Origin of the sequence: Bacillus rhizoplanae (assembly GCF_917563915.1) — a bacterium.
Classification (GTDB): domain Bacteria; phylum Bacillota; class Bacilli; order Bacillales; family Bacillaceae_G; genus Bacillus_A; species Bacillus_A rhizoplanae.
On the sequence record NZ_CAKJTI010000016.1, the window covers coordinates 1 to 57,671 of the forward strand.

Here is a 57,671-nt window from a genome sequence, read left to right on the forward strand (position 1 = left end):
AATCAAAACAAAACTAAAAGGAATGAGCCCTGTACAATACAGAACTCATTCCTCATTAGCTGCTTAAAATATGCGTCTAACTTTTTGGGTTCACTTCATAAAAGTCAGCGCTCTTTATTTTTGGAATAAACTTTACTAGTGGAAATTCTATTTTTCTATTTTCGTAAACAGAAGCGGCTTTGTGCTTAACGTTGCTGGTAGGTGCAGTTTAAGCTCGTTTAGTTCACCTGATGTATTCATCTCATAAGAAACTAATATGTTCATTTCCATTTGGAAAACATTCCATTTTGTACTGAACATATCATAGTGATGATGGTTCATTTCAATATCAAATGAGGCAAATTTTAAGTATAAAGTTTCATTTCGTTTGTGTATTTCTATTGTTCCGTATGCAGGATGTTCAAACGTTCCGATATAATCTTTTGATGGATGTGAAAGAACGGTTTCCTTTACTTGTGGTAGTGGCTTGTTCATCTCTTTCATTATTTCTTTAAATTTAGCTGTATCTTCTATTGCACGTTTGTGCCAATTAATTGGTTCTAATCCAAGCAATTCATCATAAATTTGATGTGCAAGATAAGAAGGGAGTAACGTATTACCACAATTCGTTAATACGACAAGCCCAATATTATGTTCTGGCATAAAGGAGACAAGTGCGGAGAATCCATCGATATTCCCTCCATGATGGATTTCTTTATGTCCGCGATAGGCACTAATAAACCAGCCGAGACCGTAGCTGTTTAATGGGCATTCCGGCATAGCGAATATTGGCTCATCTGGAATTGGGATATGCGGTGTATACATTTGTTGGAGCAGATTTTGTGCAAGTAGTTCATGTTCGCCAACTTTTCCTTTATTTAAATGAAGTAACACCCATTTTGCCATATCTTCTATATTTGAGTTCATACATCCAGCAGCGCCAATTGTATCAAGGTTGCAGAAAGGTACTTCTGTTATGTTTCCATCTTTCTCGATATAAGGAAGGGCATGGTCATCTGATTTTTGTGAAGTGATAACTGAGAAGTTTGTATGTTCCATCTGAAGTGGGTCTACAATATGTTCTGTTACATATTGTTCCCATGGTTGATTTGTAATGTTTTCAGTGATATAGCTGATTGTAGCATACATTAAGTTGTTATATAAAAATGCCGAACGGAACGGTACATCTAGTTCTAGGTGGCGAATGGTTTCAGCGATATCTCTTCTGCTTAATGAAGCTGCATACCATAGTAAATCATGACGGCTGACGCCGGTGCGGTGAGATGCTAAATCGCGAGCTGTTGTTTGCGCGCTTGCCAGCGGATCATGAAGTGAAAAAGTTGGAAGATAAGTTTGTACAGGTGTATCCCAATTGAACTTTTGCTGCTGTGCGAGTAGGCTTAAAGAAAGTGTACCAAATGCTTTTGTCGATGAACCAATTGCAAATAACGTTTTTGGGGTAACTGGTTTTTTATTTTTGGTATCACGGAACCCATAACCTTCTGAGAATACTACTTCTCCGTTTTTTACGATAGCAACTGCAGCTCCAGGGACGTTTAAATCTTTCATCATGTTTTGGATTTTCGTATGTAATTTACTTGTAAGAGGCATTTCAGTTTTTTGCATAGTAAAACCTCCACTCATATATTATTTACTTCCGCACTATAGTTTCTTGAAAAGGATAGGAAAACCCTTTTTCTTTTTATGAGGAAGATTGACAAAAGTATGTCAGATTTTAAAAGTGAAAAAAATTTTTTAATACTAGGTTTCTGCGTGTGTATACTATATGAAAGAGTTTTTACTAAAAAGGCAGTGTGAAATTTAAAGGCATATGATAAACTCAAATAATGTTACATAAAGCAATTGTGAAAGAAGGTTACTTGATGAAACACGCAGAGTATGAATATTTAAATATGTGCCGTCACGTTATGGAAAACGGTACGAGAAAAGAAGATCGCACTGGTACAGGAACGGTATCTGTATTTGGGTATCAAATGCGCTTTGATTTAAGTCAAGGTTTTCCGTTACTTACGACAAAACGTGTGCCGTTTCGTTTAGTAGCGAGCGAACTTCTTTGGTTTATGAAAGGTGACACAAACATTCGTTACTTGTTGCAGCATAATAATAATATTTGGAACGAATGGGCGTTTAAAAATTGGATAGAGAGCGATGCGTATACAGGGCCAGATATGACAGACTTTGGACTGCGTTCTCAGCAAGATGAAGACTTTAATAAGCAATACGAAGAGCAAATGAAATTGTTTAAAACAAAGGTGTTAGAAGATGATGAATTTGCGAAGCGTTACGGTAATTTAGGAGATGTGTACGGGAAACAGTGGCGTGCATGGAAAACGACTGCTGAAGAGACGCTTGATCAATTGCAAGATGTAATTGACATGATTAAGAAAAACCCAGATTCTCGTCGTTTAATCGTGTCTGCATGGAATCCGGAAGATGTACCAAGTATGGCACTACCGCCGTGTCATACATTATTCCAATTTTATGTGGCAGATGGGAAATTATCTTGTCAGCTATATCAACGCAGCGGTGATATTTTCCTAGGTATTCCGTTTAATATAGCTAGTTATTCTTTATTAACACATCTAATTGCGCATGAGTGTGGATTAGAAGTGGGTGAGTTTGTTCATACAATTGGTGATGCACATATTTATACAAATCACTTTGAACAAATAGAAAAACAATTAGCACGTGAACCACGTTCATTCCCAACGTTAAAGCTAAACCCAGATGTGAAATCTATTTTTGATTTTGAAATGAGCGATCTTATGTTAGAAGGATACGATCCACATCCAGCAATTAAAGCACCGGTAGCTGTGTAAGCGAAGATAGGAGGATACATATGATTTCATTACTTGTAGCAATGGATAAAAATCGTCTAATCGGTAAAGACAACCAATTACCTTGGCATCTTCCAGCAGATTTGGCATACTTTAAAAAAGTAACGATGGGCCATCCAATTATTATGGGGAGAAAAACGTTTGAATCTATTGGAAAACCTTTACCTGGGAGAACGAACATTATTTTAACTCGTAACAAAAATTATGAAATGGAAGGCTGCGAAGTCATCTATTCTATTGATGATGTGCAGAAAATGGACGAGCAACTGAATGAAGAAATTTTTGTGATTGGCGGTGCAGAGATTTTTAAAGAAGTTCTTCCGTTTGCGGATCGCTTGTATATTACGAAAATTGAAGAAGTATTTGAAGGTGACACATTCTTTCCGGAAATTAATTACAATGAGTGGAAAGAAATATCTGTAGAACAAGGCGTGACAGATGAGAAAAATCCATATACATATGCTTATCATGTGTATGGTAAATGAAAATAAAGCGGGAGAGAGAAGATTGGTGTATCGCATACCAATCTTTTTTTGTTGTTGTCTTTTCTAAGTACACTTTACAACTCTATACCCTCTTCTTTTTATATATTAAGAAAAGAAAAAATAAAGTCTTATGCAAAAATTTTCTGAATGTTATAATGGTAATATAAGAAGTGGTGCATATTGCGCTGCTTTTCTTTTGGGATATTTTTGTAAAATTGGAGTTTTATATTATAATAGTATTGAGATGTAAAGGAGGAGAAAAAGTGAAAAAATTATGGGGAATGCTTTTTATTTTTTCAATGCTATTTATAGTAGGCTGTGGAAAAGAAGAGAAGCCAGAGCAAGCAATGGATACATATGTAAAAGCATGGAATGAGCAAAAGTTTGATGAAATGTATGAACTGTTATCGAATGAGGCAAAGCAGTCGATTACAAAAGAAGATTTTGTAAAGAAATATGAAAACGTTTATACAGGAATTGCGGTGAAAAATTTAAAAGTAGAAGCAGTAACGAAAAAAGAAGACAAAAAAGATGAGAAAAACAATGCGAATGTACCTTTTAAAGTAAGCATGGATACAATCGGCGGGAAGATTACGTTTGAAAATGATGCAAAGCTTGTGAAAGAAAAGGATGGAGATAAGGACGTCTGGAAAGTTGATTGGAATCCATCATTTATTTTTCCAACTATGAAACAAGATGATAAAGTACTTGTTCAATCATTTTCGCCAAAGCGCGGTGAAATTTATGACAGGAATGGAAGCGGATTGGCAACGAATGGGAAAGCTTCCGAAGTTGGAGTTGTGCCTGGAAAATTAGGTGAATCAGCACAGCAAACAAAAGAAACATTAGCAAAATTATTACATATGCCGGTTGAAGATATCGAAAAGAAATTAACAGCAAAATGGGTACAACCAGGCTACTATGTTCCAATTTCTATTTTACCAGAGGGTGCAAATGAAAATGATTACATATCTATGCCTGGTGTAGCGACGCGTACAGTGAATGTTCGTACATATCCTTTAGGAGAAGCTGCGGCACATTTAACTGGCTACATGGGGAAAGTGAATGCAGAGGATTTAAAGAAATTAGCAGATAAAGGATATAAAGCCGATGATCCTATTGGAAGAACAGGTCTAGAAAGTGTTTTTGAAGATAAACTTCGCGGTGAAAAAGGCGGACGTGTTTATATTGCAGATGCGAAAGGAAAAGAATTAAAAGAACTTGCCAAAAAAGAAGCGAAAGATGGCGAAAATATTACACTAACGATTGATGGAAGTTTACAACAAAAAATTTATGCAGAAATGAAGGGCGAAGCGGGTTCAAGTGCAGCAGTGCATCCGCAAACAGGAGAAACATTAGCACTTGTAAGTAGTCCATCATACAATCCAAACGCTATGATAAGAGAGTCAGCAAAAGCAGAGCGAGATGCTTGGAATAATGATCCGAAAAAGCCGATGACAAATCGGTTTACACAAGTATACGCACCCGGTTCTGTGTTTAAGCCTATTACAGGCGCAATTGGTCTAGAAACAAAAGTACTGAATCCAAAAGAATCTCTTAACATTGATGGTTTAAAATGGGCAAAAGATTCTTCTTGGGGTAACTATTATGTAACGCGTGTCAAAGATGTCAATCCAGTTGATTTTGAAAAAGCAATGATTTATTCTGATAACATTTATTTTGCACAGGAAGCATTAAAAATTGGTAAAGATAAGTTTATGGAAGAAGCGAAGAAATTTGGGTTTGGTGAAAAGTTACCGATTGAATATGGATTTGCAACTTCGCAAATCGCAAAAGATGGTATAAAAAATGATATTCAACTTGCTGATACAGGGTATGGTCAAGGTCAAGTTTTAATGTCATCTCTTCACGTTGCATTATCTTATGCGCCAATTGTGAATGAGGGGAATATTCCATCTCCACATCTTTTAAAAGATGAAAAGCAGGTAAAGGCGTGGAAAGAAAACGTGGTATCAAAAGAGAACAGTGATATTTTGAAAGACGCTTTAATAAAAGTTGTGAATGACCCAGAAGGAACAGGTAAGATTGCAAAATTAGATGGTATTACGCTTGCTGGAAAAACAGGAACAGCGGAATTAAAAGAATCAAAAGAAGCAGATGGTAAAGAGTTAGGGTGGTTTGTTGCATTTGATGCAAATTCTCCAAATATGGTTGTGGCAATGATGATTGAAGATGTAAAAGGTAGAGGTGGAAGTAGTATTCCGGCTGAGAAAGTCAAACATGTGTTTCAAAAGTGATGGAAAAAGAGCTATCTCATTCATAAGTGAGATAGCTCTTTTTAATCCTGTTATTCCCCACCTCAAGAAGCGAAGAAATATCTCTAATTGTTAATAGCTTTCCGTAATTCAGTGATGAATTTCTTTCAATGATGAAAGTCTCGCTCAATATAATTATTTACTTACTAAAAAAAAGTAACTATTTTTATTGACAGATAAAAATTAATTATATATTATTACTTATGTAAGGTAAGTGATTTACTTTTTAACGAAAAATCTTGAATTGAAGATATTAATGAAGAGAAAAAAGGGAGAGAAATAAACATGACAAAAGTACTATTTATCACAGCAAATCCAAATCTAGCAGAAGTATCATTTGGTATGGCAGTAGGAGAAGCATTTATTGAATCTTACAAACAAGCGAATCCACAAGATGACGTTGTAACAATTGATTTATTTCATACAAACGTACCTGTAATTGATAGTGAAGTGCTCTCTGCTTGGGGGAAACTTGGTGCAGGAGAAGGCTTCGAAACATTAAGCGAAAGTCAACAACAAAAAATTGCAGCAATGAGTGGGAACTTAGAAATATTTATGCATGCAGATAAATACGTATTTGTAACACCAATGTGGAACTTAAGCTATCCACCAGTTGTAAAAGCATACTTAGATAACTTATCAATTGCAGGTAAAACATTTAAATATACTGAAAATGGTCCAGTTGGTTTATTAGAAGGCAAAAAAGCGCTTCATATCCAAGCAACAGGCGGCGTTTACTCTGAAGGACCATATGCAGCGATGGATTTTGGCCGCAACCACTTAAAAGCGATGTTAAGTTTCATGGGTGTAACGGATGTAGAATATATTGCAGTAGAAGGTATGAGTGCAAATCCTGCACAAGCACCTGAAATTAAAGAACAAGCAATCGAAAAAGCACGTGAATTAGCAAAACAATTCTAATCTATCATATTATGAAAAATGTCCAAACACTTGCCGTTTGGACATTTTTTCTTCTTTTTCCTTCGTTTGTCTAGTATAATGAAGAACGGAATGACAATATGTGGGGGTTCTATATGATTCAAACGTTTTTTAAAATTTTGTACTTAATTTTAATTGTAATTGGTATTACGCCAAGAATGTGGCGTGTAAAACGAAAGGTACATACACTATCACCGCAAGAAAAAGATCGTCTGGTATATAAAACAACAAATTGGTTTGGCAAGAAGATGGTTCATGTAGCTGGATCAACAGTACAAGTGAATGGACTTGAAAATGTACCACAAGATAAGCCAGTGCTAGTAGTAAGTAATCATCAAAGTGATATGGATATTCCTGTTTTACTAGGTTATTTAAATAAGCCAATTGGATTTGTTTCGAAAGCGGAAATTAAAAAATTTCCACTTGTATCAACATGGATGGAATTGATGAACTGTGTATTTATGGATCGCAAGGATCGCCGTCAATCTTTACAAGCTATTAAAGATGGAATTGAGCTGTTAAAGCAAGGGCATTCTATCGTTATTTTTCCAGAAGGAACTCGTAGTAAGGGAAATGGAATGGAAGAATTTAAAGCTGGTAGTTTTCATCTTGCTGTAAAAGCAGGTGTAGCGATTTTACCAGTAACATTGGACGGAACTTATAAAATGTTCGAAGCAAACGGTAATCGAATGAAGCCGGCGCATGCAACAGTCACAATTTCGAAACCAATTACAGCAGAACAATATCGAAATATGGATATTAAAGAATTAGCAAAATATACGCAAGATATTATTGCAGGTCAGCTAAATAAGTAAGTAAAAAGGTCTCAGCTTTTATTATAGCTGAGACCTTTTTTATCCCACTATTTGTGGACAGTAATATCCTCACCTCAAAGCTCAGCAAAAGCAAAGAAGTTAGGTGGGGGGAAGAGAATCCCCCACTGATTAAAGTTTCACTTTATGCTACAGGTAATACATAAAATAAAACGCATAAAAACATCATCGTACTTCCGCCTAATACAAATACGTGCCAAATTGCATGGTTAAACGGGAGCTTTTCCCATAAGAAGAAGATGGCGCCGACAGAGTATAAAATGCCACCAATTAATAATAACGAGAAGCCACTACCTGTTAAGTTTTCATATAACGGCTGAATGGCAATAATAATGAGCCAACCCATAATGACATAAAACAAAGTTGATAGTTTAATAAAACGACGTACAAAAAAGATTTTAAAGACGATTCCGGCGATTGCTAACGTCCAAATGATTGCGAGTAATGTCCAGCCCAGTGGTCCGCGCAGTGTAACGAGTAGAAATGGTGTATATGTGCCAGCAATTAATAAATAGATGGCAGAATGATCTAGGATAGTAAATAACTTTTCTACTTTTGGGTGATGGATACTATGTAATAGTGTTGAACATAAATAAAGTAAAAACATGCTCACACCGTATATAGTAAACCCTACAATTGCCGATGCTGTTCCGTACTTTGAGGCATGGATAATTAAAATAATTAACGCAGGGATACTTAAAATGGCACCGACGCCATGTGTAATTGCATTTGCGATTTCCTCTTTAACAAACTGAGTCATTCGATTCATCTTTTGAGTCATGTTTCGACTCCTTTCTTACATAGTAAAATGAGGAGTGCAGTTTCTTTCACCATATCATATACAAAAGGAATAGGAAATGAAAATTGTATAAAAATTATATTTTCAAATTTTTGTGACAAAAGATAACGGATACATTGACGTTTTCAAACTTTTTTGACAAAATGAAATTAAGTAAAAATAAGGGGGAAGCAGTATGCCAAATATTGGGTTTCCAGGATTAATATTAATTTTAATTATAGCATTAATTATTTTTGGTCCAAAAAAATTACCGGAAATTGGACGAGCATTTGGAGAGACCTTAAAAGAATTTAAAAAATCTGCAAAAGGTTTGCATGATGATATAGATGAGAAAAAATGAAGGGAAACATTTATCAGTAAGGGGGCTTTCCTGCTGATTTCTAGTGAAACCAGACGGGTTCTTACGTCCGTTTGTGAAGGATAAAAGATGTGAGAGAGTTTCTTGCATCTTTTGCTAGTGACCAGGAAATGGGTGAGAATATGAACGATCACGAAATGAGCGTAGTAGACCATCTTGGTGAGTTGCGGAAACGACTCATTATTACAGCAGTAACATTTTTATTTTTCCTTATTATTGGTTTTTCTTATACGAAAGAGATCTATAGTTTTATTGTCAAAGATCTACATATGAAACTAACAGTTCTTGGTCCGAGCGATATTTTATGGATCTATTTTGTTATTGCGGCTGTGTTTTCGATTGTATGTACGATTCCAATCGCAGCCCTGCAGCTTTGGTTATTTGTCAAGCCAGCATTGCTTCCGCATGAGCAAAAAATGACGCTTTTATACGTACCAGGATTATTTATATTATTCATCGGTGGACTATGTTTCGGATATTTTATTATTTTACCATTTGTACTGCAATTTTTAGTTAGTCTTGGTGATGAAATGTTTCAAACAATGTTTACAACAGAAAAGTATTTTTCTTTTGTTATGAACATGACCGTACCATTTGCTGTGATTTTTGAATTACCCGTTGTAACCATGTTTTTAACGAGTATTGGGATTTTAAATCCAGTAGCACTACAAAAGATTAGGAGATACGCGTATTTTATATTAATTGTAATTGCGGTATGCATTACACCACCGGACTTTATTTCAGATTTCTCTGTAGCAATTCCATTGTTAGTAATTTATGAATTAAGTATTACAATGTCAAAAATTGTATATAAAAGAAAAGTAAAACGAGAATTGCAATCCTCATCGAAAAGTGCTTCTTTATAACGGGCACTTTTTTTATTTCTTTGTTATACTATTAATGTAAGCGTATACAATATAAAGAAGAAAAAATTAATGCTTCTCCAAAATTTAGACAAACTTTTTGTCTTTGTCGGTTTATACTAACATTATAAATCCAAAAAAAAAGAGGATTGATATCGTGATTATGAAGAGTTTTTATTTTACTCATCCAACAGGAAAATGCGTAAAGGTGGTCGAAATCCCTGTGCTACAAACACAGCATCCATTAGCGTTTCAAATTCAGTCGCGTCTTCAGCTCTTTATTTCAAAAATTCAAAAACAAAAACAACCAAGGTTTTCGTACTCATTTCGAGAATATTTGCGAAGTTGCTTAAAATGGAATGATTATTCAAATGTATATGAAACAAACACGTTAGAAAAAAATGCATAGAAAAATTCGAGACAGAGCAAATGCGCTCTGTCGTTTTCTTTTTAGTCATAAAAAGTGAGAATTTTGTCGGAAAATTATCTCAAACTGTTGAAAGCAATGTGAATACTAGTATAATAACAGGGAGAGCGTAGTGGAAAGGGAAGAAGTAAAATATGCAAAAAATTAAAATTGTCACAGACTCAACGGCGGATTTATCACCAGATGTGATTGAAAAATATGATATTCATGTTATCCCATTATCAATTTCTGTGAACGGACAAACTTATTTAGATCGTATAGATTTACAACCAGATGAGTTTATTGAAGAAATGGAAAAATCGGAAGAATTGCCAAAAACATCTCAACCAGCAGTGGGTTCATTTGTAGAAATGTACGATCGTTTAGGAGAGGACGGCAGCCAAGTTCTTTCGATTCACTTAACAAATGGCCTAAGTGGATCAGTTGCAACAGCAAATAGTGCAGCGACGATGACAGATACAAAAGTAACAGTAATTGACTCTTTATTTATTAGTCATGCTTTAGCTTATCAAGTAATTGAAGCAGCAAAAATGGCGCAAGAAGGTCGTTCTTTAGAAGATATTTTAAAACGTGTTGAAGAAGTTAGAAAAAATACACGCCTATTTGTTGTCGTTGATACATTAGAAAACCTTGTAAAAGGTGGTCGTATTGGTAAAGGAAAAGCAATGATTGGATCTTTATTAAATATTAAGCCGATTGCTAGTGTTGAAGACGGAGTCTACAATCCGATTACTAAGGTACGTAGCCAAGGACAAATTGTAAAAACATTAGCGAAAATATTTGAAGAGGATATAGCTGGTAAAACAGTAAAGGCAGTGGCTATTCCTCATGCGAAAGCACTACCGTTAGCGCAAAAAATGAAAGAAGCAGTTGAAAAAATTAGTGGATTTACACAATCAGAGATTTTCTTCACAACACCTATTATTAGTACACATACAGGCGTTGGAGCAATTGGATTTTCTTATTTTGCAGAATAGAAAAAAGCTACTTGATCACATTCAAGTAGCTTTTTTAGTAGAGTGCAAAAGAAATAATACGCACGATACGAATGCTCATACTATTATGTTCTGATTTTGTAAATGTGTTATACATGCGTATTTTCTTTTTTTATTTTTTCTTCTTGTATGGAAGGCGAAGTAGCTATATACGTTTGCCCAAGAAATAAAATGTGCAATTGTTCCCATGGGAGCATTCGTAAATTCCAATTGTTGCGAAGTCTTGTAATCGCCTCCTTTGGTGTTTCATCTGCGAGCGGAAATGTACCGTAATGCATGGGGATAAAATGTTTTGCTTTTATATCTAAAAACGCTTGCACTGCTTCTTCTGGAGAAATATGCGATATTTTCATAAACCATTCGGGTTCATAGGCTCCAATTGGCATGAGGGCAATATCAATTGTAAAGCGTTCTCCAATTTCTTTAAAACCCCGAAAATATCCGCTATCGCCACAAAAATAAATAGTTTCTTCTGTTGTTTTGTTTTCAATGACCCACCCGCCCCAATGAGAGGAGTTCATATCAAATAATGATCTTCTCGTCCAATGCTGAGTTGGAACAAAATGCAAATGTACATTATCAATTACTGTATGTTCCCACCAGTTATATTCTTCAACATGGAAAAATTTCTTTCGTAAAAATAACTTTTTTAAACCACTTGGTACCAAATATAGTACATCCGATTTTAGTTGACGAAGCGTGGGGAAATCAAGGTGATCGTAATGTCCGTGAGAAATAAGTACTATATCAATGGGCGGTAGTTCTTCAAGAATTAGTCCAGGCTCTGTAAGGCGTGGTATAACTTTAACTTTTTTAGACCATACAGGATCGGTTAAAATATTGAGTCCATTTGTTTGAATAAGGAATGTCGAGTGACCAATCCATGTAACGGTTGTTTTATATTCATTTGTACGTAAAAAAGTAGCTTGTTTTACAGGCGATTGTTCTATAACGAAAGAAAAGTCTTTCTTCTTTTGTTTGCGTTCTTTTCTCCACCTTAAAAATTCTCTTATCGGTTTTTGTGTACTGATATTATCCATGTTCTCATAACGCTTTCCACACATGAACATCACCTCACATAAAATCTATTTAGTCCTATTGTATCGAAATGTTGTAAAGGAAAGAAGTAAATGAAATTGACTAATTATTAAAAAAGTGTAAAATTACAACGAGGTAATCTTTACAAAGCAAGCAGAGGTGTTCACATGAATAAAGACCAAGTGGTACTGAAAGTCGCGAAAAGAATGAAGCTGATCCGAACAGAACATAATTATACACAAGAAGAAATGGCAGAGATTTTAGGTCTTTCCAAAAAGACGCTTGTTCAAATTGAAAAAGAACGCATTTCACCTTCGTGGACGACTGTTGTTGCGGTATGTGCGTTGTTTCAAGACAGTGAAGTGTTACAGTCCGCGTTTGGGGGATCTGCTCTTGAAGTTGTTCAAACAGTCTCTCATCACCATATTGAATATAAAAAAGAAAAAACGATGGGTGGACATGTATGGTGGAAGGAAATTGAGAAAAGAGGACTTTTCTGCTTACAGCAAAATATTGTTAGTCAGCATTATCGTATTTTAGATGACGAAGAGTATAGGTGGTTTAGCACATTTGATAAAGAAGAAGCTATTGAAAAATTAGTACGATTTAGTGAACAAGTGAAGTAAACACTTCTCCTGTAGTGTTTACCTTTGTTACAATAAAGTGAAACTTTCATTAGTAGGATTGTTCCGTATTGATGAAAATATCTTACAAATCGGACTCTTACTGTTCGTTAGCATAGGATAGAAGAAATGTTATATTTTGAAAGAGAGAAGGGTGTTCTAGAATGAAGAAATATCAAAAATGGATTGGTATTCTTACTGTTTTTTGCTTACTAGTCTTAGCTGGATGCAGTTCAGGATCAAAACTTCGAGATCCATTAAATTGGGACGTTGAAAGTTTTCAATACATAAATCAAAATGGTGAAAAGTTTGGTACGAAAGATTTAAAAGGAAAAGTGTGGGTAGCGGATTTCGTATTTACACACTGTCAAACGGTATGCCCACCACTGACAGCTAATATGGCGAAATTACAAAGGTTGGCGAAAGAACAAAAACTAGATGTTCAATTTGTATCGTTCAGTGTTGATCCAGAGGTAGATAAGCCCGAAGATTTAAAAGCATTTGCACAAAAGTTCACAGATGATACGAAGAACTGGAATTTGCTAACAGGGTATACGCAAGATGACATTGAAAAGTTTGCGAAGAAAAATTTTCAAATGCTTGTTGACAAACCTGACAATACAGATCAAGTTGTTCATGGCACATCATTTTATTTAGTAGATCAAAACGGGAAAGTCGTGAAGCAATATAGCGGAATTAAAAATACACCATATGAGGATATACTACGTGATATTAAGCGTTTAACACAGTAAAAAAGGATGCGAATGGGCATCCTTTTTTATTCAATCGATAAAATATCATGTTGCTGCGGAAGTTTTGGTGCACGAATTTCTAAAATGCCATCTTGATAAGAAGCTTTCGCTTGTTTTTTATTAATCGTATACGGTAGTTTAATCATGCGGGAAGCTTCTGACATTGCGCGTTCGCGGCGATAATAATTATGTGATTCTTTTATTTCTTCTCCTAAAATATCTTCTTTTACGGAAATTTTTAAGTATTCACCCTGTATTTCAATTTGAATCTGTTGTTTTTGAACACCAGGAAGTTCAGCTTTTATAACAAGGTCTTCTCCTACTTCAAATAAATCAACAGGAAATGTTAATAAACGATTTCCTTTTTGGAAAAAGTGATTCATATCTGCAATAACATCACGAAGCGGAGTTTGTTCGAAAAAGTCATCAATTTGCTTTAAGTAATTTCGAAATGGCGGACGTGAAGACTTTTGTTCATCACTCATAATTTCCCCTCCTAAAGATAAATCTGAAATATCATATGACCAAAATGCCTAAATGTGAGTGTGGTTTTTTCAGTTACGTAAGAAATTGAAAGTTGATGAAGGATAGGATAAGAATAGGAGCGGTTTTTTTGTACTTTTTGTCGCCATATTGTTATGATTGTGCTAGTATAAATAGGGTTAGTAGTATAGAAAAAGAATGAAAACCGAAAGAGGGTAAGAAAGTATGTGTGGTTTTGTAGGATGTTTATGTGAAAACCCTAGAGAGTTTTCAGCAGAAGAAAAACATCAATTTGAAAATATGAATACGGTTATCTTTCACCGCGGTCCAGACGATGAAGGATACTTCCGTGATGAACATGTACAATTTGGCTTCCGCCGTTTAAGTATTATTGACTTAGAGGCAGGACATCAGCCGTTAACGTATGAAAACGATCGTTATGTAATCATTTTTAATGGTGAAATTTATAACTATGTAGAGCTTCGTGAAATGCTTCTTGAAAAAGGTGCAACATTTGCGACGCAATCTGATACAGAAGTAATCATTGCATTGTATGCTCATATGAAAGAAAAGTGTGTAGATTACCTTCGTGGTATGTTTGCATTTATGATTTGGGATCGCGAAGAGAAAAAACTTTTCGGTGCGCGTGATCATTTCGGTATTAAGCCACTTTACGTTGCACAGCACGGAGATACAACATTCTTTGCATCTGAAAAGAAAAGTATCTTACACGTGATGGAAGATAAAGGGGTAAACCCAGCTTCTCTACAACATTATTTTACGTATCAATATGCTCCGGAACCTGAAACACTAACAGTAGATATTAACAAAATTGAGCCGGGTCATTGCTTTGTAAAAGAGCTTGGTAAAGAAATGGAAATTCGCCGTTATTGGCAACCATACTTCAATGCATCTGATGCAACGAAAGAAGAGCATATTCAAGCAATTCGTGACGTATTATACGATTCTGTAAAAATGCATATGCGCAGTGATGTACCAGTAGGTTCATTCTTATCCGGTGGTATCGATTCATCGATTATCGCGTCTATTGCAAAAGAAATGAATCCAAATCTGTTAACATTCTCTGTTGGTTTTGATCGCCGTGGCTTTAGTGAAGTTGATGTAGCGAAAGAGACAGCGGAAAAATTAGGTGTGAAAAACTATAGCGTATTCGTAACACCGCAAGAATTCATGGATGAATTCCCCAAAATTATGTGGCATATGGATGATCCATTAGCGGATCCAGCAGCTGTACCATTGTACTTCGTTGCAAAAGAAGCGCGTAAACATGTAACAGTTGTTCTTTCTGGTGAAGGTTCAGACGAGCTGTTTGGCGGATATAACATTTATCGTGAGCCAAACTCTTTAAAAATGTTCTCTTACATCCCTAGCCCAGGAAAACGTGTGTTAAAAGCGTTAAGTGGTGCATTAAAAGAAGGGTTCAAAGGAAAAAGCTTCTTAGAGCGCGGATGTACACCGATCGAAGAGCGTTACTATGGAAATGCGAAAATTTTCCGTGAAGAAGAAAAAGCAGCACTTATGAAGCACTACAATGAGAGTGTTAATTACATGGATATTACGAAGCCATTGTATGATGATATTAAGAACTACGACGATGTAAGCAAAATGCAATACATTGACATGTTCACATGGCTGCGCGGCGACATTTTATTAAAAGCTGATAAAATGACAATGGCACATTCATTAGAGCTTCGCGTACCATTTTTAGATAAAGAAGTATTTGATGTGGCATCTAAAATTCCAACAGAATTAAAGATTGCAAACGGTACAACAAAAGCAATTTTACGTGAAGCAGTACGCGGTATTGTACCGGATCACGTATTGGATCGTAAGAAGCTAGGCTTCCCAGTACCAATCCGCCACTGGTTAAAAGATGAAATGCATGATTGGGCTGTAAATATCATTAAAGAAAGCAAAACAGAGCATTTAATCGACAAGCAGTACGTATTAAACTTATTAGAAGCACATTGTGCAGATAAAGGCGATTACAGCCGTAAAATTTGGACAGTACTTGCATTTATGGTATGGCATCAAATTTTTGTTGAGCATAAATACGATACAAATGTGTTCCATGAAGAAACAAAGCGTGCTTATAGCTTAGTATAAATAGAAAACCTTAAGATAACATTGTTATCTTAAGGTTTTTTTCATAAATACTTGTCCTACTTGATACAATAATAATAAGAATGAAGGTGAAATAGTTATGTTAACGTTTGAAAAAGTGATAGATGAAACAAGGCTAGTAATAGAAGAAATGTTTTTTTCTCATAATCTACCTGTTCAAGATGTAGCGTATTGTATAAAAGCAGACGATACATACGTAGGGATTATTGATTACACTGTGCAACAAAATAAAGCGATTTTATCTTATCTTCTCATTCATCATGATTATGAAGGATACGGATATGGAACAAATGCTTATTATACGTTTGAAGAAATCGTCAAAAGAGACGACGTGGAAGAGATTGAAATCACACTTATAGATAAGAATGAAAGAGTAAAAGCATTTTTTGAGCAACTTGGCTTTCAACAAAATAATCATGTTTATACAAAGCAACTGTAATGGGGGAGACGAAGAAATGGAAATTCGCAACGCATATAGGGAAGATGTAAGAGCTATTTTACATATATATAATGATGCAATTGTACATACAACCGCTACATTTGATTTGCAAGAGAAATTATTAGCAGAAATGAATATGTGGTTTGATACACATAATGAAATGTACCCAATCATCGTTGCTGAAGAAGATGGTATCGTACTTGGGTATTGCTCTTTATCTCCATTTCGAGAAAAAGAGGCATATAAGCAAACAGTAGAAATTTCAGTTTATGTGGAAAAGCAAGCGCGCGGAAAAGGTATTGCGAAAAAATTGATAGAGCGCATACTTCAATTAGCAGAGGAATTGAGGCATCATACTATCATTGCTGGGATTACAAAGGGGAATGACATAAGTGTGAAGTTGCATGAACAAATGGGGTTTACATATGTAGGATGTTTTCGAGAAGTTGGCTATAAGTTTAATGAGTGGCAGGATGTGTTATTTTATCAGTACATTATAAAATAAGGTGGGAAGTGTATGGGAATGACGCTAGCGCTTATTGCAGTTCTAAGCTGTTTTTTATTTGCAGAGTTATTTCAATTACTTGTGAAAAATATATTGAACAAGAAGCGTACACCATATGAGTGGCAATATTTCCCTTTGTTTTCAATATTGTTTCTTGCACTATATACTTTGCAAAAAGTCACTCTTTTTCCACCACCAATTGCAATTTTTTTGAAATTAGGCTTGCTATATAGCTGTATTGGTATGGGAATTCTATTCTGTCTATTTTGTATGAGATATACCCACTATCAAACTTATATTTTTATTTTAAATTGGTTGAAACGAGATGATGGGAACCGTCTTTCATAAGATGGTTTTTGTCTATCGTTGTAACATTCTGTAAATTATGCGAATAAAATAGAAGGAGTACAACCATACGTGCTTTAAATGAAGGGAAAAAGAAAGGGATTGATTGATGAAACTTGTCATTGATGCAGGACATGGTGGATATGATTCTGGTGCTGTTGGAAATGGCTTAGTAGAAAAAAATCTTACATTACAAATTGCGCAGCGTGTTCATGATATTTTAATAGCAAACTATTATGTGGATATTGAAATGACACGTGATAGTGATGTATTCGTAGCATTATCACAACGTGCAAATATTGCTAATTCATATAATGCTGATTTTTTCATTTCATTTCATATTAATAGCGGTGGTGGGACAGGCTATGAAGACTATATTTATAATGGTCTCTCAAGCGGTAGTTCTGCGGCAGGAAAACAAGCGAAAATGCATGAAGCAGTACGTTCTGTTTTAACTCAGTATGGCTTGCGTGATCGCGGTGCTAAAACGGCAAATTATGCAGTATTAAGAGAAACAGGGATGGACGCTCTCTTAACAGAAACAGCATTTGTTGACACAGCGTTTGATGCAAATTTACTAAAGAATCAACAATTTATTGAAGATTTATGTCAAGCGTATACACGTGGTGTTGTGAATATTATGGGATTGTCTGCAAAAGAGAATCCGCCAGCACCAAACCCACAAACAATTGGTGTAGCAAATATTCTTGGAACGAACGTAAATTTACGAACAGGACCATCAACGAGCTATTCAGTTATTCGTAAGTTAAACGCACCAGAGTCGTATGTTGTTTATCAAGAGAGTAATGGTTGGTTAGATCTTGGAGCGAGTCAATGGATTTATTATGATCCGTCTTATATTCAGTATATGAAGTATGGAAATCAGAATGGAAGTCCAGTTGGTATAGCTAAAATTCGTGGAACAAACATCAATTTACGAACAGGACCATCAACGAGCAATCCGATTATTCGTAAGTTAAATGCACCAGAATCGTATGTAGTATATCAATATCAAAATGGTTGGCTTGATCTTGGAGCGAGTCAATGGATTTATTATGATTCATCTTATATTGAATACACTTCATATTAAGTTAGTTAGAAGGAAAGAATCCATGCCTTATGGATTCTTTTTTTATCCCGCTATTCGTGGGCAGTAAGCCCCCCGCCTCAAGTTTCACTTTATCTTAATTCCGTCAAATAAATCTTTAAAATGGGATGTATACTAAAAAACTAGGGTTCCTTGTATTTTACAGGGGCCCCTAGTTTTTGTGAGTAGAAAATTATACTTTTTCAATGTACAAAGAGGCTTTCCGTTATGATAATTGCTTAAGATAATAACGTCTTCTTTTATTCATTCGCAGCTTTTGGAGCTGTTTCCTGTGAAATCGCTGCTTCCAATTCTGACTATAAAAATGAATAGAACGTACAATTAAAGGCGAAAATGCCCCGCTGAAACTATTATATCCTTCGAGTAACCCCAAGCTAATCCCCCCTTTTTAAGAGATAAAAACCGTGAGAATTAGATACCTTAAACGGTTCGCGTCTAATATTTTATGTATATATATATGTTATGAGCAAGTCCTTCTGTAGATTGTGTTAGCATTTAAGGAAGGGGTAATTCACGTTACTGTAATTTTATCCCGCATTAACGGGCAGTAAGACCCTCACCTCAAGATTGAGAGAAAAGCGAAGAAGATAGGTGGGGGATAACTGCCCGTAAAAGCCCGATTGGTTCAACTAACCATCAGTGGGGGATGAAGAGAGCTTCCACTGATGGAAGTTTCACTTTATCTTTTACAAATGTATAAAAAGTTTGAAATTGCTCATCTGGAATATGTGTAACGCGTTCCTCTTTTAATGCAGAAGAAAGAGGTTTTTCGAAATAAATTACATTTGTTTTTACCCCTAAAATATGACCAGTACGAGCAATGCAACGTGTAAAGTCGCGGTAATGTAAGGTGTGACATTTCGTGGTTAGACCTTGTTGCTCAGCCATGATAATTTGTCTATCAGTAAAAAAATAAAAAGCCAATTGCTGTATGGCGAAATGCACCGGTTGATAAGTAATAGAAGCATTCGTTAGGTGCCAGTTCTCTCTTTAGCATTGCGACCGCATGTAAATAGAATTGCTGCATCTTTGATGGAAGCGCAGGAACTGCTGTTGTTAATTCATCATAAGTGAAACAGCTGTGGTTTGTTTTGATTTCTATATTTTGGATGTACACGCGTGTCTTCTTTTTGGATATTTCGAAATAACGATATTATTATAAAACAAAATTTGCTGCAGATGAATTGGAAAATATAGTGAATTCGAACTTATAACGTGTTATTAATTTTACGACTTTCTTAAGAATAACAATAAATGTAGAGAAGTTTTTTGATGTTTAAAAGTATGAAAATTCTTTCTTTTTAAATAATTTGAGTTGTACAATGGAAGTACATATGAAGAGGAGGCGAGAGATTATGAAAAGTGTTCATAAAGATTGGATTTTATTTAATGGAAGCATCGTGAATATGAAAGAGAAAGAACCAATGATTTCATTAGAAGAGAGAGGATTACAGTTTGGGGATGGAGTATATGAGGTATTTCGTTTATATGATGGGAAGCCTCATTTATTAGATCTCCATTTAGATCGTTTCTTCCAATCTATGGAGGAAATTGAATTAGAACCGCCATTTACAAAAGAAGAACTGATTTCTCAACTGCAGCAATTGATTGAGAAAAATCAATTTAAAGAAAATGGGAATGTATATATTCAAATTTCGAGAGGTGTACAACCTAGAAATCACTTGTTCGAACTAAATCTCCAACCTACATACTACGCAAATATCGTACCATTTCCGAGGCCGACTACTCTTATGGAAGATGGAATTAAAGTGACAGTAACGGAAGATATACGTTGGCACCGTTGTCATATTAAATCTCTCAATTTACTTCCAAATATCATGATTAAAAATAAAATTGCAAAAGAAGGCTATTATGAAGCAATTTTAGTTCGTAATGGTATTGTAACAGAAGGGTGTCATTCTAATTTCTTTATCGTAAAAAATGGAACCCTTATTACACACCCTGTGAATCAATTTATTTTGTATGGAATTACACGTCATCACGTTATTTCCTTAGCGAAGCAACTGAATATCCCTGTAGAAGAACGCCAATTTTCCCTTCAAGAAGTATATGAAGCGGAGGAGTGTTTTTTTACAGCTACACCTATTGAAATTGTACCGGTAACGCAAATTGGAGAAGATTGGTATCAAACGGAAGAACAACGAGTTATAAGAAAGTTGCAGGCAGCGTATAAAGAAAGTGTTTATACTGCTAACATACAATAAAAATGGTTTTTATTAGGTGTTAAAAGTAAATAAATGCTTAAAAAGCTGGAACATGTCCAGCTTTTTTTGTTATATGATATAATCAGACAAGTAGGGATTTTGAAAACGTTATAAAAGGGGATTTGGAGTTATATGGATTATCAAACATTCAAAGATATTATTCATGGGCGCCGTAGCGTTCGTAAATTTACAGAGCAAGATGTTTCTGTGGAAGATATTGAAGAAATCATCGATTGTGCGAGATACGCACCGAGTGATACAAATTCACAAACGTGGGAATTTGTCGTTATTATGAATCGTGACAAAATTAAATACATTGAAGAAATGACATGGAACGCGTTACATAAGCGAGCGGAAGAAGCGGCACAAAAAGGAGAGGAAAAGGCAGGGAAGTTATTGACACGTTCCTTTGGACCATACGCAACCGCTTTTTCAGATGCGCCTGTTTTAATTATTTGTTTAGCAACACCATATCAGTCTAAGTTTCGTGAAAAGATTTTTGATCCGATCGATTTTGTTCCAGAGTCTGTGTGGGAAGAAGAAGGTATCAAAAGTAGTTGTTTAGCCTCGCAAAACTTAATGCTTGCGGCTCATGCTCGTGGTCTAGGTACATGTCCGATGACAGGACCGGTGTTATTAGCGCAGAGCGAGCTAAGAGACTACTTACAAATTGAGTCTGATAAACAAATTAATATGGTTATTGCATTAGGTCACCCGAAAGAACAGCCGAAAAAGCTAGCTCGAAAAGAAGTAGTGGAAATTACAAAGTTTATCAGATAAAGTGAACTTTTTATGGTAGAGATAAATGTTGAAGTAATCTTAGTTGTAAGAGCTAAGATTATTTTTCATGTAGAAATGAATGAAATACATAATCAATAGGTTAAGATGAATGCTAAGAAAGCTTTGCTAAAAATTTCTTGAAGAAATAATGATGATAATAAGAGGATAAGTGTGGTACAGTTAGTAGTGTAATGTGAATGCTGTGTTCATGAAAGTGTTACGAATAGGTGTATATATCAAAAAAATATTTTTGTATAATAAATTAAACATTAAGATACAGGGGGAATGGATTTTGAAAAAATTCATAATCACTGGATTATCTGTTATGTTGTTAGTGGGTTGCGGAGTAACAAAAGAAAAGAAAGTGACGGAAGAAACGCAACAAGAACAAACTGTTAATGCGCAGCAAGAAAGCAAATATTCATTCCCAGAAGGAGTAACTTCAGTTGGTGAAGGAAAAGTAACAGTTGTTACACCAGATGGTACATCAGAAAATGGGAATGTGCCTGTAGTATTTATCAAAAAAGATACGATTATTCAACAAGTGGAAATTGAACTTTCAAATTTCCAAGGGGATAAAGAAACATTTGTATACGTTGATAAGCAATTTGAAGAAACGCATCAAGTAAGGAAACTAACACAAACGACAATCGCATTAAAAGAAGAGACACTACAACCAGGTGTTCATACCGTAACAGCAATCCAGTATGAAAATAATGATCCAAATGGAAAAGTAATCAACTTTGCCCAAGCAAAGTTTGAAAATAAACCAGCACAGTAAGAAGAAATCTGCTCTAGGAGCAGGTTTCTTTTGTTTTTATCCCGCTACTTAGGGATAGTAAGCCCCTTACCTCAAGATTCAGAGAAAGCGAAGAAGATAGGTGAGGGATAACTGCCCCTAAGAGCCCGATTGGTTCAATTAACCATCAGTGGGGGATGAAGAACTCCCCCACTGATGGAAGTTTCACTTCATAGGGATTTTTGTTACACATGTCGAATATGTAATAAGTCGTCGTTATAACACGTTTTCTATTGTTTACTGTGAAACGAAAGGGAGAGAAAAGATGAAACGAGCACTTATTAATATTGATTATACATATGATTTCGTAGCAGAAGATGGGGCGCTAACATGTGGAAAACCAGCGCAAGTTATAGAAGAGTATATTGTAGAAATAACGAAGCAGCATATTGAAACTGGAGATTATGTTGTATTTGCCGTTGATAAACATGTAGAAAATGATTCTTATCATCCAGAGACTAGATTATTTCCACCGCATAATATAGCAGAAACAAAAGGAAGAGGTTTATACGGTGAATTGCAAAATGTATACGAAAAATACAAAAATAATGAAAATGTATACTACATGGATAAAACACGGTACAGCGCTTTTGCTGGAACGGACTTAGAAATCAAACTGCGAGAAAGAGGGATACAAGAAGTGCATCTTGTTGGTGTTTGTACGGATATTTGCGTGTTACATACAGCAGTAGATGCTTATAACAAAGGATTTCGTATCGTAGTATACGAAAAAGCAGTTGCCTCATTTAATGAACAAGGGCACGAGTTTGCATTACAGCATTTTAAGTCTTGTTTAAATGCTGAAGTAAAGTAAGAGGAAAAAACCGCCAGAAAAATAAGGATTCTGGCGGTTTTGCTATTTTCTTGCAACTATACAAATCGATCCCCTATATTCATGAAATACTACATTGTTATATCCAGTTTCTTTTAGTAATTTTTCTATATCTTCTTTTGTTTTAAATTGTGTCATATGATAATTTATTTTATAAAGTTCAGCCACAATGATAAAATGGCCATTTGGTTTTAACACCCGAAATATTTCTTTCACATCGTTTTCTAAGTTTGGCCAAAAGTAATGGGTTTGAAATGCAGTAATCATATCAAAAAAGTGATTTGAAAAAGGAATAGAAGATACGCTTGCTTTTTTTATAAGAACTTTTCCTGAATTCACATCTGTTTTATTCGTTTTCATAGAGTCTTCTACTGCTTTCTCGGAATAATCTATGCCGTATACTTTTCCATACGGGTTCATTTTAGAGAGAGTATGTACTGTTTTTCCTCCACCGCAGCCTATATCGAGTATTATCGCTCTCTCATTGATTTTAATTTTGCTTAAAGCCCATTTTGTCATATTCGCATGAGCCACATTCATGATACATAACATAGATGATCCGACAAAACCTTGTGGATTTTTAGCTTGTTCAATTAATTTGTTCAATACATTCAAATTCCTCTCACCTTTCTTCTCTTATTTTAATGTTGAAAAATTTTTGGTGGTATACATTCCCTGTTGTATTTTTCTCTATACTTCTTTGAGTTCCTTTATTATGGAAGTTTTTCTTTATTTGTAGTATTTGAAATTTTCTTGATGTTATAATAAGAAATGGTGATGAACATGAATGAAAATGAAAAGCAAATGCATCGATTACAAGCGTTAAAAGAAATTGCCGAGTTATTAAATGAAGCGACTGATTTGCAGGAAATGTTAGAAAAGGTACTACATACGCTATTGCAAGTTATGGATTTACAAACAGGATGGATTTTTTTTATTGATGAAAAAGGAACGCATCGAATGCTTGTTGATACAAATTTGCCGCCAGCACTCACATGGGAAGAAAAGAAACCAATGTGTGAAAGAGATTGTTGGTGTATTGATCGATTTGTTGCTGGACGTTTGCAAAAAGCAACAAATATTATTGAATGTAAGCGAATAGAAGATGCGATTAAATATAAATGGGGAGAAACAGAGAGTATTACTCATCATGCGACGATTCCGCTTCAAGCAGGAGAAGAAAAGTTTGGATTATTAAATGTTGCTTCTCCTCATAAAAGGCACTTTACAGAAGAAGAATTAGCTTTATTAGAAGCCATTGCTTTTCAAATCGGAACAACAATTCAACGTATTAGACTGGTTGAGAAAGAACGAAAATACGTAGTCATTGCAGAAAGAAATCGATTAGCGCGTGATTTACATGATTCTGTCAAACAACTTCTCTTTTCAATTATGTTAACAGCTAGAGGAACGATTGATATGACGAAAAATAAAGAACTACAAGAGATGTTGATGTATATAGGAGAGTTATCACAAGAGGCACTGCAAGAGATGACATTATTAATTTGGCAATTACGGCCTGAGGGTTTAGAAAAGGGCCTTGCTGAAGCGATTCAGAATTATGGGAATTTACTTGGTATCCATGTAACCATGCGAATTGATGGAGTTATTTCGATCAGCGATGAAATGGAAGAAATGCTATGGCGTATTAGCCAAGAGGCGCTCCATAATTGTAAAAAACACGCATCTTGCGAAAAAGTATTTGTACACTTAAAAATAGAAAACAATATGTTAAAGTTTCAGATTGAGGATGACGGAGTAGGATTTATTAAAGAAAAAGTAAGAAATTCTGCGCTTGGTTTGAAAAATATGCAGGAGCGTATTGAGTTAATGAAAGGAAAGTTTCATATTCAAACTAAACCTGGAGAAGGAACGAAACTGGGGATTCAATTACCCGTTTGAAGGGGGAAATTCATTGAAAATAAAACTATTGCTTGTAGAGGACCATCATATTGTACGAAGAGGTCTTGTTTTCTTTTTAAAAACAAAAGAAGAATTTGATATTATTGGTGAAGTGGGAGATGGAGAAGAAGCGTTGCAATTTATTCAAAAAGAACGACCTGATGTCGTATTAATGGATGTGTCGATGCCGAAAATGGACGGAATCGAAGTAACGAAGCGTATGAAACAATATGATCCATCTATTAAAATACTTATGTTAAGCAGTTTTTCAGAACAAGATTATGTTCTTCCGGCACTCGAAGCAGGTGCAGATGGATATCAATTAAAAGAAGTACAGCCAGATCAACTTGTAGCTTCCATTATTGCAGTTTATCAAGGAAATGCTAATTTCCATCCGAAAGTAACCCCTGCGTTATTAGGACGCCCAGCAACAGTTGGGATAAAGCAAGATAGTTTATCTATGCTAACGAAGCGGGAAAAAGAAGTGCTGCGAGAAATCGCCAAAGGGAGAAGTAATAAAGAAATTGCAGCAGAGCTACATATTACAGAACAAACCGTAAAAACGCATGTTTCAAATGTTCTTGCTAAATTAAATGTAGATGATCGAACGCAAGCGGCCCTGTATGCGGTAAAGCACGGTGTTGTATAGGAAGGATTAATTAAAATAAAACAAGAACTCATACTTTCGTATGAGTTCTTGTTTTATTTTTTCATACTATTTTCTCAATCGTTTTCCGTCTTTTTTACGGTTTATAAGAGGCAATTTTCTGATAATATAAATATAGAAATTCAAACAAGGGAGAGAAATAATCATGAAACTAGTTGTAATTAACGGTACACCACGTAAATCTGGTAAAACTCGCGTCATTGCAAAGTATATTACGGAGGCTTATAAAGGAGAATTATATGATCTAGCTATTGAAGCACTCCCATTATATAACGGAGAAAATTCTCAATATGAATTACAAGCAGTAGCAAAATTAAAGAAACTTGTAAAAGAAGCAGATGGTGTTGTACTATGCACACCTGAGTATCATAATGCGATGAGTGGTGCATTGAAAAATGCATTTGATTTTCTTGGAAGCAGCGAGTTTATGCATAAGCCGGTTGGACTTCTTGCAGTTGCAGGCGGCGGTAAAGGAGGTATAAATGCATTAAATAGTATGCGTATTGTTGCAAGAGGGGTATATGCAAATGTCATTCCGAAACAAGTTGTCATTGATAGTCTTCACGTACAGAATGAAGAAATGGGTGAAGATGCGAAACCACTGATTGCAGATTTATTAAAAGAATTGAGAGGATACATGAGCATCTTTCCAGAACTGAAAAAACAGTTAGGAGCTGATTAATATGTCATCTCTTTACCGCGATTCTCGGTTGTACTATATTCTTGGAGCCAATTGCTTATCTGCGATTGGCTCCGGCATTACGATGATTACGATTTCGTGGCTACTTGTAACGTCACCAGGTGGAAATACCATGTTTGGCTATATTTCGATTATATCCACACTTGTTATGTTTTTGTGTACACCGTTTATTGGACATTGTATTGATCGTTTTTCTCGTAAAACGCTACTCTTAGTGAATGAAGCCATTGGAGCAATTGCTATCGGTATTATGGTATGTTGGGGATTTACCGGCCATTCTTATGAAACAATACATTATATTGTACTGTATATAACAGGTTCATTTTATTATTTAGTATTTTATCCGAACATTTTCGCCTTTAATCAAGAAGTGTTTGCACCGGAGCATTATAAATCATTAAGTGGGACGATGGAAATACAGGGCCAATTGACACAAGTTATCGCTGGTGCGGTTGCCAGTTTTATGATTACAATTGTTGCTGTGAAATGGATTTTATTAATCAATATGTTAGCGTATGTAGGCGCATTTGTATTATTATCATTTATTCCTTATACAAGACAGAGAACAGAAAGCGGAAAACAACCATTCACAAAACAAATTTTTGAAGGCGTTCATTTTATGAAGAAAAGAAAGAAATTATTTTGGTTTCTATTTGCGACATATATGCCGTTTATCGGTGTCATGATGACAAACTATTTAATGCCTGTGTACATTTCGGATGTATTAAAGGAAAGTGGATCTGTATACGGTACGGAAGGAATGATGTACGGTATCGGTGCAATGCTTGCAGGAATTGGCATTCCGATTCTTATGAAATATGTAAAAACGGAAGTGTCAATTGTATTAACAATGTTTATATATACAATTTCAATTACCGCAATGATTATAAAACCATCAGTCTTTTTACTATATGGCCTTGCTATTTTTATGGCGATTGGAAATGCCGGCACACGTGTTGCACGTAATGTGCTCATGATGGAACAAATTCCAAACGAAGTAATTGGCCGTGTGGACAGTCTATTTCGATTTGTTGGTACAGGTGTACGCGTCATTCTTCTTCTTGTCTTTACGACATTTGTGTCTCAAATTGGTGTTATGGTTCCGTTTTATGCACTGAGCATATTATTAATTGGCGCAGCGTGGATGGGATTTTTGTATGTGAAAATGCAGCGACAAGAACGAATTCATATTACCAATAAAACGGTTGTATAGTAGCAAATCTAATACACATCATATAGATGTAACATTCTAAAAAAAGGTGTGAAATGATATGGGAAAAACAAAAGCATTGGGTTCTGCTAAGCATAAAGGAAATCAAACGCAGGATCATACTTCTTCAAAGAAAGCACGCAATGCCCAAAATGCAGGGCAGCGTCAAGGTTAGAAACATAGCGAGGATTTAAAGACATATAAATATTAACAGTAAAGATAGTAAGGATTGATTATCCCTACTATCTTTTTTTATTGAATTATAAGGAGAATAACAAATGGATCAAGAATAAGATTATCGCTATTTTTGACCAAGGAGACAGGTGTTGTGAAGACCTATATAAAATGCCCTTTTACTTGGAAAGTTGGTGAAAAAATAAAAAGATATATTATTTCCTTCTTCAACTAACTGGCAGGATAATTGAAATGTTAAATACTTTCCTAAAACTAGATTTAATGCCTTTTTATATTATCATTTCGTCAACGCCTTACTTTACCATTACTTGAACAAAATAATTAAAGGATATAACACACAGAAGGTCGCTCATTGCTCCGCATGCCGGATAACCTGTTCAATGAAAGGGAACTATTAAAAGGGTACTATTACACAGAACAAGCTCAAGAAATGGATAAGGAGTGAGTGAGCGATGGATAACATGATGGCGGAGGGCGGCTCTGGCTCGCCCACCAGAACGGCTCAAAAAACAGTTGGCCAGTATTTGTTCGATTGCTTGAAGATGGAGGGCATTACTGAAATTTTTGGCGTCGCAGGGGACTATAATTTTACACTGCTTGATGCTCTGGAGCGGTATAACGGCATCCGGTTTATAAATGGAAGGAACGAGCTAAACTCGGGTTATGCTGCGGATGGCTACGCAAGAATCAAAGGCATGTCCGCTCTTATTACGACCTTCGGGGTCGGGGAGCTCAGCGCCTGCAATGCGATAGCGGGAGCCAACAGCGAGCATGTGCCAATAATTCACATTGTGGGTGCGCCTCCTGAGAAGGATCAAAAGGAGCACAAGTTGATGCACCACACCCTAATGGATGGGAATTTTGATGTCTTCCGCAAGGTGTATGAGCAGATTACGGTTTATACCGCGGTGCTTACGCCGGAAAACGCCAAGATTGAAATTCCGGCTGCGATTCGCATTGCTAAGGAAAAGAAAAAGCCGGTATACCTGGTTGTGGCTGATGATTTAGTGACCAAGCCGATCGCTGCCCGGGAAGCGCCGGTGCCGCCGTGTTCAATGTCCAACCTAAAAACCCTTCAGGCTGCGGCGAATCACGTCCGTCGGCTGCTAGAGCGTGCTCACAAGCCGGTTATCCTGGTGGATGTCAAAACAATGCGCTTTGACCTTCAGACAGCAGTTCGGCGGCTGGTCGACGCTATGAACGTGCCTGTTGTGACGATGATGTTTGGGAAGGGGGCATTCGACGAAACCCATCCAAATTATATCGGAATGTACCTAGGCTCTTTCGGAAGTTCTGAAGTTCAAAATACGGTGGAAAATGCAGACTGTATCATTGCGGTCGGCATGTTATGGGCGGACACTAACACCGCGAATTTTACCGCAAAGCTGAACCCCCTGATAACTGTCAATATTCAACCGGACATGGTCAAGGTCGCTGAGACGGAATATTCGAATGTTCTTGCAGCAGACATGCTGCTTGCAGTGCAGAAGGTGGGTTACAAAGGTCAAGGTTTGGCGGGAAATTTGTTATTCCCTTACGATCAAGTCACAGCTAATGCCGAAGAGCCTCTAATGGCGGCCGGCTATTATCCCCTTTTTCAGCGCATGCTGAAAGAAGGCGATATTGTGATCGCCGAGACAGGGACGTTCTACAATGGAATGGCTGAGGTGAGACTGCCGAGCAATGTAACATATATTGGGCAAGGAGGCTGGGGATCCATAGGTTATGCAACCCCCTCGGCGTTCGGTGCCATTATCGCCGCGCCGGAACGCCGGGTGTTGCTGTTTACAGGTGACGGTTCCTTGCAACTAACAGCCCAGGAGATCAGTTCCATGCTCTATTACGGCTGCAAGCCCATAATCTTCGTCTTGAACAACGATGGTTATACGATCGAGAAATATTTGAATGTCAAAACAGAGGATCAAAAGTACAACCAAATCCCTCGATGGTCTTACACCAAGCTGGCCGAAGTCTTTGGAGGCAACGCGTTTACCGTTACGGTCCAGACCTATGGAGAGCTTGATCAAGCTATAACCCAAGCTGAAAAGGAACGTGCCGAAAGACTCTGTATCATTGAAATGATCGCCGGGAATCCGATGGACGCACCCGAATATATGCGACAGATGCGCAGTTATATGGAGAGGCAGGAGAGGCAGCGCAGCCAGAAATAGGCTCGAATAACACGGGTGTTCCTGAAAGATGGATCTGATCTTTAAGGGGGACCCTTGAAAAATGGTTATGGAGAAAAATTAGCATTTTTAAGCCGCTCCCTTCTATTAGCTACCTAAACTTTGCTAAGTAATTCTTTCTGTTACTCCCAGATGGACAAAAAATACCATCATTTTGATGGTGTTTTTTAACTCATGTGAACATTATGGATTACCTGAAAAAATGGCGTTCCATGTGGGTAAGAGTTAATAAGAAGAACTTGGAAGTTTGCTTGTGAATTATTACACTTAAACTAACGGGTGCGATTCTTCAACAAGAAATACAGTTTATATATAAGAAAGCCTGTATCTATGATTACTTAGTAATCATAGATACAGGCTTTTAAATTCAATCTTTACAAGTCTTTATATATATTTAATATGATACCTCGCTATTTTTTGAAATCAAGTGTTTAGTACAGGATAAAGTACTTCTTCATAATCCTTTTCTTTTATATAATAAAAAAGAAAGGGAGAGAACTGCTATATGAATAAATGGTTATTATTATTGTTATTGCCGCCATTATATGTTGTTTATATAACATATCGCATTAAGAAAATTGCCAATGAAAAAGTAAGTCATACAGCACCGTACGTTTTAGTTTTAGGTGCAAAATTATTTGGAGATAAACCATCATTATCACTACAATATCGATTAGATGCAGCGCTAGGTTATTTACAGATGCATCCAAAAGTAAAAGTAGTTGTATCTGGTGGGCAAGGAGACGACGAGGATATTCCAGAAGCACTTAGTATGTGTCGTTATTTAATGGAAAACGGTATTGAAAAAGAACGGATTTTACTCGAAGATCGTTCTACAAGTACATATGAAAATATAAAGTTTTCTATTGATTTATATGATGTGAAGCATGCGGTTGTAGTAAGCAACACTTATCATTTATACCGAACAAAAATTATTGCAAATCGTTTAGGGATGAGGATGGAATCGCTTGCTGCACCAACGCCAAAGCGTTCAAAGAAAAAGGCATATATACGTGAATATGCTGCTATTATGAAAACAATTTTAGTGGATCATTAGAGCTCAAAATAGAGCTCTTTTTTATTTTAAAAACACAAATCATTTGAAAATAGCTCGAATTTCCGTGAGAATGGAAGAGAGAATGAAAAAGGAGTTGTGTATGTGATTCAATTTGAACGTGTTTCAAAAACATTTGATGATGGAACGAAAGCAGTAGACTCTCTACAGTTAGAGATTCGTAAAGGAGAATTTTTTGTTCTGATTGGCCCGAGTGGATGCGGGAAAACAACGACAATGAAAATGATTAATCGATTAATCGAAACAACAGAAGGCGCCATTTTTATTGATGGAAAGAACATTCGGGATTATAACATTCATGAATTACGATGGAACATTGGATATGTATTGCAACAAATTGCATTATTTCCGCATATGACAATTTCAGAAAATATTGCGGTTGTACCAGAAATGCGCAAATGGAGTAAATCGAAAATTCAAAAGCGTGTTGATGAATTATTAGAAATGGTTGGTTTAGATCCTAATATATATAGGGGACGTATGCCAGATGAATTATCCGGCGGTCAAAAGCAGCGTGTTGGTGTTGTGCGGGCACTTGCTGCTAATCCGAAAATTGTTTTAATGGATGAGCCATTTAGTGCACTTGACCCTTTAAGTCGTGAGCAGCTGCAACGTGATTTAGTAGCCTTGCAAAGAAAGATTCAAAAAACAATTGTCTTCGTAACACATGATATGCAAGAAGCGTTATCGCTTGGTGATCGCATTTGTATAATGAAAGATGGAAGAGTTGTCCAACTTGATACGCCAGAAGTGATTTTACAAAATCCCGCAAATGCATTTGTAGAAGAATTTATTGGGAAGCCGCGATTATCAACTTGGTATGATAATAGAAAAGTAGAGGATATAGTATCTATATTAGCGCAAGAAGGGGAACGGGTTGATGGTATCCCACTTTCGACTGAAGTTGCCCTGCAAGATGCTTTACTTCGTTTAGAACATGAAAAAGAAATACCAATCGAACAAAACGGTACATATATTGGTACATTAACAAGTCAACATATCGTTCAATACATAACACATCAAATGAAAGAAAGGGGATAGAAAGTGTCAGCATTATTACAAACGATGCAAGAGCGTAAACAAGAACTGTTAAGTGCTCTTTTGGAACATTTGCAAATTTCGTTGATTGCTTTATTTTTCGCAGTTCTTATCGCGGTTCCGCTTGGAATTTTGTTAACAAGACGAGAACGCATTGCCGAATGGGTTATTGGTACTTCTGCTGTGATGCAAACCATTCCTTCCTTAGCGCTTCTTGGGTTATTAATTCCATTAGTTGGTATCGGAAAGGTTCCAGCTATAATCGCTCTTGTTATTTATGCGCTGCTTCCTATATTAAGAAATACATATACAGGTATTCGCAAACTAGATCCATCTCTAATTGAGGCAGCAAGAGCGATGGGGATGAACGGTTGGAGACGATTATGGAAAGTAGAAATACCACTTGCCTGGCCCTTTATTATGGCGGGAATTCGGACAGCAATGGTACTAATTGTTGGTACGGCGACATTAGCTGCTTTAATTGGAGGCGGAGGATTAGGAAAGTTTATCTTACTTGGAATTGATCGAAATGATTACGCTCTTATTTTGTTAGGTGCTATTCCAGCTGCACTATTAGCATTGTTCTTTGATGGAGTACTACGCATAATCGAGCATGTAAGATTTTCACCAAGGCGAACAGTGATTACAATAGTTGCTGTAGCCGTAATCACAATTGCACCTTTTCTTTGGAGTACACAGAAGAAAGATATCACAATTGCTGGTAAGATTGGCTCAGAACCGGAAATTTTAATTCAGATGTATAAACAATTAATTGAGCAGGATACCGATTTAAAAGTAGAAACAAGACCAGGTTTTGGAAAAACATCTTTTGTATTCGAAGCATTAAAATCCGGAGAAATTGATATTTATCCGGAATTTACAGGAACAGCATTATCAACTTTCGTAAAAGAAGAACCAAAAAGTACAGATCGTCAAGAAGTATATGAGCAGGCGCGAAATGGCCTGGAGCAGAAATATAATATGAAGCTGTTAAAACCAATGAAATATAACAATACATACGCATTAGCGGTACCAAAACAAATAGCGGAGCAGTATAACATAAAGACTATTTCTGATTTGAAAAACGTCTCTTCTCAAATGAAAGCTGGATTTACACTTGAATTTGCAGATAGAGAAGACGGATATAAAGGAATACAAAAGCTATATAATATACAGTTTCCGAATTTAAAAACAATGGAACCGAAGCTACGTTATAGTGCGGTTCAATCTGGTGATGTAAATGTCATTGATGCTTATTCAACAGACAGTGAATTACAGCAATATGGTCTACAAGTACTAGAAGATGATAAAGGGTTATTTCCGCCCTATCAAGGAGCACCATTATTACGCGAAGAAACGTTAAAGAAATATCCAGAGATTGAAAAATCACTAAACAAACTTGCTGGGAAAATTACTGATGAAGAAATGCGTAAAATGAATTATGAAGTGAATGTAGAAGGGAAAGCAGCAGAGAACGTAGCACATGAATTTTTACAAAAAGAAGGCCTGTTGAAATAGACATAATTTACAAATATAACCTTAAAAAAGTCGTTTATACAAAAATAAACGACTTTTTTTGTGCATACTTATACTTTTTTTCGAAAAAGTATTCCATTTTTGCTCGTTTTCTTTTAGAATAAGTAATGTTTTTCTGAAAGAATATAAAATGAAACGGTTCGTCATTTTCAGGGTACGTATTTGATATATAAATGACTCATAATATGAATGCCTGGTAGAGCAGAATGAACGCATCAAGAAATTGCAGACGGGGTGATACCAATAGAAAAGAAATTAGGATTTTTTCCATTAATCGCACTTGTAATAGGAACAATGGTTGGAGGAGGGGTATTTAGTTTACCGCACGATTTAGCAGTAGGAGCAAACAGCGGTGCTACCTTAATTGGTTGGTGTATTACAGCACTAGGAATGATTCCACTTGCCCTCGTATATCAATCTTTGGCATATCGAAAGCCCGAACTTGAGGGCGGTATTTATAGTTATGCACGCGCTGGCTTTGGAGAGTATATCGGATTTAACAGTGCATGGGGATATTGGATCGCTGGAATATTAGGTAACGTTGCAACAATTATGTTGTTATTTAACTCATTAGCATATTTTTTCCCAATTTTTAAAGGCGGCAATAATGTCCCGGCAATCATCGGTGCATCACTCGTATTGTGGACGCTTCATTTTCTTATTTTACTTGGAATTCGTGAAGCCTCTATTATGAATTTTATTGCGACAATTGGTAAGCTTGTTCCAATTGTATTGTTTATTGTAATTATGATTACGGCGTTTAGTTGGGATACATTTACGCATGACTTTTGGGGGAAAGGTACAGTCTCATTATCTTCTGTACTTGGACAAGTGAAGAACACGATGCTCGTTACGCTTTGGGTATTTGTTGGCGTAGAGGGGGCAGTTGTTTTATCTGGACGAGCAAAACGTAGCCGTGATGTTGGTAAAGCAACTGTATTTGGTTTACTGCTAGTAATGGGTATTTATATTTTAATTTCTGTTTTATCGCTAGGGGCGATGCCGCGAGAAGAATTAGCAGCACTTGAAACGCCGTCAATGGGACATGTACTAGAACATGTCGTTGGTTCATGGGGAGCGTTTGTTATTAACATAGGATTAATTGCTTCTCTTATTGGTACTTTAATTGGTTGGTTTTTACTCGTTTCGGAAATTTCTCATGTGGCTGGAAAAGACGGTGTGTTTCCAAAGGTATTTACAAAAACGAATAAAAATCATACACCGCATATGGCATTATGGATTTCAAACTGTGTTGCTCAAGCAATATTTATTATTGTGTTATTTTCAGCATCCACATATCAGATTATGTATTTTATCGCATCGACATCGATTTTACTTCCATATGTATTTTCAGCACTGTATCAATTGAAATTAGTGATTACAAAAGCATATGAAGGAAACAGATTGAAAGATGGGATACTTGCTTCTATGGCAGCAGTATATGGTTTCTGGCTCGTGTATGCAGCTGGATTGAAAAACCTATTACTTGTTTCTTTAGTATATGGTATTGGACTTATTGTGTATGTCGCTGCAAGAAAAGAACAAGGAAATCGCTGCTTTACCCGTGCCGAACAATATGTGATGATTGTCATTTTACTTGCAGCGTGTGCGTCTATTTATATGTTAGCTACTGGAAAGATTGGAATGTAAACATATCAATCCAAAAAAGGATTTATGCTAAAGTGTGAGCATAAATCCTTTTTTATTGGTAAATATGGTTTATTTAATAGCAACTTGTTTCGTTTACGTGGATTCTTATGTATCATTTTTATAGAAATAGCAGGGATTTTTAGTAATTGGCAGAATAGTTAGTTTATAAGGTGTGTAGGAGGGGATTGTTATGGAAGAGACGGAAAAATTTGTGCGAATTGTAGAGTTAGCAAAAGATGTTCGAAAATTATTAGTGCAAGAATCGTTCTTTAATCAACATCCCGAACTACGCGGAGCGGTAGAGAATTTAGCGTGTTCTGTAGAAGTTTTAGCCAATATGCATATACACAGAGATGAGAATGCAGAAGACACATTACGTTATGTACTAGCAAAAATGAGGATTGCTCATAATGCAATTTTTCAAGAAAAACAAGGTTTTCATTTAACCTGACGATAAGCGTCAGGTTTTTTGTTTCTAGTTTGCTTTTATTGTTCATACAATGATAAAAGCATCGAAAAAAGAAGGTGAGCGAGATGAAACTAGAGAAAGCTCTTCATCCAAGCTTTGTAAAAAGATTGCAGCATATGCGTTTTGTTGGAAAATTTGTAGAAGAGCAAAAGGATAAGAAAGGCTCGTTTTTTGTCGTTTGTCTTTCACCAATTCCAAATATAATTGAAGCTGCTTTTGGAGAACGTTCTTATATATTTGAGGGTTTATATAAAAATAAACAAAATGAAAAGTTTTTTGCAAGTATAAAAGGAGGAAAAAGAGAAAAACAATTGTTGTTATTTCGTCTTTCTTATACAGGAGGCGCTTTATATGTGGAATTAATACGTGCTGAAGAACGGGAAATAGCAAATTCCTATAAAATGATTCCTTCTCCTAAATTATCAGCTCCAAAGGCGAGAGAAGCATTTGAAAGAAAACTTGGAAAAGGATATGTTTCATTTTTGATACCAAAATTTTCGCATGATTTTGGTACGCCAGAGTTGTTATGGTATGAAGGGCGGATATATGGGAATATATTTTTGAAGCCTTCGATTAGTGCCATTACGTATCGGGAGCAGAGGGGGGATGTTCGTTACCTTGATGTAGACGATTGGGTGCAATATGCCGAGATGAATGTCGAGAATAGCTTGTTTTTTGTTCGTACAGAAGTGTATGAACAGCTAGAAAAGCAAGTAAAAGAGAGTGGAAAACAAATTGAAATTATCGATACAGGTAAACAAGAGAAAGGAAACGAATGGAATGAACGTGAACATTCTTTTTTACAATATGTAAAGCAAATTATCGCAGAAAAAGAATTATATATTGATGAGAGCGATATTTACAATTTTCATGTTTGTGTAAAGACAAATCTATTAACAATAGTAGGTGGTATGCCTGGTATTGGAAAATCACAATTTGTGCAAACCTATGCGGAAGCACTCGGATTAACGTTTGGGAAAAATTTTATTTGGATTCCGGTGTCACCATCCTATCAAGAACCTCATGATGTACTAGGCTATCTACATTCAAATGGAACGTACATGGAAAGTGAAACAAAACTTGTACGAACACTTTTGGAAGCAGCTGAAAACCAAAATCAATTATATATGATTGTATTTGATGAAATGAATATGTCGTATATTGAGCATTGGTTTACTCCTTTTTTATCTCTCCTGCAGTTAGATCGGAAAAATCGTATTTTATCTTTGTATGCAGCTTGTAATGCAAAAGAACAGGATATACCATCACAAATTGAAATTGGTGATAATATCATTTTTATTGGTACAGTTAATTTTGATGAAACAACAAAGGAGCTATCTGACCGCTTATTAGATCGTGTAAATGTTGTATTACTTCAAAAAATTCCATTTTGTGAGATGAGCATGGTGGAGGAAAAAATGCTACATCTTCCGTTTGCATTTTCTGTTTCTGCATTAGAATTTCGAATGAACTGGGTTTATCGCAAGACAATGCTTGATGTATTTACAGATGAAGAATTAGAGTTATTAGATAAAATGCATCAACTGTTATTTCATCATGATACTTCAAAAGGAATTTCTTTTCGCGTTGCTTCAGCAATTGCATCTTATTTGAATAATATTCCATGTGATGAAGGCCGATCTTTGTTAATAAGCCGTGAAGAAGCATTTGACCTTCAAATAAAACAACGTATTTTAACGAAGTTACGTGGTACAGAAGCGACAATTGGTGCATTGCTTCGTGAAGATGGAAAAAAAGAGATGTCTCTTGTACAATTGCTGCAATCAGCACTTGCAAATCGTGTATCAACTTTTGAACATTCTCTAATGTATATGAAGCAGAAACGGCGGGAATTGGAGCTGTACGGATATGTTAAATGAAAGTGCGTGTGAAACAGAAATTATAGAGACAGGGGAGAGGCTTCCTTTTGTGCTGAAAATAATAGTAGGGGCAGAAGAGAAGGGTGAGCATATTGTATTGAATAAACTTTGTATTTCACCACTTACAATTTCTTCGTGTGTGTACAAAATTCAAGAATTAAAACCGCTCCGGCTACATATACAATCACAAAAGTCAATAAAGATTACGTTTATTTGGAATAAAGTATATGAAGGGCAAAAGCAACATATGGAATGGAAATATGAACTTAATGAACGACAACGCACTGTTTTACTGTATGAGCATGGTAAAACAGACTATTTATATCCATGGCGCTGTGGTGTATATCATTTTGAAGTGCAGGTTGGAGAAGAATTGTTTTACGGAGCTTTTCAAATTGTTCCGAAAAACTTTTTTGATGATCAGCTAGAGTTAATTCAGCAATATGTAAAGTCTGTGCTAGGTGGAATTATTTTAGATCGTGGGTATTATAAAAAGACGTTTGTTACGTTTACAGATATTGAAGATTATTCATATATGCGCATGCTCCGTGCACTGCCGCAAAAAATGAAAAAAGTAAAGCAGCTATATTATGAAGTGCAGAAAAAAACAAATTTTGAACAAGAGTATATATGGGAGATGAGAGAGAGGAAACCAACAAGAAAAAGCATCATTACACATGAGAAAAAGCCGTATGCAAAATGGTATAATCGCTGCTTTAGGGAGCAAAAGCATTGTAAAGAAAATGGCTATGTGAAATATAAAACGAATCAATTTTATAATAAGTTATTAGAAATTGATTCATTTTTACGCGAAACCATTCAGAAACTAGAGAGTGCACAACAAACGCGGAGAGAAGAGAAAAAAGCAGTGCATACTATTTTACAAACGATTGAACGAAATGGATCTGTGACCGAACGAGACAAACAAAAATATCGTAACATCCATTTGTTAAAAGACACTGACCTACGCAAAATGGCAATGAAAATCCAAGAATATAAAGTACTCTATACAATTTTGCAAAGTACACTCACATATTTTTCATATCTTCTATATACACCATTTTGGAGAGGGATTCGGGAAGAAGTTACACTTACAACACATTCGCTGCCTCCTCTATATCATCAATTATTACAGCAGCTTGAATTTTCACCGCATCGCAATGAATTAGAACCATCGTTTTTATTTGTTTATAAGCCGACATTTTTAATTTATGAGTACTATGCGTATTTCACTGTTATTGCAATTTTACAAGAGATTGGTTTTGTTGATTACCTGTCAATTGCAGAGCAAATTCAATCTTATTTTTATTTAGACGGTTTACAAGATGGAACAACAATTGTGTTAGACAATAAAGATTTGCAGCTACATGTGGCTTTTAATGATTTAATTGAAACACATCCGCTTATTGCGCTTAGTAAAAATAGTCATTTTTATAATGGAGAAGACACAAAAAAGCCGGATATCCGTATTGATTGTTATAAAAGAGGAGAAACTGCTTATGAATATCAATCATCTATTATTGTTGAAGTGAAATATAGTCCGATGTATAACATTTTTCAACCAGTTGGAAATACGAAAGCAACCGAACAGATGTACAAATATTGGTCAATTAAATATGTAGAAGAGCAGAATGGAAAACGATTATTTCATCGCCGTGCGATTTATGAAGTCATATGTGTATATCCAGGAAGCAATATGCATGCGAAAAAAATTGAAGCAGGTTGTGGTGTATTTTTACAATTGTATCCGTATAAAACGAAAAAGGGAGAAGAGAGGCTAGTAGGGAAAAAAGAACTATTAAATATTTTTCAGCATTGGTTAGCGGAGATAAGAGAATAAAGTGAAACTTTTATTAGTAGGGGACCTTATCTCCACTTATTTTTTGCTTCCTCTGAATATTGAGGTGAGGATGTCATTCCCGGTCTGTAACATGTTTCCTTTTTTGTAAATATTGTCAATTTTTTGTAAATTTTTTATATAAATGTAAAAGTAATACAGGAATGATGATTCATATATGGAAACTATAAAGAAAGAAAGAAATAGTTTTTCTTGCATAGCATGTTTCCTTTTTATATGATATATGGTGAAAGCGCTAACAAAAAAGTAAAGGGTGATGAGAAAGGCGGGGGAGTATGTTCCAACGTGTTCAAACAAAGGAAGAACATTTTTGGTTCGAGCAATTATGGGGAGATTTTTGTGAAGAACGAAATTTAATGTTTGTAGAACGAAATTTAACACCTTCAAGATTTTTATTGGTAGAAGAAAATCATTATATCGGAACTGTTGAATGTATAAATTATACAGTACCTGAGCAATCAAATTCTGAGTTTTTTTACCCGTTTTCTAAAAATAAATATATAAAAGATTTAAAAAACGTGTACGAAATTGGGAAATTAAGTATTGCAAAAACATCTCGCGGTCGTGGACAATTTAAACAACTTGCGACGATTTTATTTATACATGCATTAGAAGTAAAAGCAGAGTGGTATATTGCGGTTGTAACAAAGCGTATGTATATGTACTTACGTTCATTAGGATTTCCAATCGAGCCAATTGATGATTCGTTTGCTGTTAATGATAAACTGCAAGGTGTACCGGTTCGCATTCATGTTATGAAAGGATTAACCCATATGTACTCTTTAAAAGAGTTTCGTGATGTGATTCAAGGAAATGCACATGCACAAGTTTTAATCAAAGAGAACAGTAAAAAAATTATGTTAACAAGATGAAGATTGTCACAAAATTGCATCATTCCATGTGATTATCATCACATCTTCCAATAGCGATGTGTATTACGCTTACATTGTAAAGATTGCTAGAGAGGGGATGGGAATGATGTTTTGTCATCAATGTGAACAAACGCCTACCGGTGGATGTAAAGTGATTGGAGTTTGTGGTAAAGACGAAACAATTGCAAGCTTGCAAGATATTATCGTCTTTGCTTTAAAAGGAATTGCCGCATATCGCACTCATGCAGCGCAACTAGGATACACAGATCCGTTTGTAGATGCAGTAACACATGAAGCGTTATACATGACGTTAACAAATTCAAACTTTAATGAACAAGAACATTTAGATATGGCAATGAAAGTCGGAAAAGCTGCTATTCGCATGATGGAACTACTTGATAAGGCACATACTGAACATTTTGGAGTGCCAGAACCAGTACAAATTACACAAAATCGTGCCTATGGAAAAGCGATTGTTGTTACAGGGCATAATTTATTTGCACTAGAAGAGTTATTAAAGCAAACAGAAGGAAAAGGTATCAATATTTATACACATTCTGAAATGCTGCCAGCACACGGTTATCCGCAGTTGAAAAAATATGCACATTTAAAGGGGAACATCGGAAAGGCTTGGTACGATCAGCGTCGCTTATTCGAAAAATTTTCAGGAGCTATATTAGCAACGACAAATTGTGTGATGCCGATTAAGGGCACATATGCAGATCGCTTCTTTTCCTATGACGTTGCAGGCTTAGAAGGGGTACGTAAAATTGAAAATGATGATTTTACACCGCTTATTGAAACGACATTGAAACTTCCAGATGCACAAATGGAATCAGAAGAACAATTAGTAACAGGATTTCATCATGAGACGGTATTATCGCTCGCACCAGAAATTATTGATGCTGTGAAAGCTGGTAAAATTCAACGTTTCTTTGTAATTGCTGGCTGTGATGCACCGGGGAAAGGTGGAGAATATTATCGTGAATTAGCAACATCATTACCAGCAGATACAGTTATTTTAACGACATCTTGTGGGAAATTTCGCTTTAATGACGTAGATTATGGCGTTGTACCAGAAACGAATATACCGCGTTATATTGATCTAGGACAATGTAATAATTCGATTTCAACAGTGAAAATTGCAGTAGCTTTAGCAGAAGCGTTCCAATGTGAAGTGAATGAGCTACCAGTCAGCATTGTATTGTCTTGGTTTGAGCAAAAGGCTGTAGCGATTTTACTTGGGTTATTTAGCCTTGGTATTCAAGATATTCGTATTGGTCCGAAAGCGCCGGAATTTATGACACCAGGTGTACTGCAAGTGTTGCAAGAGGCATTTCGCTTAAAACTAATTACAACAGCAGAAGAAGATATGAAAGCTATGTTATCATAATAAAAAAGACGATGTTTATAGAGAACATCGTCTTTTTTATTATGATATATTAAAATCCAAAAATACTTAAAAGCATTTTACGACGCTTCGGCTTTTCTTCCTGTTTTGATGCTGCTACTTCTGGCGTAATATAAATTGATTCTTTTTGCTTAAGTGTCATTTCTAATTGCTCAATTTTTGCGTGCATTTCTTCCATTTCATTACGGTGTTGTAACAATTGATAATTCACCACATCATCTGCTTTTTCTTGTAATTTTTCTTCTAGCCGATCTAAGCGCAAGGAAATGTCTTTTAATTGCGTTATAAATTGTTGCATTTCATTGGATGGTGCTGCTTCAGCAGCATGATAGGAAGATGGTTCATGTTCTTGGTTTGGTACAGAGCGTTGAAATTCAAGCATTTGTTGTAAATCTTGTTCGTAAAAAACATAGTGTCCAAATTTATTCTTTTTTAATTCTAATCCGATTTGCTGTGCAAGACGGATGACAGCTTTTGGACTAGTACCTAATTTTTTGGCAATCATCGGCGTTTTATATTCCACAATAATCCCTCCCAAATCTTGTTGTTAGAAGGTTTCGTGATAGTTTGTTCGTTCCCTGCATGCTTGACAAAAGAAGTGAGAAATCGGCAAAGAAAGTGCTTTTTCACAAAAATAAAATTTTAAGAAAGAAAACATCTCGAAAATGAACAAAAGTTGTCTAATTTCAGTTGTTTCTCTTATTTGACGGAGAGTATAAGTTTCGTTATCATAAACGTAAATATCTTTATTATGTATGCATATAATGTATAAAAGGAGATTGCTAGTGTAGAAACTTGTAAGATTGTTAGAGAAGTCCTTTCTTTAGAATAAAACTATTAGGAGGTGGCTTCCTTACTTACAAAGTGAGTAAGGAAACGTATTTGGACATATTTAGTATAAGTATGGTGATTGTTTTAATTGCCTTAACTGCTTTCTTCGTTGCGTCTGAATTTGCAATTGTCAAAGTTAGGAGCTCACGCATCGATTATTTAATTGCAGAAGGAAATAAACGTGCAACTGCTGCGAAAACAGTCATTACAAACTTAGACGAGTATTTATCAGCGTGTCAGTTGGGAATTACAGTGACAGCACTTGGCCTTGGATGGCTAGGAGAACCGACGGTTAAACGTATGCTTGATCCGATTTTTGCAAGATTGGAAGTGCCTCCCTCGTTGGAATCCGTCTTATCTGTTTTTCTAGCTTTGATGTTTATTACTTTTTTTCACGTCGTAGTAGGTGAGTTAGCTCCAAAAACATTGGCAATTCAAAAGGCGGAAGGGATTAGTTTGGCAGTTGCAAGACCGCTTATCTTTTTCTACCGATTGGCGTATCCATTTATTTGGACATTAAATGGTTCAGCACGTATTGTTACGAGAATGTTTGGGCTAAAACCAATGCATAAATATGAGGTAGCACACTCTGAAGAAGAGTTACGTATGCTTGTATCAGAGAGTTATAAAAATGGTGAAATTAATCAATCAGAATATAAATATGTAAATAAGATTTTCGAATTTGATGATCGACTTGCGAAAGAAATTATGGTTCCACGTACAGAAATGGTAATTTTAGAAAAAGAGCAATCTGTTAAGGAAGCAATGAAATTGATGTCAAATGAGAAGTATACAAGATATCCTATCATTGACGGCGATAAAGATCATGTTATTGGTTTTGTGAATTTTAAAGATATTTTTACAGATTTTGTGAAACGTGATGGTACAAATAAAGAAACTGTTGCACAGTATGCTCGTCCGATTATTCAAATTATTGAATCAATTGCTATTCATGATTTGTTTGTGAAAATGCAGCGTGAACGCACACATATGGCAATTTTAGTGGATGAATACGGCGGAACTTCTGGACTTGTAACAGTTGAAGATATATTAGAAGAAATCGTTGGTGATATACAAGATGAATTTGATACGGATGAAAAGCCGGAGATTCAGCGCATTAGCGAAACGAAAACAATTTTAGAAGGAAAAGTGCTTGTTAGTGAAGTCAATGCATTATTAGGGCTTACAATTGACGATGGAGACGTCGATACAATTGGCGGTTGGATTTTAACAGAACATCTTGAAATTAAACAAGGTGATATTGTCGACATTGAAAATTATAAGTTTCGTATTGTTGAATTAGATGGTCATTACATTAAACAAATCGAAGTGACGAAGCAAATTGCGCGGCAGCATGTAGAAGTAACAGAGCAACATGTTTCACTCCAAGAACAAGTAAGTTCATAACCTTGCCTGTATGGTGAGGTTTTTTGTAATTTTATCCCTTCACACCCTTCTTCAAGCGCGTGAAGGGCAGAGCACAGCGGTAAGGAGGGGAGGGGGCTCTCTTGCTGCTCCTTTTTCTGTCTGCTTGTACAGGGGCAAAGATTGGTCATCTATGGATACTTCGGATTGACGGTATAGAGAACGTCTCTTGTTGAACGGAGGAGGTTCTGGCACCTGTTGTCTAGGAGCAAGAGGTACTGGAATCCCACATTTCAAGTGGCGTTAGCCGATAAGTGGGGATAGTTCAATTATGGTAAAGAGAATTGTAAAGTATTTTATCCTGCTATTCATGGGCAGTAAGACCCCCGCCTCAAGATTCAAAGAGAAACGAGAAAGATAGTTGTGGGCGCTGAAAAAACACACTGATGAAAGTTTCGCTTTATAAAAATGCACCCGACTTCTAGTCAGGTGCATTTTTGTTAGTTCATCTCTTGCTTATAAATTTCATCTTCTACATAAATATGCTCTTTCTCAACTGCTGTATCATGCGCGAGTACAAGGCCAATTGGTGTGTTTGTATCTTTATTTTGTACAATTGTAAACGGTACTTGTTTTTCATTTGCTAATTTAATGTATTTAGATAAATGTGGGTAAGCGATGCTACCGTTCACATACAATGTTAACCCTTGAGAAGAACCCATGCTTTCTTTTACTGCTGTATATACGTTTGTTTGCATGACTTGCCCAATCGTTAACGCAATTTCCACACGCTCACGCAATGTGCTTAAAAACATGTTGCGTTCTTCAGGTTTGTTTTGTTTTTGTCCATGAATGCCTTCTTGAAGATAATCTTCCACATTTTTATTTCCCATTTTTTTCACACCTTTCCTATTTCTATTGTACGAAAGAAATGAAAAGGATGCAAAAAAATAATTTCACGTACTGAATTTTTAAATTTTATCAACATGAAATAACAAAATGTGACATTACTCTCTTAACGAAATTTGTTTTTTGTGTTAATATTCAAAATATATAGGGTATTTTTCGTATGGAGATGGAGGGAAGGGAGGTTTTTCCAATCGATAAGGATATTAGTAAAATATTTTGTACGTACTTAAAAAAGAATAGTCAACAATTCGTAGAGAACTGGAAAACCAAAATTATTATTTCAGAAAATGATCCGTTTAAAAAAGAAATTATTGAAAATGGAGAAAATTTACTAACATTAATGATGGAACTCATTATGCAAGAGAAAGAAATTGAACATATTAGACTGTTATGTGAGAAAATCGCCATTGAGCGTGCGGGGGCAGATGCAAATATTGGAGATTTTGTCTATAATGCGAATGTAGGACGGAATGAATTGTTTGAGGCAATGTGTGAATTAGATGTGAGTGCTCGTGAATTGAAACCAATCATGGGGAAAATACATACTTGTTTTGACCGTCTAATCTATTATACAGTTTTGAAATACTCAGAAATTATATCGAAAAATTTGGAAGAAAAGCAACAATTCATTAACGAAACACATAAAGAGAGATTGACAATTTTAGGACAAATGTCAGCAAGTTTCGTTCATGAGTTTCGCAATCCGCTAACTTCTATTATGGGGTTTGTGAAACTGTTACAAACAGATCAACCGCATCTTCCATATTTAGATATTATTTCGCATGAGCTTGACCAACTAAATTTTAGAATTTCTCAATTTTTACTTGTTTCCAAAAAAGAAATTTGGAATGAAGCAGAGCGGTTTTGGCTGAATGATTTATTTCATGATATTATCCAGTTCTTATATCCGAGCTTAGTGAATGCAAATGTTTCTATTGAGAAAAATCTTCCGTATCCAATACCATTTATCGGGTATCGAAGTGAAGTTAGGCAAGTGCTTTTAAATATTTTAATGAACTCCATTGACGCTTTTGAAGGAATGGAAGAAAGTAAGAGAATTGTTATTGGTGTGTGTGAAGATGAAGAACTAATACATATTTTTATTAAAAATAATGGACCGATGATTCCGCCAAAAAATATTGAAACAATATTTGAACCATTTGTAACGACAAAAAAGTTAGGAACTGGAATTGGCTTATTTGTTTGTAAGCAAATTGTGGAAAAACATAAAGGGTCTATTACATGTAAGTCAACAGATGAATGGACAGAATTTCATATTTCTTTTGAAAAATCGATATAAAGTGAAACTTCCATCAGTGGGGGGATTCATCCCCCGCTGATGGAAAGCCCGTTAATGCGGGATAAAAAGAAAAGTCTACACAGCGATAGCAGTGTAGACTTTTTAATTTGTTAAAAATACTGTTTCTAACTTTGGTAATTTATTTGCATAACCAAGTGCAACAATTGTATAAATTTTATTTCCCTCAATTTTTACTTCGGGAATTGTTAATACAACGTTTTTTGTTCCCGCAACTGATACTTCTATATCTGCTACGCCAGGACTTACTTGCAAGAAATCTGTTGCCTGTTTAAATGCAGCCTTTTCGAACAGTTTTTCTCCATCTTTTAAAGCTACATCTACTTCGGGGGTATCAGGAGATAAATGGACGAATCGTATTTTTGCTTGACCGTATGGTAGAGGCGTATTATCAATAAGAGGTAATAGTTGAAGTTTATCAACATTACCAGCTACCGCAAGGGTATATACATGATTTCCCATTACAGGAACGAGAGCTGAAAAGATTGGAGTTTCATCACCGGCAGGTACGATATCAATGCGGTATTGTCCTTGTGTGAGTGAAAGGTATGGACTATGTTGCTTATACGAAATGTTTTTCACCACTTTTTGTCCATTTATGACAATATCAACAGTGTGTGCATCAGGAGAAGCGTGCAAGATTCGAACGTGAGATGGTAATGATTGTTCGCTTGAATGTGGTAGTGATATCCGGCTTTGCTCGTAAGCCTGTACAAATTGTTTCATAGCGTTATAGTGTTTCAAATATAATTCCATATATTTTTGTGGATTTATATATTTGTAATAACAGGCAAGTTGCTCATACATTGCAGCTTGCTGCGCATACTTTTCTACTTCAGATGGATTCATTTATTTTACCTCCTCTAGTATCATCATTACAACTATATGCATGTACAAATGTCATAAGTACTTGATAACTGTTGATTATTTCTTTGAAGAGAGAAAAAAGTTTTGTCTCAAATGATTTTTTATGGTAAAGTTAACGAATATTTTTGTGCAAAATTAGCATTTATAAACATTAACTTTTTAGAAATAAATGATTTATGAATGCTTTAACTGCGTTTTTTTATATTTTGAAAAGATAAGATAATAAATTGTTATTATCAAAAAATAATTACATGTTGTTTTTGGGTTATATAAAATGTATTAAAGCTATTGTTAATTTTCTAATAGTATTGTATATTAAAAAAAGAATTTAATTCCCATATGTAACTGGCGCAACATGGATTACCATGAGGGAGCATATGGATTTATGAGCCGCGCGCCTGGGCAAGCACTTGATATTTTTATCAAGTGCTTTTTATTTTTCTATAATAGAAAAGGAGTAGATTGGGATGAATTCTATGCACAGGAAGATGGGGACGTTTGCCCTTACTATGACGGGGCTCGGTTCCATGATTGGTTCAGGATGGCTATTTGGAGCTTGGAGAGCTGCAGAAATTGCGGGGCCAGCTGCTATATTTTCTTGGATGATTGGTATGGTCGTTATTTTATTTATTGCATTGTCTTATGCAGAACTTGGAGCTATGTTTCCTGAAACAGGAGGAATGGTAAAGTATCCGCAATATTCCCACGGTTCATTGGTTGGATTTTTGGCAGGATGGGCCAATTGGATTGCAATTACTTCTACGATTCCAGTAGAAGCCATTGCTTCAGTTCAATATATGAGTACATGGCCGTGGAAATGGGCTAGTTGGACACATTCGCTTGTACAAGATAATGTATTAACATCTAAAGGATTACTCGTTGCATCTGTATTACTTTTCGTATATTTTTTCCTAAACTATTGGACAGTTAACCTTTTTGCAAAGGCAAATTCTTGGATTACGATATTTAAAATTATTGTGCCTGGAATTACTGCTGGTGCCTTGTTATTTGTCGGATTTCAAGAAAGTAACTTTACAACTTCACAGGGTATGGCACCATATGGATGGGCAAGTGTGCTCACGGCAGTTGCTACTTCTGGAATTGTATTTGCTTTTAATGGATTTCAAAGTCCAATCAACATGGCCGGTGAAGCGAATAAGCCGAACCGCTCTATTCCAATTGCAGTTATTGGATCAATTTTGATTGCTACAGTTGTATATATTGTACTGCAGGTTGCCTTCATCGGAGCAATAAATCCGGTGGTAATTGCAAAAGGATGGAATCATTTGAATTTCAATTCTCCGTTTGCTGATTTGGCAATTGCACTCGGAATGAATTGGTTAGTTATTTTACTGTATGTCGATGCGTTTATCTCTCCATCTGGGTCTGGAACTACTTATACTGCAACAACAGCTCGTATGGTTTATGGAATGGAGAAAAATGGTTATCTTCCTAAAAAATTAGGTACTTTACACCCTGTGTATGGTGTTCCACGTCCAGCTTTAATTTTGAACTTATGTATATGTTTTCTTTTTTTAATATTATTTCGTGGATGGGGCGTTTTAGCTGAAATTATTTCAGTTGCCACGTTGATTTCTTACATTATGGGACCAATTGCACTGATGACATTACGGAGTACAGCGGGTCATTTATATCGTCCATTTCGTTTAAAAGGAGCTAATTTTATTGCTCCGTGTGGATTTGTTTTTGCATCGCTCACTTTGTATTGGGCACGCTGGCCGCTAACAGGCGAGGTATTGTTCATCATGGCAATTGGATTACCGATTTATTTTTATTATCAGTATAAAAATAAATGGCGCGGATTTAAAAATCAGTTCCGTTCGAGCATTTGGTTAATTGTATATTTACTATGTATGGTAACGATTTCCTATCTTGGAAGTTACAAATTTGGCGGAATGAACATAATACCATATGGTTGGGACATGCTTCTTATTACAGTAATAGCGCTTGTTTTTTATTTTTGGGGAGTAAGAAGTGGAAGTTATACAGAATACATGATAGAAGCTGAGAAAATTAATGGATGTTTATCAGATCAAGACGATAAGAGTGAATTTTCTTCTAAAAGTCAAGCGATGTAAATCGTTATCATTACCATATTTATAGTAATCCCACATTTAAAAATGACAGTAGATGAAATCTCTAGCTAAGCTGGAGATTTTTTTTATTTCTAGGCAAACACACATACAAAATGAGGTTTGTCCTACATATTTTGTATGTGTAAACTATTTTAAATAGATGTAAGGAGTGAAAAACTATGTGGGGTTATGGTGGAGGATATCCAGGGTATGGCTGTGGATATGGTTACGGTGGTTTTGGCGCTGGAGGCTGTGGAGGCTGTGGTTATGGCTTTGCGATCGTTGTTGTGTTATTTATTTTACTAATTATTATTGGAGCTACTTGCGTGCGCTTCTAGTTATTTAGAAAGAGCGTCATGGTGAACCGATTAATTATACATTAATCGGTTCTTTCTTTTTTAAAATCCTTATTTAACCAAAAAACAGAGTAAAAATAGTTTTTTTACGAACATTAACGTTGTTATTATGTAGATGATTCGTTAAATCCGTTGACATTCCAAATAGAACATGGTACTTTTAGTAAGGGTTTTCTAAGGAATGCAATGGGGGGATGAATACATGAATACGAACTATGATGTAATTGTTGTAGGTGCAGGTCCTGCTGGAATTTTTACTTGCTATGAAACAATTGTTAAAATGCCAGATGCAAAAGTGCTGTTAATTGATAAAGGACATGATATTTATCGTCGTAATTGTCCGATTCTTCAGAAGAAAATAACAAAATGTCCACCTGCTGCTGGAAAGAAAGAGCATGCAGGATGTTTACCAGCATGCTCAATCACAAATGGCTTTGGCGGTGCAGGAGCATATTCAGATGGGAAATTTAACATTACAAGTGAATTCGGTGGTTGGATGACAGACTATTTATCTACATCGACTGTAATGGATTTAATCAAATATGTGGATGAAATTAACTTAGCACACGGTGCAACTACTTCAATTACAGATCCATTAACAGATGAAGTTCGTGATATCGAAAAACGCGCTTACGCAGCTGGATTAAAACTATTGCGTGCACAAGTTCGTCACTTAGGTACAGAACAAAACTTAGAAATTTTAAAAAGTATTTTCGAATATTTAAAAGAGAAAATCGATATGAAATTTAAAATAGAAGTAGACGACATTGTAACTGAAAAAGTAGAGAACGAACATGTCGTACGCGGCATTGTTTTAAAAGACGGAACAATGCTATCTGCGAAAAAAGTAGTAATTGTACCAGGACGTGACGGATCTGCTTGGTTAACAAAAATTATGAAAAAGCGCCGTTTAAAAATGAACACGAACCAAGTTGATATTGGTGTTCGCGTTGAGACTTCAAACATTGTGATGGAGGAAATCAACAAGCATCTCTATGAAGGGAAATTCGTATTCAATACATCTGTCGGAACTCGAGTACGTACATTCTGCAGTAACCCATCTGGTCACGTTGTTGTTGAAAACCACTCCGGTATTATGACAGCGAATGGTCATGCGTACAAAGATCCTGCGCTTGGCAGTAATAACACGAACTTTGCGCTCTTAGTATCACATCAATTTTCAGAACCATTCGATCAACCGAACGAATACGCACATGAAGTATCACGTCTAGCAAATCGTATTTCAATGGGCGGAGTTACGGTACAAAAGTACGGAGACATTTTAAAAGGTCGTCGTTCTACACCGAAGCGTATTCAAGAAGGTTTCCTTGAGCCGACATTAAAAGAAGCAGTACCAGGTGACTTAGGTCTTGTATTGCCATACAATACAATGAAAAGTTTAATTGAAATGACAGAAGCATTGAATCACGTCACACCAGGTATTGCATCTGAACATACATTATTTTACGGCGTAGAAGCGAAATTCTACTCCGCAAGACCAAAACTGACCGAATATTTTGAATCTGAAATTTCTGGCTTATACTTAGGCGGAGACGGTGCTGGCGTAACACGCGGACTAGCGCAAGCAAGCGCATGCGGCGTTCACATCGCTCGTAACATTGTGGAACATTTAACGAGTAAAACAGAAAAAAGGGAAGAAGTTGTAGTGGGGTAATATATAATAGAAGAAAAACGATCTTATTATAAGATAAGATCGTTTTTTTTTTGATATTTCACCAACTAAACGACATGACTATTAAAAGTGTTACATACAATGGGGATTATGTCTGTTTTGTAATATATCATAATTTAGAGTGGCTTTTAATGAATGATATACTTCATATCAATTCATTGTAGCTCAGCTTCTAATAAGCGTTGTACAGCTATTATAAACATTTATGACCCTAGCAATAATATTTTGGAAAACAGTAAGAATTAGAATACACCATGTAATTTGGCGTTTGCAAACGTTGGGATGTAAGAGAAAGTGGAAGTATTAAAAAACTGGATTAGGGGATTAAATGTGATTGTTATACCACCCTATGGTTCTTTGCCATAGGGTTTTTTATATTTTGTACTAAGAAACAATACGATTTCTATTTCAAGAATTAAAGGAAGTAGATGGTTGTCTGCTGGAAGATTTTTCTTTATCGAATTTTGTCTAAATTTATTTGAAAGTATACGAGATAAAGTGAAGAAGAAGGAAGGAGATTTACTAGAGGAATGTCGAAGTTTACACATTAACAGCATGTTTTCACTTCGAATGTTATTTTAGAAGAGAGGAGTAAGAGGGATTTTTTAGTTTCTGGTTGTGTTTGTGTAGGAGGGGGATGTAGAGAGAATATTGTTTGCTTACATTTTTTTGTTTCTGAAATTTCTTTCTATTTAATTTTTATGCACTTATTTTTATATTCTATAATAATGACTTTTTAATAGATTCACTGCATAGGCAGAGAGTTCTTTTTTTATGAGAGAAAAGTCGATTTTTTTCACATTTACATATGAGTCGAAGAAACGGGGGAAGCGTCATGCGTGATTACTTAATTAAACCACTTGTTGGTCAACCTTATCCGATGATTTCGCATGGGGAAGGTGTATATTTATATGATCAAAACGGTAATAAATATTTTGATGGTTCGTCAGGGGCAATTACGGCAAGTATCGGACATGGCGTAAAAGAGATTGCAGAAGTTATTAAGCAGCAAGCAGAGGAGATTGCATTTGTATATCGCTCGCAGTTTACGAGTGAGCCGGCAGAGAAGCTTGCGAAGAAGCTAAGTGATTTAAATATGGGGGATTTAAATTGGAGCTTTTTCGTTAATAGCGGTACAGAGGCAAATGAAACGGCAATGAAGATTGCGATTCAACATTTTCAAGAGCGTGGTATTCAAGGGAAAAATAAAATTTTGTCACGCTGGATGAGTTATCACGGAATTACGATGGGAGCATTATCATTGTCTGGGCATCCGCTGCGTAGGCAACGCTTTGTTTCCATTTTGGAAGATTATCCGACATTACCAGCACCGTATTGTTTCCGCTGTCCAGTACAAAAGGTGTATCCGACATGTCAACTTGCATGTGCAACAGAGTTAGAGAGAGCAATTGAACGTATTGGGGCGGAGCATATTGCGGCATTTATTGCTGAGCCGATTATCGGTGCAGCTGGGGGAGCAATTGTACCACCGAAGGATTATTATAAAGTGATTAAGGACATTTGTGAGCATTATGATATTTTATTTATTGCTGATGAAGTCATGACAGGACTTGGCCGTACTGGTGCATGGTTTGCGATGGAACATTGGGGCGTTCAGCCGGATATTATGACGCTAGGAAAAGGATTAGGAGCTGGTTATACACCGATGGCGGCAACTATGGTAAGTGATCGCGTGATGGAACCAATTTTGCGCGGTTCTCGTTCTGTAATGAGTGGGCATACATTGAGTGCAAATCCACTTTCCGCTGCGACAGCTTTAGCGGTGATTGAATATACGGAGAAGCATCGTTTACCAGAAGCGGCTGCTGAAAAAGGAGAGTATTTAATCGCAGGACTGCAAAAGGTGCAGCAAGAATCGACAATTATTGCTGATGTACGCGGGAAAGGTTTGATGATTGGAGTAGAATTGCAACCGTTTACAAAAGCATCTGAACTTATTTCGGTTGCGGCGAAAAATGGCCTTCTTTTATATCAAGCTGTATCAGGACAAGCAGGTAAGGAAGATAGTGCATTGTTAGTTGCGCCGCCGCTTACTACTACATATGAAGAGCTTGACGAATTACTTCATATTTTTGCGAAAAGTGTAGAGGAAATAGCTCAAAAAGGAGGGCATAGTATCGTATGACAACTATTACAAATGCATTTGGGAAATTAAAAACCATACAAGATGTTATGCCATATTTTCATGATGAGATGACACTTATGTTTGGAGGGTTTGGAGGCATTGGCTCTCCTCCCTCTTTAATTCAAGCAATTTTAGATAAAGGAATTACAGATTTGCATTTAATCGGTAATGATACTGGTTTTCCTGATGTGGGAATTGGCCGCCTTGTGACAAATGAGCGTGTAAAGTCGTTAATTACGTCGCATATCGGTTCAAATCCAAATGCAGGACGACAATTAAATGAAGGAAGATTGCATATTGAATTTTCTCCTCAAGGTACATTAGCAGAACGAATTCGAGCTGGTGGTGTCGGGCTTGGTGGTGTTCTTGTTGATGTTGGGATGGATACGATTGTAGAAGAAGGGAAACGAACTGTTGAAATAAATGGGAAGACATATTTAATTGAGACAGCATTAACAGCAGAAGTGTCTATCGTGTTTGCGAAACAAGCAGATCCTTTTGGTAATCTTGTGTTTGATAAAAGCGCACGCAATATGAATCCACACGTTGCAATGGCTGGAGATATTACGATTGTGGAGGCTGAAGAAATTGTTCCGCTTGGGGCGCTGAATCCAGAAGAAATTATAACGCCTGGTGTATTTGTTGATTATATTGTTCCATCGGGAGGAGTGAATTGGAAATGGGCATGGGAGTAGAGGTTCGCAATAAAATTGCAAAGCGCGCTGCAAAGGAAATTCAAAACGGAATGATTGTTAATTTAGGGATTGGCATTCCATCTCTTGTTCCGAATCATTTGCCAGATGATATGCATGTTATGTTTCATGCGGAAAATGGCATTGTTGGTATGGGGCCGACACCAGTAAAGGGCGAAGAGGATGAAAATTTATGTAATGCGGCTGGATTGCCAACATCAATTATTGATGGGGCTAGTTATTTTGATAGCAGCATGGCATTTGGGATGATTCGAAAAGGGTTGCTTGATATTACAATTCTTGGGTCATTGCAAGTAAGCGAAAACGGAGATTTAGCGAACTGGATTGTACCAGGTAAGCGTGTACCAGGTATTGGCGGGGCAATGGATTTAGCACAAAAAGCAAAGCGTGTTGTCGTTGTGATGAATCACGTTGATAAATATGGGAACGCGAAAATTGTTTCGGAGTGTACACTTCCGCTTACGTCAAAACGATGTGTTGATGTAATTATTACAGAAATGGCAGTAATGGAAGTAACGCCGGAAGGTTTAGTGTTGCAAGAATTAATGAGTCCGTACACAGTAGAAGATGTAAAAAAATGCACAGAAGCTGCTTTTCATGTGAGTCCATCTTTACTAGTGATTGAATGAAAGGGGATGTAACAATTGGAGCAATATAAAAAACAAGTGTGTGAATATATTGAAACTCATGAAAATATGAGTGTGAAATTATTAAAACGATTAATTCAAGAGAAAAGTACGAGTGGGGATGAAAGCGGCGCGCAGGCAGTTGTGATTGAAAAGTTGCGTGAACTTGGTTTAGATTTGGATATTTGGGAGCCTTCATTTACGAAAATGAAAGATCATCCATATTTCGTTTCACCGCGTACAAACTTTACTGATAGTCCGAATATTGTGGCGACGTTAAAAGGAAGCGGCGGCGGAAAGTCGATGATTTTAAATGGCCATATCGATGTTGTACCTGAAGGAGATTTGAACCAGTGGGATCATCATCCATATGCAGGAGAAAAAATTGGAAATCGTATATATGGGCGCGGTACAACAGATATGAAAGGCGGTAATGTTGCGCTCATGCTGGCGATGGAAGCAATTATAGAAACGGGAATTCATTTAAAAGGAGATGTATATTTTCAAAGTGTAATAGAAGAAGAAAGCGGCGGCGCAGGTACGCTTGCGGCACTTTTACGAGGTTACGAGGCAGACGGTGTAATTATCCCAGAGCCGACAAACATGAAGTTTTTCCCGAAACAACAAGGTTCAATGTGGTTTCGTTTATTCGTAAAAGGGAAGGCTGCTCATGGTGGCACACGTTATGAAGGTGTGAGTGCCATTGAGAAAAGTATGCTTGTTGTAGAGCATATGAGAAAGCTAGAAGAAAAACGAAATGAAAGGATTACAGATCCGTTATATAAAGGAATTCCAATTCCGATTCCGATTAATATTGGGAAAATTGAAGGTGGCAGTTGGCCGAGTTCTGTTCCTGATTTCCTTACTTTAGAAGGCAGATACGGCGTTGCGCCGAATGAAAGTATAGAGGGCGCAAAAATAGAGTTTGAAAATTGGGTAGAACAATTAAATAAAGTAGATCCATGGTTCATAGATCACCCAGTAGAAGTAGAGTGGTTTGGCGCACGTTGGGTTCCAGGTGAATTAGAGGAAAAGCATCCACTTATTACAACGCTGAAGGACAATTTTATGCATATTGAAGGCACAGAGCCGATTGTTGAGGCAGCGCCATGGGGAACAGATGGTGGTTTATTTACACAAATCGCCGATATTCCAACTATCGTGTTTGGTCCAGGTGAAACGAAAGTTGCCCATTATCCAAATGAATATATTGAAATTGACAAAATGATTGCGGCGACAAAGATTATTGCATGTACATTACTAGACTGGTGTGAGGTGGACGAATGAAATATTATGAAGAATTTGCAGAACAGACGAAGGACTATACAGTAGAATACACGTTAGATTATTTTAATAAGCGTATTCGTGTTGATCATTATAAAGGAAATGTTGAGCAAGTAATGTGTAAAGTGGAAGAACTCGCAAACTCTCATTCTTTCACTAAATTAATTATAAAAGGAAAAAGAGAGCACGTTCCAGCGTGGCTCTCTCTTGGCTTTATGCTTGAAGCTAGTATTCCGCAATACTTCCAAGGGCATGATGCGTATTTTATGGTGAAATATCGGGACGATGAACGCCGGAATAGTGTGCAGTGGGTGAAGGAAGATGAAATTATAAGTGGTGTAATTGCGAAGAAAGTAATAGAAAAGGAAATACCAGCACAGTTTGTTTTGCGAAAAGCGACGGAACAAGATGCAGAGCAGCTTGCGGACGTATTTGGAAAAGTATTTGAGGTTTACCCAACACCTTTGAACGAAGCAGACTATATCGTGAAAACGATGAAGGAAGATACGATTTATTACGTGTATGAAATGGAAGGAAAGATTATTAGCACAGCTTCAGCAGAAATGAATGTAAAAGAAGGAAATGCGGAGTTGACAAATTGCGCAACATTACCAGAGTATCGAAAGCATGGATTCATGAAAAGCTTACTTATGAAGTTAGAAGAAGAGCTGCGAGATAGATCTATTTTTTGTTCGTATACAATTGCACGGTCGCTTTCTTTTGGTATGAATGCAGCGTTTTATCAGCTTGGATATACGTACACAGGCAGATTGGCGAATAACTGTTATATTTTCGATAAATTAGAGGATATGAACGTTTGGGTAAAAGATTTATCCCGTATTAACGAGCAATAAGCCCCTTACTGAGGGAAGTTTTACTTTATCTCGTATTTAATAGACATTACAGAATAGAAATAACGGTTCATAAAGAATCAATTTATTCAACTTCCATAAGTTGGGGATGAAAAGCCCTTGCTGATGGGAGTTTCATTTTACCGGTAGGTGCTAAAAATTCGGCACGATAATTGCTGATTTTTTAGCAAAGGAGGGAAATGCGTTGCTGGCGATTTCAACACAAGAAGTGATTGAAGCAATTTTAAGTAGTATTGATGAAGCTATTCATGCAGTAGATGAAAATGGGGTTACGATTTTTTATAACACAGTAGCAGCAAAACATGACGGATCAAATGTAGAAGATGTACTTGGTAAGTATTTATTGGAAGCGTTTCCTTCGTTAACGCCAGAAACGAGTACATTGCTAAAGGTACTGCAAATGAAAAAGCCAATCCTACATCAAGTGCAGCGATATCAAAATCAAAGTGGGAAAGATGTTTATACGGTAAATACAACGCTTCCGATTTTTATAGAAGGGCGCATTGCTGGCGCTGTTGAGATTGCAAAAGATTACTCTACCATTCAAAAGCTGACAGAAAGTATTGCTGATTTGCAGTCAAAAATGAAGCGATCACCAGCGAAAAAAACACCGTACAGGCATGTAGCATTTGATACGATTATAACGAATGATAAGCGCTTTTTGCAGACGAAACAGCTTGCACACAAGGTTGCTACCACTAATGCGAACGTACTCATTTACGGTGAAACGGGAACGGGAAAAGAGCTGTTTGTTCAAGCGATACATGAAGCTTCGAAAAGAAGAAATAATCCATTTATCGCTCAAAACTGCGCTGCTTTGCCAGAATCATTACTTGAAAGTTTACTGTTTGGAACAACAAAAGGTAGTTATACAGGTGCCATAGAGCGCGCAGGCTTATTTGAGCTTGCGGATGGTGGTACGTTATTTTTAGATGAATTAAATTCGATGCCTTTAGATTTACAAGCAAAAATGCTTCGGGTATTGGAAGATGGTGTCATTCGCCGTATCGGTGATAACAAAACAAGAAAGGTTGATGTACGCGTTATTACAGCAATG

The 57,671-nt window shown here is 36.2% G+C and carries 56 protein-coding genes and 1 riboswitch (1 of these 57 running past the window's edge); of the genes, 45 read left to right on the forward strand and 11 right to left on the reverse strand.

The window, feature by feature from the left end; genetic code table 11:
• Positions 1-147: 147 nt before the first annotated feature.
• On the reverse strand, positions 148-1,605 hold the full coding sequence (locus LRP84_RS14505) for a serine hydrolase (RefSeq protein ID WP_230575737.1): 1,458 nt from the start codon (positions 1,603-1,605) through the stop codon (positions 148-150).
• A 257-nt stretch (positions 1,606-1,862) separates the two neighbouring features.
• Here LRP84_RS14505 and LRP84_RS14510 point away from each other — a divergent pair, with 257 nt between their 5' ends.
• The 5 genes from LRP84_RS14510 (at position 1,863) to LRP84_RS14530 (ending at position 7,352) form a co-directional block, all read left to right on the forward strand.
• Positions 1,863-2,819 (forward strand): thymidylate synthase, encoded by a 957-nt coding sequence (locus tag LRP84_RS14510; RefSeq protein ID WP_230575738.1) that lies wholly within the window; start codon positions 1,863-1,865, stop codon positions 2,817-2,819.
• Positions 2,820-2,839: 20 nt separating this feature from the next.
• The gene (locus LRP84_RS14515) at positions 2,840-3,322 is read left to right on the forward strand and encodes a dihydrofolate reductase (RefSeq protein WP_230575739.1); all 483 of its coding nucleotides are present in this window, start codon (positions 2,840-2,842) and stop codon (positions 3,320-3,322) included.
• A gap of 263 nt (positions 3,323-3,585) precedes the next feature.
• Complete coding sequence (locus LRP84_RS14520; RefSeq protein WP_230575740.1) at positions 3,586-5,580, forward strand: penicillin-binding transpeptidase domain-containing protein; 1,995 nt, start codon at positions 3,586-3,588, stop codon at positions 5,578-5,580.
• A 303-nt stretch (positions 5,581-5,883) separates the two neighbouring features.
• Positions 5,884-6,519, forward strand: coding sequence for an FMN-dependent NADH-azoreductase (locus LRP84_RS14525; protein WP_230575741.1), 636 nt, complete (start codon positions 5,884-5,886; stop codon positions 6,517-6,519).
• Between the two features lie 113 nt (positions 6,520-6,632).
• Entirely contained in the window at positions 6,633-7,352 is a 720-nt protein-coding gene (locus LRP84_RS14530) for a lysophospholipid acyltransferase family protein (protein WP_230575742.1), read from the forward strand.
• 142 nt (positions 7,353-7,494) lie between these two features.
• On the opposite strand, the gene trhA is transcribed toward LRP84_RS14530, so the two are convergent.
• The gene (gene trhA, locus LRP84_RS14535) at positions 7,495-8,151 is read right to left on the reverse strand and encodes a PAQR family membrane homeostasis protein TrhA (RefSeq protein WP_230575743.1); all 657 of its coding nucleotides are present in this window, start codon (positions 8,149-8,151) and stop codon (positions 7,495-7,497) included.
• 193 nt (positions 8,152-8,344) lie between these two features.
• Here trhA and tatA point away from each other — a divergent pair, with 193 nt between their 5' ends.
• From tatA to LRP84_RS14555, 4 genes are all read left to right on the forward strand, one after another.
• A complete protein-coding gene (gene tatA, locus LRP84_RS14540) occupies positions 8,345-8,509 on the forward strand; it encodes a twin-arginine translocase TatA/TatE family subunit (RefSeq protein ID WP_230575744.1) in 165 nt (54 codons plus the stop codon).
• 128 nt (positions 8,510-8,637) lie between these two features.
• Positions 8,638-9,393 (forward strand): twin-arginine translocase subunit TatC, encoded by a 756-nt coding sequence (gene tatC / locus LRP84_RS14545; RefSeq protein ID WP_230575801.1) that lies wholly within the window; start codon positions 8,638-8,640, stop codon positions 9,391-9,393.
• 154 nt (positions 9,394-9,547) lie between these two features.
• On the forward strand, positions 9,548-9,799 hold the full coding sequence (locus LRP84_RS14550) for a DUF2535 family protein (RefSeq protein ID WP_141524979.1): 252 nt from the start codon (positions 9,548-9,550) through the stop codon (positions 9,797-9,799).
• A gap of 152 nt (positions 9,800-9,951) precedes the next feature.
• Complete coding sequence (locus tag LRP84_RS14555) at positions 9,952-10,794, forward strand: DegV family protein (RefSeq protein ID WP_230575745.1); 843 nt, start codon at positions 9,952-9,954, stop codon at positions 10,792-10,794.
• A gap of 107 nt (positions 10,795-10,901) precedes the next feature.
• Here LRP84_RS14555 and LRP84_RS14560 read toward each other — a convergent pair whose 3' ends face one another.
• Entirely contained in the window at positions 10,902-11,882 is a 981-nt protein-coding gene (locus LRP84_RS14560; protein WP_230575746.1) for an MBL fold metallo-hydrolase, read from the reverse strand.
• Between the two features lie 135 nt (positions 11,883-12,017).
• Here LRP84_RS14560 and LRP84_RS14565 point away from each other — a divergent pair, with 135 nt between their 5' ends.
• Both LRP84_RS14565 and LRP84_RS14570 read left to right on the forward strand, forming a co-directional pair.
• On the forward strand, positions 12,018-12,476 hold the full coding sequence (locus LRP84_RS14565; protein ID WP_230575747.1) for a helix-turn-helix transcriptional regulator: 459 nt from the start codon (positions 12,018-12,020) through the stop codon (positions 12,474-12,476).
• Positions 12,477-12,637: 161 nt separating this feature from the next.
• On the forward strand, positions 12,638-13,225 hold the full coding sequence (locus tag LRP84_RS14570) for an SCO family protein (protein ID WP_098307201.1): 588 nt from the start codon (positions 12,638-12,640) through the stop codon (positions 13,223-13,225).
• Between the two features lie 26 nt (positions 13,226-13,251).
• Here the strand turns inward: LRP84_RS14570 and LRP84_RS14575 are convergent, their stop codons facing one another.
• Positions 13,252-13,710, reverse strand: a complete 459-nt coding sequence (locus LRP84_RS14575; protein WP_230575748.1) for an Hsp20/alpha crystallin family protein — start codon at positions 13,708-13,710, stop codon at positions 13,252-13,254.
• Positions 13,711-13,933: 223 nt separating this feature from the next.
• On the opposite strand from LRP84_RS14575, the gene asnB reads away from it, so the two are divergent.
• The 5 genes from asnB (at position 13,934) to LRP84_RS14600 (ending at position 18,232) form a co-directional block, all read left to right on the forward strand.
• Positions 13,934-15,835 carry an asparagine synthase (glutamine-hydrolyzing) gene (gene asnB / locus LRP84_RS14580; protein ID WP_098307205.1) on the forward strand — a complete coding sequence of 634 codons (1,902 nt, stop codon included), beginning with the start codon at positions 13,934-13,936 and terminating at the stop codon, positions 15,833-15,835.
• A 97-nt stretch (positions 15,836-15,932) separates the two neighbouring features.
• Positions 15,933-16,292: a GNAT family N-acetyltransferase gene (locus LRP84_RS14585; RefSeq protein ID WP_230575749.1), complete on the forward strand. Its 360-nt coding sequence runs from the start codon at positions 15,933-15,935 to the stop codon at positions 16,290-16,292.
• A 16-nt stretch (positions 16,293-16,308) separates the two neighbouring features.
• Positions 16,309-16,797: a GNAT family N-acetyltransferase gene (locus LRP84_RS14590; protein ID WP_230575750.1), complete on the forward strand. Its 489-nt coding sequence runs from the start codon at positions 16,309-16,311 to the stop codon at positions 16,795-16,797.
• Positions 16,798-16,815: 18 nt separating this feature from the next.
• A complete protein-coding gene (locus LRP84_RS14595; RefSeq protein WP_230575802.1) occupies positions 16,816-17,145 on the forward strand; it encodes a hypothetical protein in 330 nt (109 codons plus the stop codon).
• A gap of 106 nt (positions 17,146-17,251) precedes the next feature.
• On the forward strand, positions 17,252-18,232 hold the full coding sequence (locus LRP84_RS14600; protein WP_230575751.1) for an N-acetylmuramoyl-L-alanine amidase: 981 nt from the start codon (positions 17,252-17,254) through the stop codon (positions 18,230-18,232).
• 223 nt (positions 18,233-18,455) lie between these two features.
• Here the strand turns inward: LRP84_RS14600 and LRP84_RS14605 are convergent, their stop codons facing one another.
• The 3 genes from LRP84_RS14605 to LRP84_RS14615 form a co-directional block, all read right to left on the reverse strand.
• Entirely contained in the window at positions 18,456-18,623 is a 168-nt protein-coding gene (locus LRP84_RS14605; protein WP_230575752.1) for a hypothetical protein, read from the reverse strand.
• Between the two features lie 263 nt (positions 18,624-18,886).
• On the reverse strand, positions 18,887-19,138 hold the full coding sequence (locus LRP84_RS14610) for a hypothetical protein (RefSeq protein WP_230575753.1): 252 nt from the start codon (positions 19,136-19,138) through the stop codon (positions 18,887-18,889).
• A 13-nt stretch (positions 19,139-19,151) separates the two neighbouring features.
• Positions 19,152-19,367 (reverse strand): hypothetical protein, encoded by a 216-nt coding sequence (locus LRP84_RS14615; protein WP_230575754.1) that lies wholly within the window; start codon positions 19,365-19,367, stop codon positions 19,152-19,154.
• A gap of 238 nt (positions 19,368-19,605) precedes the next feature.
• Between LRP84_RS14615 and dat the strand changes: the two genes are divergently transcribed.
• The 4 genes from dat (at position 19,606) to LRP84_RS14635 (ending at position 22,868) form a co-directional block, all read left to right on the forward strand.
• Positions 19,606-20,475: a D-amino-acid transaminase gene (gene dat, locus LRP84_RS14620; protein WP_230575755.1), complete on the forward strand. Its 870-nt coding sequence runs from the start codon at positions 19,606-19,608 to the stop codon at positions 20,473-20,475.
• Positions 20,476-20,607: 132 nt separating this feature from the next.
• Complete coding sequence (locus LRP84_RS14625; RefSeq protein ID WP_230575756.1) at positions 20,608-21,255, forward strand: nitroreductase family protein; 648 nt, start codon at positions 20,608-20,610, stop codon at positions 21,253-21,255.
• A gap of 292 nt (positions 21,256-21,547) precedes the next feature.
• Complete coding sequence (locus tag LRP84_RS14630; protein WP_230575757.1) at positions 21,548-22,036, forward strand: hypothetical protein; 489 nt, start codon at positions 21,548-21,550, stop codon at positions 22,034-22,036.
• A gap of 283 nt (positions 22,037-22,319) precedes the next feature.
• Positions 22,320-22,868, forward strand: a complete 549-nt coding sequence (locus LRP84_RS14635; RefSeq protein WP_230575758.1) for a cysteine hydrolase family protein — start codon at positions 22,320-22,322, stop codon at positions 22,866-22,868.
• A gap of 42 nt (positions 22,869-22,910) precedes the next feature.
• Here LRP84_RS14635 and LRP84_RS14640 read toward each other — a convergent pair whose 3' ends face one another.
• Positions 22,911-23,501 carry a class I SAM-dependent methyltransferase gene (locus LRP84_RS14640; protein ID WP_230575759.1) on the reverse strand — a complete coding sequence of 197 codons (591 nt, stop codon included), beginning with the start codon at positions 23,499-23,501 and terminating at the stop codon, positions 22,911-22,913.
• A 168-nt stretch (positions 23,502-23,669) separates the two neighbouring features.
• On the opposite strand from LRP84_RS14640, the gene LRP84_RS14645 reads away from it, so the two are divergent.
• The 14 genes from LRP84_RS14645 to hcp all read left to right on the forward strand — a co-directional run bounded on the left by LRP84_RS14645 (position 23,670) and on the right by hcp (position 41,520).
• Positions 23,670-24,788, forward strand: coding sequence for a GAF domain-containing sensor histidine kinase (locus LRP84_RS14645; protein WP_302850599.1), 1,119 nt, complete (start codon positions 23,670-23,672; stop codon positions 24,786-24,788).
• 13 nt (positions 24,789-24,801) lie between these two features.
• A complete protein-coding gene (locus tag LRP84_RS14650) occupies positions 24,802-25,437 on the forward strand; it encodes a response regulator (protein ID WP_230575760.1) in 636 nt (211 codons plus the stop codon).
• Positions 25,438-25,600: 163 nt separating this feature from the next.
• The gene (locus tag LRP84_RS14655; RefSeq protein WP_230575761.1) at positions 25,601-26,137 is read left to right on the forward strand and encodes an NADPH-dependent FMN reductase; all 537 of its coding nucleotides are present in this window, start codon (positions 25,601-25,603) and stop codon (positions 26,135-26,137) included.
• 1 nt (position 26,138) lies between these two features.
• Positions 26,139-27,368, forward strand: a complete 1,230-nt coding sequence (locus LRP84_RS14660) for an MFS transporter (protein ID WP_230575762.1) — start codon at positions 26,139-26,141, stop codon at positions 27,366-27,368.
• Positions 27,369-28,012: 644 nt separating this feature from the next.
• Positions 28,013-29,731, forward strand: a complete 1,719-nt coding sequence (locus LRP84_RS14665; protein ID WP_230575763.1) for an alpha-keto acid decarboxylase family protein — start codon at positions 28,013-28,015, stop codon at positions 29,729-29,731.
• A 523-nt stretch (positions 29,732-30,254) separates the two neighbouring features.
• Entirely contained in the window at positions 30,255-30,806 is a 552-nt protein-coding gene (locus LRP84_RS14670) for a YdcF family protein (protein WP_230575764.1), read from the forward strand.
• A 102-nt stretch (positions 30,807-30,908) separates the two neighbouring features.
• Positions 30,909-31,865, forward strand: a complete 957-nt coding sequence (locus LRP84_RS14675; RefSeq protein WP_230575765.1) for an ABC transporter ATP-binding protein — start codon at positions 30,909-30,911, stop codon at positions 31,863-31,865.
• Positions 31,866-31,889: 24 nt separating this feature from the next.
• Positions 31,890-33,380, forward strand: coding sequence for an ABC transporter permease/substrate-binding protein (locus LRP84_RS14680; protein WP_437438788.1), 1,491 nt, complete (start codon positions 31,890-31,892; stop codon positions 33,378-33,380).
• Positions 33,381-33,620: 240 nt separating this feature from the next.
• Complete coding sequence (locus tag LRP84_RS14685; RefSeq protein WP_230575804.1) at positions 33,621-35,048, forward strand: basic amino acid/polyamine antiporter; 1,428 nt, start codon at positions 33,621-33,623, stop codon at positions 35,046-35,048.
• A gap of 190 nt (positions 35,049-35,238) precedes the next feature.
• Positions 35,239-35,499 carry a LemA domain protein gene (locus LRP84_RS14690; RefSeq protein WP_230575767.1) on the forward strand — a complete coding sequence of 87 codons (261 nt, stop codon included), beginning with the start codon at positions 35,239-35,241 and terminating at the stop codon, positions 35,497-35,499.
• 83 nt (positions 35,500-35,582) lie between these two features.
• Complete coding sequence (locus LRP84_RS14695) at positions 35,583-37,397, forward strand: DUF8727 domain-containing protein (RefSeq protein WP_230575768.1); 1,815 nt, start codon at positions 35,583-35,585, stop codon at positions 37,395-37,397.
• Positions 37,387-39,237, forward strand: a complete 1,851-nt coding sequence (locus LRP84_RS14700; RefSeq protein WP_230575769.1) for a hypothetical protein — start codon at positions 37,387-37,389, stop codon at positions 39,235-39,237. Before LRP84_RS14695 ends, LRP84_RS14700 begins: the two co-directional genes overlap by 11 nt.
• A 293-nt stretch (positions 39,238-39,530) precedes the next feature.
• Complete coding sequence (locus LRP84_RS14705) at positions 39,531-40,127, forward strand: hypothetical protein (RefSeq protein WP_230575770.1); 597 nt, start codon at positions 39,531-39,533, stop codon at positions 40,125-40,127.
• Positions 40,128-40,233: 106 nt separating this feature from the next.
• The gene (gene hcp / locus LRP84_RS14710) at positions 40,234-41,520 is read left to right on the forward strand and encodes a hydroxylamine reductase (protein ID WP_230575771.1); all 1,287 of its coding nucleotides are present in this window, start codon (positions 40,234-40,236) and stop codon (positions 41,518-41,520) included.
• 49 nt (positions 41,521-41,569) lie between these two features.
• On the opposite strand, the gene LRP84_RS14715 is transcribed toward hcp, so the two are convergent.
• Complete coding sequence (locus tag LRP84_RS14715) at positions 41,570-42,061, reverse strand: chromosome segregation protein (protein ID WP_230575772.1); 492 nt, start codon at positions 42,059-42,061, stop codon at positions 41,570-41,572.
• Positions 42,062-42,420: 359 nt separating this feature from the next.
• Between LRP84_RS14715 and LRP84_RS14720 the strand changes: the two genes are divergently transcribed.
• On the forward strand, positions 42,421-43,776 hold the full coding sequence (locus tag LRP84_RS14720) for a hemolysin family protein (RefSeq protein ID WP_230575773.1): 1,356 nt from the start codon (positions 42,421-42,423) through the stop codon (positions 43,774-43,776).
• Between the two features lie 458 nt (positions 43,777-44,234).
• On the opposite strand, the gene LRP84_RS14725 is transcribed toward LRP84_RS14720, so the two are convergent.
• Positions 44,235-44,627, reverse strand: a complete 393-nt coding sequence (locus tag LRP84_RS14725; RefSeq protein WP_230575774.1) for a YueI family protein — start codon at positions 44,625-44,627, stop codon at positions 44,235-44,237.
• 176 nt (positions 44,628-44,803) lie between these two features.
• Between LRP84_RS14725 and LRP84_RS14730 the strand changes: the two genes are divergently transcribed.
• Complete coding sequence (locus LRP84_RS14730; RefSeq protein ID WP_230575775.1) at positions 44,804-45,943, forward strand: BA2291 family sporulation histidine kinase; 1,140 nt, start codon at positions 44,804-44,806, stop codon at positions 45,941-45,943.
• Positions 45,944-46,045: 102 nt separating this feature from the next.
• Here the strand turns inward: LRP84_RS14730 and LRP84_RS14735 are convergent, their stop codons facing one another.
• Positions 46,046-46,810 carry a DUF4397 domain-containing protein gene (locus LRP84_RS14735; RefSeq protein ID WP_230575776.1) on the reverse strand — a complete coding sequence of 255 codons (765 nt, stop codon included), beginning with the start codon at positions 46,808-46,810 and terminating at the stop codon, positions 46,046-46,048.
• Positions 46,811-47,159: 349 nt separating this feature from the next.
• Positions 47,160-47,239, forward strand: a riboswitch (ZMP/ZTP riboswitch).
• Between the two features lie 56 nt (positions 47,240-47,295).
• Between LRP84_RS14735 and aimA the strand changes: the two genes are divergently transcribed.
• The 9 genes from aimA to LRP84_RS14780 form a co-directional block, all read left to right on the forward strand.
• A complete protein-coding gene (gene aimA / locus LRP84_RS14740; RefSeq protein ID WP_230575777.1) occupies positions 47,296-48,927 on the forward strand; it encodes a glutamate/serine transporter AimA in 1,632 nt (543 codons plus the stop codon).
• 176 nt (positions 48,928-49,103) lie between these two features.
• Entirely contained in the window at positions 49,104-49,262 is a 159-nt protein-coding gene (locus LRP84_RS14745) for a YjcZ family sporulation protein (RefSeq protein ID WP_230575778.1), read from the forward strand.
• Between the two features lie 220 nt (positions 49,263-49,482).
• On the forward strand, positions 49,483-50,955 hold the full coding sequence (locus LRP84_RS14750; RefSeq protein ID WP_230575779.1) for an NAD(P)/FAD-dependent oxidoreductase: 1,473 nt from the start codon (positions 49,483-49,485) through the stop codon (positions 50,953-50,955).
• Positions 50,956-51,808: 853 nt separating this feature from the next.
• Positions 51,809-53,119 carry an aspartate aminotransferase family protein gene (locus tag LRP84_RS14755; protein ID WP_230575780.1) on the forward strand — a complete coding sequence of 437 codons (1,311 nt, stop codon included), beginning with the start codon at positions 51,809-51,811 and terminating at the stop codon, positions 53,117-53,119.
• Positions 53,116-53,814 (forward strand): 3-oxoacid CoA-transferase subunit A, encoded by a 699-nt coding sequence (locus tag LRP84_RS14760; RefSeq protein ID WP_230575781.1) that lies wholly within the window; start codon positions 53,116-53,118, stop codon positions 53,812-53,814. The genes LRP84_RS14755 and LRP84_RS14760 overlap by 4 nt, the downstream gene beginning before the upstream one ends.
• Positions 53,799-54,461, forward strand: coding sequence for a CoA transferase subunit B (locus tag LRP84_RS14765; protein ID WP_230575805.1), 663 nt, complete (start codon positions 53,799-53,801; stop codon positions 54,459-54,461). Before LRP84_RS14760 ends, LRP84_RS14765 begins: the two co-directional genes overlap by 16 nt.
• 15 nt (positions 54,462-54,476) lie before the next feature.
• Complete coding sequence (locus LRP84_RS14770; RefSeq protein WP_230575782.1) at positions 54,477-55,745, forward strand: peptidase; 1,269 nt, start codon at positions 54,477-54,479, stop codon at positions 55,743-55,745.
• Entirely contained in the window at positions 55,742-56,596 is an 855-nt protein-coding gene (gene ablB / locus LRP84_RS14775) for a putative beta-lysine N-acetyltransferase (protein WP_230575783.1), read from the forward strand. The genes LRP84_RS14770 and ablB overlap by 4 nt, the downstream gene beginning before the upstream one ends.
• 202 nt (positions 56,597-56,798) lie before the next feature.
• On the forward strand, positions 56,799-57,671 hold the 5' portion of the coding sequence (locus LRP84_RS14780; protein ID WP_230575784.1) for a sigma-54 interaction domain-containing protein. Its footprint extends 507 nt past the window's final position; 873 of the gene's 1,380 nt are visible here — the first part of the coding sequence; its start codon is at positions 56,799-56,801; its stop codon lies off the right edge, out of view.

What these genes read in the sequence shown, in the direction of transcription:
- LRP84_RS14505 (WP_230575737.1), bottom strand. Translation starts at nt 1,605, where the DNA reads ATGCAAAAAACTGAAATGCCTCTTACAAGTAAATTACATACGAAAATC.
- LRP84_RS14510 (WP_230575738.1), top strand. Translation starts at nt 1,863, where the DNA reads ATGAAACACGCAGAGTATGAATATTTAAATATGTGCCGTCACGTTATG.
- LRP84_RS14515 (WP_230575739.1), top strand. Translation starts at nt 2,840, where the DNA reads ATGATTTCATTACTTGTAGCAATGGATAAAAATCGTCTAATCGGTAAA.
- LRP84_RS14525 (WP_230575741.1), top strand. Translation starts at nt 5,884, where the DNA reads ATGACAAAAGTACTATTTATCACAGCAAATCCAAATCTAGCAGAAGTA.
- LRP84_RS14530 (WP_230575742.1), top strand. Translation starts at nt 6,633, where the DNA reads ATGATTCAAACGTTTTTTAAAATTTTGTACTTAATTTTAATTGTAATT.
- trhA (WP_230575743.1), bottom strand. Translation starts at nt 8,151, where the DNA reads ATGACTCAAAAGATGAATCGAATGACTCAGTTTGTTAAAGAGGAAATC.
- tatA (WP_230575744.1), top strand. Translation starts at nt 8,345, where the DNA reads ATGCCAAATATTGGGTTTCCAGGATTAATATTAATTTTAATTATAGCA.
- tatC (WP_230575801.1), top strand. Translation starts at nt 8,638, where the DNA reads ATGGGTGAGAATATGAACGATCACGAAATGAGCGTAGTAGACCATCTT.
- LRP84_RS14555 (WP_230575745.1), top strand. Translation starts at nt 9,952, where the DNA reads ATGCAAAAAATTAAAATTGTCACAGACTCAACGGCGGATTTATCACCA.
- LRP84_RS14560 (WP_230575746.1), bottom strand. Translation starts at nt 11,882, where the DNA reads ATGTTCATGTGTGGAAAGCGTTATGAGAACATGGATAATATCAGTACA.
- LRP84_RS14565 (WP_230575747.1), top strand. Translation starts at nt 12,018, where the DNA reads ATGAATAAAGACCAAGTGGTACTGAAAGTCGCGAAAAGAATGAAGCTG.
- LRP84_RS14570 (WP_098307201.1), top strand. Translation starts at nt 12,638, where the DNA reads ATGAAGAAATATCAAAAATGGATTGGTATTCTTACTGTTTTTTGCTTA.
- LRP84_RS14575 (WP_230575748.1), bottom strand. Translation starts at nt 13,710, where the DNA reads ATGAGTGATGAACAAAAGTCTTCACGTCCGCCATTTCGAAATTACTTA.
- asnB (WP_098307205.1), top strand. Translation starts at nt 13,934, where the DNA reads ATGTGTGGTTTTGTAGGATGTTTATGTGAAAACCCTAGAGAGTTTTCA.
- LRP84_RS14585 (WP_230575749.1), top strand. Translation starts at nt 15,933, where the DNA reads ATGTTAACGTTTGAAAAAGTGATAGATGAAACAAGGCTAGTAATAGAA.
- LRP84_RS14590 (WP_230575750.1), top strand. Translation starts at nt 16,309, where the DNA reads ATGGAAATTCGCAACGCATATAGGGAAGATGTAAGAGCTATTTTACAT.
- LRP84_RS14595 (WP_230575802.1), top strand. Translation starts at nt 16,816, where the DNA reads ATGACGCTAGCGCTTATTGCAGTTCTAAGCTGTTTTTTATTTGCAGAG.
- LRP84_RS14600 (WP_230575751.1), top strand. Translation starts at nt 17,252, where the DNA reads ATGAAACTTGTCATTGATGCAGGACATGGTGGATATGATTCTGGTGCT.
- LRP84_RS14610 (WP_230575753.1), bottom strand. Translation starts at nt 19,138, where the DNA reads ATGGCTGAGCAACAAGGTCTAACCACGAAATGTCACACCTTACATTAC.
- dat (WP_230575755.1), top strand. Translation starts at nt 19,606, where the DNA reads ATGAAAAGTGTTCATAAAGATTGGATTTTATTTAATGGAAGCATCGTG.
- LRP84_RS14625 (WP_230575756.1), top strand. Translation starts at nt 20,608, where the DNA reads ATGGATTATCAAACATTCAAAGATATTATTCATGGGCGCCGTAGCGTT.
- LRP84_RS14635 (WP_230575758.1), top strand. Translation starts at nt 22,320, where the DNA reads ATGAAACGAGCACTTATTAATATTGATTATACATATGATTTCGTAGCA.
- LRP84_RS14645 (WP_302850599.1), top strand. Translation starts at nt 23,670, where the DNA reads ATGAATGAAAATGAAAAGCAAATGCATCGATTACAAGCGTTAAAAGAA.
- LRP84_RS14655 (WP_230575761.1), top strand. Translation starts at nt 25,601, where the DNA reads ATGAAACTAGTTGTAATTAACGGTACACCACGTAAATCTGGTAAAACT.
- LRP84_RS14660 (WP_230575762.1), top strand. Translation starts at nt 26,139, where the DNA reads ATGTCATCTCTTTACCGCGATTCTCGGTTGTACTATATTCTTGGAGCC.
- LRP84_RS14665 (WP_230575763.1), top strand. Translation starts at nt 28,013, where the DNA reads ATGGATAACATGATGGCGGAGGGCGGCTCTGGCTCGCCCACCAGAACG.
- LRP84_RS14670 (WP_230575764.1), top strand. Translation starts at nt 30,255, where the DNA reads ATGAATAAATGGTTATTATTATTGTTATTGCCGCCATTATATGTTGTT.
- LRP84_RS14680 (WP_437438788.1), top strand. Translation starts at nt 31,890, where the DNA reads ATGCAAGAGCGTAAACAAGAACTGTTAAGTGCTCTTTTGGAACATTTG.
- LRP84_RS14690 (WP_230575767.1), top strand. Translation starts at nt 35,239, where the DNA reads ATGGAAGAGACGGAAAAATTTGTGCGAATTGTAGAGTTAGCAAAAGAT.
- LRP84_RS14695 (WP_230575768.1), top strand. Translation starts at nt 35,583, where the DNA reads ATGAAACTAGAGAAAGCTCTTCATCCAAGCTTTGTAAAAAGATTGCAG.
- LRP84_RS14700 (WP_230575769.1), top strand. Translation starts at nt 37,387, where the DNA reads ATGTTAAATGAAAGTGCGTGTGAAACAGAAATTATAGAGACAGGGGAG.
- LRP84_RS14705 (WP_230575770.1), top strand. Translation starts at nt 39,531, where the DNA reads ATGTTCCAACGTGTTCAAACAAAGGAAGAACATTTTTGGTTCGAGCAA.
- hcp (WP_230575771.1), top strand. Translation starts at nt 40,234, where the DNA reads ATGTTTTGTCATCAATGTGAACAAACGCCTACCGGTGGATGTAAAGTG.
- LRP84_RS14725 (WP_230575774.1), bottom strand. Translation starts at nt 44,627, where the DNA reads ATGGGAAATAAAAATGTGGAAGATTATCTTCAAGAAGGCATTCATGGA.
- LRP84_RS14730 (WP_230575775.1), top strand. Translation starts at nt 44,804, where the DNA reads ATGGAGATGGAGGGAAGGGAGGTTTTTCCAATCGATAAGGATATTAGT.
- LRP84_RS14735 (WP_230575776.1), bottom strand. Translation starts at nt 46,810, where the DNA reads ATGAATCCATCTGAAGTAGAAAAGTATGCGCAGCAAGCTGCAATGTAT.
- aimA (WP_230575777.1), top strand. Translation starts at nt 47,296, where the DNA reads ATGAATTCTATGCACAGGAAGATGGGGACGTTTGCCCTTACTATGACG.
- LRP84_RS14745 (WP_230575778.1), top strand. Translation starts at nt 49,104, where the DNA reads ATGTGGGGTTATGGTGGAGGATATCCAGGGTATGGCTGTGGATATGGT.
- LRP84_RS14750 (WP_230575779.1), top strand. Translation starts at nt 49,483, where the DNA reads ATGAATACGAACTATGATGTAATTGTTGTAGGTGCAGGTCCTGCTGGA.
- LRP84_RS14755 (WP_230575780.1), top strand. Translation starts at nt 51,809, where the DNA reads ATGCGTGATTACTTAATTAAACCACTTGTTGGTCAACCTTATCCGATG.
- LRP84_RS14760 (WP_230575781.1), top strand. Translation starts at nt 53,116, where the DNA reads ATGACAACTATTACAAATGCATTTGGGAAATTAAAAACCATACAAGAT.
- LRP84_RS14765 (WP_230575805.1), top strand. Translation starts at nt 53,799, where the DNA reads ATGGGCATGGGAGTAGAGGTTCGCAATAAAATTGCAAAGCGCGCTGCA.
- ablB (WP_230575783.1), top strand. Translation starts at nt 55,742, where the DNA reads ATGAAATATTATGAAGAATTTGCAGAACAGACGAAGGACTATACAGTA.